The sequence below is a fragment of the Gemmatimonadaceae bacterium genome, assembly GCA_019752115.1.
Lineage (GTDB): Bacteria > Gemmatimonadota > Gemmatimonadetes > Gemmatimonadales > Gemmatimonadaceae > Gemmatimonas.
In genome coordinates this window covers 115,344-172,361 of the sequence record JAIEMN010000018.1, presented here as the reverse complement: position 1 = coordinate 172,361, position 57,018 = coordinate 115,344, and the positions used below count along the sequence as shown (strand labels likewise).

The window sequence follows — 57,018 nt, the reverse complement described above, 5'->3', positions numbered from 1 at the left end:
GCGTATCTCACGCACGGCTATTGGAACGTGAAGGCGAGCGCGGATCCCGCCATCCACGGGCTCCTCGACAGCGCACCGCGCCTCGCCGGCATCCCGATCCTGGTGAACCTGCCGGCGTTCGGCATCGTGGCCGTCATCACGCTGTTGTTGCTGCAGGGGGTGAAGGAAAGCACCCGCGCGAACAACATCATGGTGGTGATCAAGCTGCTCGTGCTCGCCCTGTTTGTGGTGGTCGGCGCGATGCACATCGATCCGGCCAACTACAAGCCGTTCGCGCCGAACGGCTTCAAGGGCATTCATCAGGGCGCGGCCATCGTCTTCTTTGCCTACATCGGCTTCGATGCGATCTCCACCGCGGCCGAGGAAACGAAGAATCCCCAGCGCAATCTGCCGTTGGGGATTCTGGGGGGGCTGGCCGTCTGCACGTTGATCTATGTCATCGTGGGCTTCGTCGCGACGGGCCTGGTGCCGTATCAGCAGCTCAAGAGTGCCGATCCGCTCGCCAAGGCGCTGTCGGTGGCGGGGCTCGGCACGGCCAGCTGGATCGTGGCGGCCGGTGCCGTCGTGTCGATGTCTGCCGTGCTGCTGGTGTTCCAGTACGGCCAGCCGCGCATCTTCTACGCGATGGCCCGCGATGGCCTGCTGCCGCAGTTCGCGGCCAAGCTGCATCCGAAGACGCGCACGCCGCACATCACGACCATCATCACTGGCGTCGCGGTGGCGCTCGGCGCACTCCTCGCGGATGACGCCGCGACCTACGATCTCACCAACATCGGCACGCTGGCCGCGTTTGCGGTCGTCTGCATCGGTGTGCTCGTACTGCGCCTGCGTGAACCCGATCGGCCGCGCCCGTTCAAGGTGCCGTTCTTCTGGGCGGTCACGCTGCTCGGCGCCGGCGCCTGCGTGTTCGTGATGAAGGGGCTGCCGACGAGCGCCTGGGTGGCCTTCGCCGTCTGGATGGTCATCGGCCTGACCCTGTACTTCGCCTACGGCTACCGCCATTCCGTGCTGCGTCGCCGTCCCGCCTGATCTGATTCGTCGGGCGCCCGTGGCGCCCCGTGTTCTTTCCCGCCCCCGGTTCCATGGCTCACTCGTCTTCCGCCGCTGCCCCGTCGTCCAAGAAAGGCTTCCTCGGCATCGGCTTCTCCCAGTGGATTCTGATCTCGATGGTGATCGGGATTCTCGTGGGATGGCTCGCCCCCGACATGGCGGCGAACCTCAAGCCGTTTGCGACGATCTTCCTGCGGATGATCAAGTCGCTCATCGTGCCGTTGCTCTTCTCCACGCTGGTGGTGGGCATCGCCGGTCATGGCGATGACATGGCCAAGGTCGGCAAGCTCGCGCTGCGCTCGATCATCTACTTCGAGGTGGTCACCACGGCGGCGCTGGCCATCGGCCTGATCGCGGTGAACGTCGTGAAGCCCGGGGTTGGTGTCGGCATCACCACCGCCGCCTCCGGCAACGCCGACGAGTTCAAGGCACTCGCCGCCAAGACGCCCACGTTTGCGTCGGTGCTCGAGCATACGGTGCCGCAGAGCTTCTTCGAGGCGGCGGCCGCCAACGAAGTGCTGCAGATCGTCTTCTTCGCGATCATCTTCGCCGTGGCGCTCGCCCGCACGGAAGGCAAGTCGAAGCAGTTCATGCTCGACTGGCTGCAGTCGCTGAGCGACATCATGTTCAAGTTCGTCGGCATCGTGATGGCGTACGCGCCGATCGGCATCGGCGCCGCCATCGGCGTCACCGTGGGGAAGAGCGGCCTGGGCGTGCTGTTGAGCCTCGCGAAGCTGGTCGGCACGCTGTACGTCTCGCTGATCATCTTCGTGCTGCTGATCCTCGTGCCCGTGGCGCTGCTGGCGAAACTCCCCCTCGCGAAGTTCTGGAGCGCCGTGAAGGAGCCGTGGCTGATCGCCTTCTCCACGGCCTCGTCGGAGGCGGCGTTCCCGCAGGCCATGCAGGCCATGGAGAAGTTCGGGGTGCCGCGCCGCATTGTGTCGTTCGTCCTGCCGACCGGGTACTCCTTCAACCTCGATGGCAGCACCCTCTACCTCGCGATTGCGTCGGTGTTCGTCGCGCAGGCGGCCGGCATCGACATGCCGATCAGCCAGCAGCTGCTCATGATGCTGACGCTCATGCTCACGTCGAAGGGCGTGGCCGCGGTCCCGCGCGCGTCGCTCGTGATCCTGTCCGGCGCGCTGGCGCAGTTCGGGTTGCCGCTCGAGGGGATCGCCGTGATCCTCGGCGTGGACGCCATCATGGACATGGCCCGTACGTCCGTGAACCTGCTTGGCAACTGTCTCGCGACGGCGGTCATGGCCCGCTGGGAAGGCGAGCTTGGCGAGCCGGGGCAGCCGGCCGCGGCCTGAGCACGCCCTCGTCGCATGGAGATCATCCAGGCGTCGATTCCGCTCTTCTTTCTGCTGATCGCGGTCGAGCTGGGCTATGCCTGGCTCGGCCGTCGTTCGTTGTATCGGCTCAATGACAGCATCAGTGATCTGTCCGCCGGTACGTTGAGCCAGATCGCCGGCATCTTCACCAAGCTGCTGCTCTTCGGCGTTTTCGGATTCCTCTTCGAGCACGCGCGGGTGCAGCGCGTCCTGCCGGTGCCCGAGTGGCCACCGCATGCAGGCGGCTGGATCGTCGCATTCATACTCGTGGACCTGGCGTACTATTGGTTCCATCGCGTGTCGCACGAAGTGAACCTGTTCTGGGCCGGTCACGTCGTGCACCACAGCAGCGAGGAGTACAACCTCGCCGTGGCGCTGCGCCAAAGCGCGATCGGTGGCCTGTTTGGCTGGGTGTTCTATGCGCCGCTCGCCCTGCTCGGTATGCCGTGGGAGCAGTTTGCGGTCTGCTACGCACTCAACCTCGTGTACCAGTTCTGGATCCACACTCGCGTGATTCACCGACTGCCCGCGTGGTGTGAGGCGGTGTTCAATACGCCCTCGCATCATCGCGTGCACCACGGCGTGAACCCCGAATATCAGGACCGCAATTACGCCGGCGTCTTCATCATCTGGGACAAACTCTGGGGCACCTTTACCCCGGAGCGCGACGAGCCGGTCTACGGACTTACCACCCCGTTGGCGAGCTGGAATCCGCTCTGGGCGCAGGTCCACCAGTACGTGGCGATTGCGCGCAATGTCTGGCGGGCGACCGACTGGACAGAGCGCTGGCATTACGTCTTCGCGTCACCGGCGTGGCGCCCGGCGCGTGATGGCGGGCCGATACACATCCCGGACGTGACGCGGGCGGCATTCCAGGCCTTCGACCCTGCCGTTCCGCCTGGATTATCACTCTATGCGCTGACGCAGTTTGTGCTGGCCGTTCCCGGTGCGCTCTGGCTCCTGACCTCGGCGAGCAGACTACCGGTGGGACAGCTGCTGGCGGGTACGTTCGTGGTGGCGCTGACGCTGACCAACATCGGCGGTCTGCTCGAAGGCCGTCGCTGGGCCCTCTCCGCCGAGGGCGCACGGACCCTCGCGCTCGCCATCAGTGGCGCGGTCTGGCTCGCCTCGAATCCCGGTCCACGGTGGATGGGGATTGGCATCCTGATGGCTGGCCTGTGCAGCTTCGGTGGCCTGCTCACGCAGCGCCATGCACTCACGGCGTCGAGCGACGAGCGCATGGATCCGCATTTTCACGCGCCGTAATGTCCGGCGAGGGACCGCGCGCGCCTCGAAGGCGCACGCGGTTCAGGCTTCGACGCCGAGCAGTCGGCGCGCGCGCCGCACGGCACCCCGCGCCGCATCCACGTCGTCATTCTTGATCATCGCGCCGGGCACCGCACTCTTGAGACGCTGTTCGAGCCGCTTGCGCACGAGTGAGCCGCGCGAGAGCAGCCCGCCCGCGAACGCCACCGGAATGGCGGCGCGCTCGTCGGTGAAACAGCGACGCGCGAGCGTGCGCACGTGCAGCGCGAGCTCTTCCACGCAGAACGACACCAGCGCATTGGCGCGCAGGTCACCGGTGGCGGCCACCTGCATCACCACCGGGGCGAGCTGCGCGAGCGCGCCGGGGGTGGCGTTCGCTGCCCACGGGATCAGGTCATCGAGCTGCTCGAGCTCGAGCGCGGTGAGCATGGCGCCCGTCAGCGCCGTCTCCGGCTCGCGACCGTCGTGCGCCGCCGTGATCACGCTCAGGGCCCGTCGGCCAAGCCACGCCGCGCTCCCCTCGTCGCCCACATTCGGGCCCCAGCCACCGCACCGCTCGAGTCGTCCATCCGGGCCGCGCGAAAACGCCACCGATCCCGTTCCCGCAATCAGCAGCACGCCGGCCGAGTCCCCGAACGCATCGTCCATCGCGATCGTCGCATCGGCCTGCACCGAGACGTCATCCGCGACGCGACGCTGCGCCAGCGCGGCCCACAGCGCCTGCGCGGCCCGCTCCTGACCAGCGCCGGCCACCCCCACCACACACACCGCCGGCCGCACATCGGTGCGCTCGGCCGAGGCGAGCGCCTCACCGATCAGGGCCTTGATCACATCGGCCGCTGCCCCTTCCTGGCCGGGGCGGAGTGCGCTCGCGCCACCCTCGACCCGGGCCAGCACGGTCCCGTTCGCATCGGCCAGCAGCACGCGGGTGCGGCTCCCACCGCCATCCACTCCAACTACCAGGGGTGTCGGGTCGAGGGGACCAGCGCTCATCGACGGCTCTCCGGGGGCGTGGCCGCCACCGGCGGCGCATGGGTAAAGGACATCAGCATACCGGTCACAAAGGTAAGCGAGGTCCCGATCAACACGTACCAGGGCCAGGCAATCCCGGCCACCCCACCCAGCATCGGCTTCAAGCTCGGATAGGCGGCGGTCAGCTGCTTCGCGAAGACGATGAACGCCATCGCGAAGATCCCCACGCTCATGCCCGTGATGGCATCCCGCTGGTTGGCCCGACGCCAGAACATGCCCAGGAAAAAGCCGCCCAACAGACCCCCCTGCGTGAACGACGCAATGGACAGCGCCACGACTACGACCGGCGTGCCATTCTCCTTGAAGAGCAGGGCCCCGAAGGTGAGCGCCAGCCCCCAGCCGAGCGCAAAGAGCTTGCCGACCTTGAGCGTGCGCGGATCATCCGGCGCCCGCTTGGTGAGCGGCAGGTAAATGTCGTGCGTCGAGGCCGCCGCGAGCGCGTTGATGGCCCCGGAGTGCGTGCTCATGGTGGCGGCGATGATGGCGGCCACGATCAGGCCGATCAGCCCGTGCGGCATGCGCTCGATGATGAACGTCGGGAAGATCGCGTCGGCGGTGGCGAACGACTTGCCGCCGTACAGGACCCACAGACCCAGGCCGACGAACAGGAAGAGCGTCATCTGTGCGAAGACCGCGATGCCGCTGCCGATGATGGCGCGCTGCGCATCACGCAGCGACTTGCTCGACAGCAGGCGCTGCACGATGATCTGGTCGGCGCCATGGGAGGCCATCGCCAGGAACCCGCCGCCGATCAGGCCGGCGAACATCGTGTGCGGCCGATCGAAGCCGGCGTACCAGTCGATCACCTGCAGCTTGCCCGCCGCGCCGGCCTGGCTCACGATCGCGCTCCAGCCGCCGTCCACCGCCTGGCCGATGAGCACCAGCGCCGAGATGCCGCCAAAGAGGTAGATGCTTGCCTGCAACAGCTCGGTCCACACCACCGCCTTCATGCCGCCGCGGTACGTGTAGACCACGGTGAGCAGCCCGAGCACCAGGATCGCCGCCGGCATGGTGTATTCACGCGGCAGGACCGGACCCACGATCAGCGCCACCGGAATGGCGGTGGCAAACACGCGCACGGCATCGGCCATGGCGCGGGTAATCATGAACACGATGCTGGTGAAGCGACGCGCGCCCAAGCCGAAGCGCGTCTCGAGCAAGGCATACGCCGTCACGAGATTGCCGGCGAAGTAGCGCGGCAACAGCGTCTGCGCCACCACGATGCGGCCGAGGATGTACCCGGCGACGACCTCGAGGAACCCGAGATTGCCGGTGTAGGCCAGCCCCGGGATCGAGATGAACGTCAGCGCCGAGGTCTCGCTCGCCACGATCGAGAACATCACGGCCCACCACGGAATGTTGCGCTCGGCGACGAAGTAGTCCGTCGCCGACTTTTGGTTGCGACCGATGTACATCCCGAGCGCGGTGGTGCCACTGAGATAGATCAGCAGCACCAGCAGATCGAGCAGATCGAAGCGGCCGCTCATGCGGCCGCCCCGACGCGGCGGCGCGTGGCATCAGGCAATGACGTACGCCTCCATCGCGAAGTACTCCGCGAGCCCCAGATCATCCAACTGGCGCGCGGTGGTCTTGTTGCGCTGCTCCACGCGCTGCCAGAACTCACGCTCATCCTGGCCGGGGAAGGGCGCCGAGTCCTTCTGGGACTGATGTTTGAAGATCGCCTGGATCTTGAGCGTGAGCTCCTCCTGCGACAGCGGCACCAGCACCGTGGCCTCGGTGACCGGCCATTCCTGCCAGGCGCCGCGATACAGCCAGACCTCGGGGCGCTTGGACGCATTCGCGCCGGCGTACACCTCGGCGAGCGCCAGATCGATCGCTTCCTTGCACATGCGATGCGTGCCGTGCGGATCCGAGAGGTCGCCGGCCACGAAGATCAGCTCCGGCTCGAGCTCGCGAAGCAGGTCCGCCACGATCGCCACATCGGCCGGTCCGATCGGATCCTTGCGCACCTTGCCCGTCTGATAGAAGGGCAGGTTGAGGAACCGCGCGTTGGCGCGCGACAGCCCCATCACCTCGATGCCGCTCACCGCCTCCGACTCACGGATGATGCGCTTGATGTCCTGGACCTCGGCGATGTCCACCTCGCCCGCCTGTTTGCGCGCCAGGAATCCGTGCACGGTGTCCGCCAGCGTGCGCACGCTGGAATGCACGGTGTCGCTGCCACCGAGTCGCTCGGTGTCGAGACGCACCAGGAAATCCATGTAGCGACGCACGTCATGATCGAAGACGGCGATGTTGCCGCTCGTCATGTACGCCACCGTCATGTCGTTGCCATTCTCCACGAACTTGCGGAGAATGCCGCCCATCGAGATGACGTCGTCGTCGGGATGTGGCGAGAAGCAGATGGTCTTGAGTCCGCGCGGGAGCTTGCTCTTGCCGCGGATCTTGTGGCCGAGGATGTTGAACACGAGGCCGTTGACCGCGCCTGGCGAGCCATGCTGCGCCACGAGCGACGACAGCGAGTTCTCGGCGTAGTCGTGCTGCGTGAGCTTGAGGATGGCCTTGCCCGCCTTGCCGGCCAGCCACGTCACGGCGCGCACGGCGAGGGCTTCTTCCCACACCACCTCATCGACGAGCCACGGGGTCGCCACGCGTGTGAGATCGGCGGCCGCGGCATCGTCCACGTAGAACGTGGTATTCGGATGGCGCTGGAGGAACGTCGCGGCGACGGCCCGATCGATCTCGCCTTCGACCGCGCGGCGCACGATGGCCGACTTGTGTTCGCCGGTCGCGAGAATGGCGATCTCGCGGGCGCCCATGATCGAGGCGATGCCCATCGTGAGCGCTTCGCGCGGGACGTTCTCTTCGCCGAAGAAATCCGCGGCGGCGTCGCGGCGCGTGATCGAGTCGAGATGCACCAGGCGCGTGCGGCTCGCTTCACCGGAGCCCGGCTCGTTGAAGCCGATGTGACCGGTCTTGCCGATGCCCAGCAGCTGAAAGTCGATGCCGCCCGCGGCCTCGATGGCCGCCTCGTACGTGGCACAGGCCGCGTCGACATCGGCGCGCGCCAGCGCACCATCCGGGATGTGCACGTTCGCCGGATTGATGTCCACGTGAGAGAACAGGTTCTCCCACATGAACCGGTGATACGAGTGGATGCTGTCCGCGCGCATCGGGTAGTACTCGTCCAGATTGAACGAGATCACATGCGCGAAGCTCAGCCCCTCATCCCGATGCAGGCGAATGAGCTCGCGATACACGCCGATCGGTGTCGAGCCGGTCGCGAGGCCGAGCACCACGGGGCGTCCTTGGGCGGCCCGTTCGCGCATCAGGGTGGCGATGCGGTTCGCCACGACCGAGGCGAGCTCGGCGTGATCCGCAACGATGAGGGTGGGGATGCGTTCGCGGGCGGTACCCGTGACGCCCGGATGTGCGAACGGCGACCGACTGACGCGCGCAGGCCCGCCACTCTCGGAGAGTGAGCGGGCCTGAATGGCGTCAGTGGCCGCCGGAGTGACCGAGGCCAATGACATGGGACTGGGGAGTGTGACGTGCGGTGGCGCCCCGACCGGCGCCGGGTCCTGCGGGAAAGGCGCTTACGCCGAGAACGAGCTGCCGCAGCCGCAGCCACCCGTCGAGTTCGGATTCTTGAACGTGAAGCCCGAGCCCTGCATCGACGACACGTAGTCGATCGTCGTGCCGCTCAAGTACTGCGCCGAGAACGGATCCACGAACACCTTGATCCCCTCGATCTCCAGGGTGAGGTCGTCGTCCGCGCTCTTGTCCTCGATCACGAGGCCGTACTTGAAGCCGCTGCATCCACCGGGCATCACCGAGACGCGCAGGCCACCCTGCTCGGGCGTCACACCCTCGGCTTCCATGAACTTCCGAACTTCGCCCGCGGCCACGGGGGTCAGTACCACCATGACGTCCGGCTGCTGCATCGTGCTCATCGTGCTCCTCCGAAAGGGCCGGTGCAAGGACCGGCCTGATGGACCCGATCAGCCTGGTGCCGCCGCCCTCGCGAGCGGCACACGGGATGATCCCGGGTCGGGCTAATTGGAAAATAGCGAGTGGATCGCTCCCCTTGCAAGAAACACCAGTCGGATCCTGAGGATCCGGCCGGCGCCACGCGCTGGTCAACGCCCCGCTCCGCGGCGGTTTCCGACCCCCGTATCCTCCATTGCCGACACGACCGCGTCAGCAAGGGAAATCCGGACACCATTGATCCGGGTATTGTTGCGGGTCGGATTCACCCGGTTGGTCAGCAGGAGGACGAAGGTCTGGTGGGACGGATCCATCCAGAGCGAGGTGCCGGTGAACCCGGTATGGCCGAAGGCCACTGCCGGCATCTTCCGCCCCGCCGAATTCCGCCCGGTGGGGGTCTCCCAGCCCAGGGCCCGGCGGCTGACCGTCGTGTCCTGCACCCGGATGAAGCGCGCCACAGTCGCCGAGTCGAACACCCGGACCCCGTCGAGCGTGCCGTAGTGCAGGTACATCTGGGCAAAGCGCGTCAGGTCCCGGGCGCTCGAGAAGAGCCCGGCGTGCCCGGAGACGCCGCCCAGTCGGGACGCATTCTCGTCGTGGACCTCGCCGCGGAGCTTGCGACCGCGCCACGAGTCCTGCTCGGTGGGGGCAATGCGCGGGAGCCACGACGCCGGGGGCAGGTAGCGGGTGTCGTGCATCCCGAGCGGCCCGAACACATGGGTCGTGTCGTACTGCGCGAGCGGCTCCCCCGAAACCTTCTCGACCAGCTTGCCCAGCAGAATGAAGCCGAGGTCGCTGTAGAGGAACCGAACGCCCGGCACCGTGTCCGGGGAGGTGGCGAAGAGCTGGGCCGCCGCTTCGGCCGGGGTGGCCGACTCCTTGTACAGGGCGCGCCAGGCCGGAAGGCCGGAGTTGTGCGCGAGGAGGTTCCGCACGGTGATCCGGCTCGCCCCCGGAGCGGTCCACTCCGGCAGGTACTTCACCACCGGGGAGTCCAGCGCCACCCGACCGCTGCCCACCAGCTGAATCATGGCACTCGTCGTGCCAATCACCTTCGTGAGCGAGGCGAGGTCCCAGACCGTCTTGTTCGTCGGGCGCGCGGCGTCGGCACTGTCGAGGCGCCCCACGCCGTACTCGGCGATCACCCCGTCGGCGGTCCCAACGACCGCGTACGCGCCGGGGAAGGCGCTGTCCGCCACGGCGCGCTCGAGTACGGCGCGCAGGCTGTCGCGAACCGCCTTCGCCGTGGCCGGGCTGACCCCGGCCGGCGGTGTGGTCCTCCGCGTGGCAGCGGCGCAACCGGCAATGCTCAGGGCGCCGAGGGCGCTCAGCAGCACCACGGCCCGCACCAGGCGCTGGCCGCCGGGGCGCTTGAGAAAGCGCTCGTGCGGTGCGTTGTTGTGGGAGCGGTTCTGCCAGAGATGGGGGAACGAGAGGCTCATGTGTTCGCGGAAGGAGTGCGCGTACGATCGCGCCCGAAACCTACGGAGAGATCGCGTGAAGGGCACTTGGAGGCTGGCATCGCTGGCCATGCTGGTACTCGCGGCGTGCGGGCCGCGGCCGAATCAGGCCCCGCTCCCCGACGACGGCGATCAGGTGGGCCCCATGGCCAACCGCTTCCTCGATCGGAGGGTCCGCCCGGGGATTACCGTCCTCTTGGACGATAGCATCAAGCTCGTCGCCGGCAAGCGGGTCGCGCTGGTGACCAATCAGACGGGTGTTGACGAAAAGGGGCGGCGCTCGATCGACCTGCTCTTTGCGGACAAGCGCGCCACGGCCGCCGGGGTCAAGCTCGTGAAGCTCTTTGCGCCGGAGCACGGCGCGACGGGTACGGCCGACCGGACCAATCTGGCCGACGAGACGGACCCGAAAACCGGGCTCAAGATCTACTCGCTCTATCAGCAGCGGACGATGCCGCCGCCAGACTCGCTGCTGCGCGATGTCGATATCCTCGTGGTGGACCTGCAGGACATCGGGACCCGCACGTGGACCTACGTGGGCGTGATGCTCTACAGCATGCAGGCCGCCGAGAAGCGGGGCATCCCGGTGCTCGTGCTCGACCGTCCCAATCCGCTCTCGGGCGTGAGCGAAGGGCCGCTGCTCGATTCCGCGCTGGCCAACGCGGCGTATCCCGGCCCGGGCTCCGGAAGCACAAATGGCTTTGCGCTCTATCCGATGCCGCTGCGACACGGCCTCACGATGGGCGAGATGGCCCGCCTGTTTCAGGCGCAGCTCAAGATGGGCGCCCGCCTCACCGTGGTCCCCATGCGCAATTGGCGGCGCGCCATGTGGTTCGATGAGACGGACCTCCCGTGGGTGCGGCCGTCGCCGAACATGCCGAATCTCACGTCGGCGCTCTTCTACCCCGCGCTCGTCCCCTTCGAGGCCAGCAACGTGTCGGTCGGCCGGGGCACCAGCGAGCCCTTCCAGCGGTTCGGGGCGTCCTGGCTCAAGGCGGACACGGTTGTGCAGCTGCTCGAAGATCTGTCGCTCACCGGCGTCAAGTTCCACGCTGAGCGCTTTACCCCGAACGCGCCGGGCGATGGCAAGTTTGCCGGGCGGACCATCCCCGGGGTGCGGCTCGAACTGACCGATCGGGAGCGGGCGCAGCCGGCCCGCATCGGGGCGGCGATCCTCTGGGCGCTCAACCGGGTCCATCGGGACTCGCTGCGGATCACCACCCCGGGGTTCGACCTCCGCATGGGGAGTGCGAAGCTGCGCGAGGCGCTGCTCGGCGGCGCCGATCCGGATGCCGTACTCGATCGCCTCCTGCCGCAGGTGATTGCCTTCGAGAAGGACGCGCGACGGTTCTATCTCTACCGTTGAGGGGCGGCGGGACCTAGGTTTTACGGTCTGGTTTGGAAACCGTTACCGTTTTCCGGTCTGATCGGACCGGTCCCGTCACCGTCGTCTAGATGCAAGCACTCTGGAGCGCCATCGTGCGCGGGTACCTGGCCGTGATCGCCCCTGTGGCGGACTGGCTGGTCGCGCGCCGGGTGCGTCCGAACACCATCACCACCATCGGAACCCTGTGCACCTGCACGGCGGGCGTCATCTTCGCCTCGGGGCATATCCGTACGGGAGGATGGTTTCTGGGGTTGACGGCGCTCTTCGATGTGCTCGACGGCACGGTGGCGCGGCGCACGGGGCAAAGTTCGACCTTCGGGGCGTTCTACGACTCCACGCTGGATCGCGTGGCCGACGGTTTCCTGCTGGGCGGATTGGTGGTGTTCTATGCCACCCATCCGGTGCACGCCAGTGATGCCATGGTGATGGTCGCCGTGCTTGGGCTGATCGCCACCTTCCTCACGTCGTACACGAACGCCCGTGCGGAGGGCCTCGGCTTCTCCGCGCGCGTGGGCGTGCTGCAACGGCCCGAGCGCATCACCCTGCTGTCGGCGCCTCAGGCCTTCTTCGGCCTCGCGCTCAACGGCTGGGTGCTCGCCACCATCGTCTGTCTGCTGACGGTGACGGCGTGGATCACGTTCTTCCAGCGCATGGCGTACGTGCATCGCATCACCACGGCGGCTCCGACCTCTACCTCTCCTGGAGAATAAACGCAGTGTCCGACTCGACCCGCGGCACCCCCGCGACCATCGCCCCGGCTACCGGGAAGCTCGCTATCTTCACGCCGGGGCTCGGCGCCGTGGCGACGACGTTCATCGCCGGTGTCGAGCGCGTGCGCCGCGGCCTCTCCGTGCCCATCGGTTCGCTCACCCAGATGGCGACCATTCGCCTCGGCAAGCGCACCGAGAATCGCAGCCCGCTCATCAAGGAGTTCGTGCCCCTCGCGGATCTGAACGACATCGTGTTCGGCGCCTGGGATCCGATTCCGGATGATGCCTACACGGCCGCGACGAAGGCCGGTGTGCTCGTGAAGGACGACATCGAGCCGATCGCCGACTTCCTCAAGAGCATCAAGCCGATGCCCGCCGTCTTCGAGAACAAGTACGTCACGCGCATCACCGGCGCGACGAACGTGAAGACGGGCAAGAACAAGAAGGAACTCGCCGAGCAGATCCGCGCCGACATCCGCAAGGTGATGGCCGACAGTGGCGCGACGCGCGGTGCGATGGTGTGGTGCGGCTCGACGGAGATCTTCATCAAGGCGGGCCCGCAGCACCAGACGATCGAGGCCTTCGAAAAGGCCATGGAAGAGAACGACGAGGCGATCGCGCCGTCGATGCTGTACGCCTACGCCGCCATCATGGAAGGCGTCGCGTACTGCAATGGCGCGCCGAATCTCTCGGCCGACTTCCCGGCGCTCGTGGAGCTCGCGAATCAGAAGGGCGTCGCGATCTCGGGCAAGGACTTCAAGACCGGCCAGACGTGGATGAAGACCGTCATCGCGCCGGGCATGAAGGCGCGCATGCTCGGGCTCGAGGGCTGGTACTCCACCAACATCCTCGGCAACCGCGACGGCGAAGTGCTCGATGATCCGGCGTCGTTCAAGACGAAGGAAGAGTCCAAGCTGTCCGTGCTGCACACGATCCTGCAGCCCGAGAAGTACCCGGAGCTGTACAAGGATTTCTCGCACGTCGTGCGCATCAACTACTACCCGCCGCGCGGCGACAATAAGGAAGGCTGGGACAACATCGACATCAAGGGGTGGCTCGGCTACCCGATGCAGATCAAGGTCAACTTCCTCTGCCGCGATTCGATCCTGGCCGCGCCGCTCGTGCTCGACCTGGCCCTGTTCTCCGACTTCGCGCAGCGCGCGGGGATGAAGGGGATTCAGGAATGGTTAAGCTTCTATTACAAGTCGCCGACGGTCGCTGCGGGGCTGCAGCCGGAGCATGACCTTTTCATCCAGCAGACGAAGCTGAAGAACACGCTCCGTCACCTGATGGGTGAGGAGCAGATCACGCACCTCGGACTCGAATACTACCAATGATCCTCACGCGCTCGCGCCGGCTTGGCGCGGCGCTCCTCACGGCAGCCGGCCTGCTGTTGGCCGGCTGCGATGCGGGGACGCCGCCGAAGAACGAACTCCGTCTGAAGACGGAGGACTTCACGATCCGGGTCTCCCCGGAAACCAAGCCGACGCGCGCGCTCGAGCCGATCTACTGGCGGATCACGGTGCATGATGCGAAGACCGGCACGCCGATTCAGGGCGGGCAGGGGCGCATCTTCGCCACGAACCGGGACATGAAGACGGTCGCCAACGGCCTCGAAGCCACCGAGGAGTTGGGCACCTATCGCAGCAACCTGCTGTTCGTGACAGCAGGGATGTGGGCCATGGCCGTCCAGTTCCGCCGCGATTCCACGCAGGCGCTGCAGAAGACGCAGGACTGGACCCAGGACATCCTCTCGGCCGACGAGCCGGGGGATTTCAGTGTCCCGCAATCCTCGCGGCCTGGCGAACTGCCGGCGGCCCCGAAGGACACCGGCAAGAAGAAGACTCCGTAACCCACGCGTTCTCATGCGGCATTTTCACCGGACCTCGCTGACGCCTGATCAGGTGCTCGAGGCCGCGGACCGGCACTTCGGCGCCCTCGGCCTTACGCGCGGGGGCGCCGATGCGCGTTCCCGGTCCTTCTCCGGCGCGCTCGGTACCATGACGCTTAGCGTCAAGATGGAAGGCGGCCATTACACGTTCGTCGAGGTGCACACCGATCAGGTGGGCGAAAGTCGGCTCGACAAGAACGTGAAGAAGTATTTCAATCTCCTGCACCGGACTGCCGACCCCCGCCACCAGATCGAGGCAGGCTACTGATGGCCGGACCGGCAACCCCGAACGCACAACCCGAGGACCGGGTTGGCCGTAACATCGGGGTGGGGTGCTTTACGTTTTTCATCGGCGGGGTGAGCGGGGCGATGTCCGGGGTGGGCATCGGCAAGTTCGCCGGGTTCTTCAGTCGCTGTACCCCCGAGCCGGGGCTCCCGGCCTGCGACTGGTGGGTCTACGCCGGTTGGGGCGCCGCCATCGGCGCTCTGTCCCTCCCTGTCTTTGCCTTGTGGCGCCTGCGCCGCGCGGATCGCGCGGCCGACGCCATTCCTACCGATCGAGGATGACCGAGTGGCTCGTGTAGACGTGATCATGCCGCAGATGGGCGAATCCATCGCGGAAGGCACCGTGTCCCGCTGGCTCAAGAAGGTCGGCGACGCCGTCAAGCGCGACGAACCGATCTTCGAGATCTCCACGGACAAGGTGGACGCCGAGATCCCGTCCCCGTCGGCCGGGATTCTGGTCGAGATCATCGTCGGGGAAGGCACGACGGTTGGCGTGAACACGGTCGTTGCCCGTCTGGAAACGGATGCCGCCGCGGCCGCCAACGCGCCCGCCGCGGCGCCCGCGCCAGCGCCCGCGCAGTCCGCCTCCGCGGTCGAAGCGCCAGCGAGCCCGTCCGCGAAAGCCACCAGCGCGGCGCCAGCCGCGCCATCCTCCCCCTCCGCGCCCTCGACGAGCGGCTCACTGGAAGACCGGCTCCGCACCAAATCCAGCCCGCTCGTCCGAAAGATGGCGGCGGAGCATGGCGTCGAGATCGCCGCGCTCTCCGGCTCCGGGATCGCCGGGCGGGTGACGAAGGAGGATCTCGAGTCCTTCCTCGCCACCCGTCCAGCCGCAGGCGCGGGCGCCGGTCCGTCCATGCATGCCCCGGGCGGCGTGGAGCCGCACGGTCCGCAGCCGACGCCGTGGGCGGGCGACACGGTCGAGCCCATGAACAAGATCCGCAAGCTCACGGCGGATCACATGACGCTGGCCAAGCGGGTGGCCGCGCACGTCACGACGGTGTGGGAAGTCGATCTCACGCGCGTCGCGCGCGTGCGGACCGCCATGCGCAAGGACTTCGAGGCGCAGTCGGGGCAGAAGCTCACCTACCTGCCGTTCATCCTGCAGGCGGTGTGTCAGCAGCTCAAGCGTCATCCGGTGCTCAACGCCGCCGTCTCGGGCACCGACATCATCTATCGCCGCGCCATCAATCTCGGGATCGCGGTGGCGCTCGAGCCCACGGGGTTGATCGTGCCCGTGCTCAAGCACGCCGATGAGCTCTCGCTGACCGGCCTGTCGCGGGGCGCCAATGACTTGGCCGGCCGCGCGAGGAGCAAGAAGCTGAGCCCCACCGATGTGCAGGACGCCACGTTCACCGTCACGAACCCCGGCACCTTCGGCTCGCTGTATGGCACGCCGATCATCCCGGTGGGGACCACGGCGATCCTCTGCCTCGGGGCCATCGAGAAGCGGCCCAAGGTCGTCACCGGACCGGATGGCGAAGAGACTATCGCGATCCGGACCTGCGCCTATTTCGCGCTCTCCTTTGATCACCGCGTGGTCGACGGCGCCGATGCCGATCGCTTCATGGGCGATCTCAAGCGGGCGCTCGAGTCCGTTTCCGACGTGGTGGGGTAATCCAGAATGCCCCGCGCGCTGCACATGCAGGAACGCCGAGTACAGGACGCAGCGCGCGCGGCATATCTTGCGACCGTGGCACATCGCCGCACGCTCGCGGCATCGCTGCAGGCGCATTTCTGGGTTTTTGAGCACGCTGGCGAGGCTGGTCGGTTTCTCGAGTTCACCGAGGCGAAGCGCGAGGAAGATCTCGTGGCGCTGGTGGGCCCCGAAGCCGCGGTCGATCGCTGGGGTGAGATTCAAGGAGAGTGACGTGCCTTCACGTCAGGTGGACATCGACGGACGTCGGTGGCAGGTCTATCCGTCAGGCTTTCTGACGCAATCCGTCGGCGACGAATTCGGCCTCATTTTCGTGTCCGGCGCGGGAGACGCACGGCAGGTGCGCGTCACGCGCTACGCGCCCATGGGCGTGCGTTCGCGCGAACAGTCGCTCGCCGAACTCTCGGACGCCCAGCTCGTGGAATACTTCCGGCTCTCGCAATCCGGTGACCGATCGCCGGAAGCGGGGTATCACGCGTGACGGAGACCCCTGCCTTCGTCGACTTGCAGGTGCACACCACCGCGAGCGACGGAGCGCTCTCGCCAACCGCCACGGTGGAAGCGGCCGCCGCCGCGGGCCTCGTGGCGATCGCGCTGACCGATCACGACTCCGTGGAAGGCATCGATGAGGCCACGGCGGCCGGTACGCCGCTTGGCGTGCGCATCGTGCCCGGCGTCGAGTTGAGCACCTGGTTCGACGACGATGAACTGCATTTGCTCGGTCTGCACCTCGTGCATCGCGATACCATGCGCGATGCGCTTCGCGCGTTGCAGGCAGAGCGCGTGACGCGCGCCGAGCGCATCGTCGAGATGCTCAACGGCCACGGCATTCCGGTGACAATGGAGGCGGTCCTCGCGGAGGCGGGCACGGGCGCGGTTGGCCGCCCGCACATCGCGCGGGCCATGCTCGCCGGCGGCTACGTGCGCGAGTTCCGGGAAGCCTTCGACAAGTGGATCGGCTGGGGGCGGCCCGCCTACATGGCCAAGGACAAGTTCGATGTGGCCGATGCCATCGCGCTGGTGCATCGCGCCGGCGGGCTCGCCGTGTGGGCGCATCCGGGCGAAGCGGCCACGCCGACGCGCATCGCGCGCCTCGCCGCCGCCGGACTCGATTGTGTAGAGGTCCTGCATCCGAGCCACCCCCCATATCTCGTGCAGCGCCTGGTCGAGTACACCGAGCAGGCGGGGCTCCTCCCCAGTGGCGGGTCCGACTGGCACGGCAACACCGACGGCCCGCGCCGGCTTGGGGGGCAGATGGTGCCGAAGGTGTGGCTCGATTGGCAAGACGCCAAAGCCGCGACGCGCGCGGCGGCCACGACGTCCTGAGCGACCCACCGGGCAGGACACGCCTCATGACGCCGGCCACGGACCCCACGCGACGCGTCGCGCTCATCACCGGCGGCGCGCGGCGCCTCGGCGCCGAAATCACGCGCAGCTTTGCCGCGCGCGGCTACGACGTGGTGATGCATCATGGTGCCTCCGCGGCGGAGGCCGAACAGCTGGCCACCGAGCTGCGTCGGCTGCATGGCGTGCGCGTCGTGGTGGTGCAGGAGGACCTGGCCGATGCCCTGGCGCCGTCGCGGCTGGTGCGCGCCGCGATCGACACCTGTGGCGCGCTCGATGTGCTCGTCAGCAGCGCCAGCCTCATGCTGAACAAACCGTTCGCTGAGGTAACGGTGGACGAGTGGGTCCGCACCGAAGCCATCAACCTGCGCGCGCCGTTCTTTCTCATGCAGGCGGCGGCCAAAGTAATGGGGAAGGGCGGGGTGATCATTCAGATGGCCGATCATCTCGCGCACGAAACCGGGTTCCCGCATCTGATCCCGCATCAGGTGACGAAGAGTGCGCTGCCGCAGCTCGTCGCCACCTTCGCGGCGGCGCTGGGCCCCGATATTCGCGTGAATGGCGTGGCGCCCGGCCTGGTGCTCGCGCCCGATGATCTCAGTGAGGCGGCGATCGCCTCGTTCCTGCGTGATGTGCCACTGGCCCGCAGCGGCATGCCGGCCGATGTCGTGCAGGCCATGCACTATCTCGTCGAGGCGGAGTACGTCACCGGGACCATCCTGCAGGTGGATGGCGGCCGGCACCTGCGCCGGTGAGCGCACCCGGCGCGCGCGACGCGTCGGCGGCCCGGACGCGTGACGATCTGCATTTCGGGCGCATCGTGATCATCGGCGGCGGTTGCTATGGCAGCTGGTACGCCCAGCAGCTGACGCGCGCCATCACCCGCGGCGCCCTGACCGCGCGCGAGATCGTGGTGGTGGATCGCGATCCCGCCTGTCGGGTCGCGCAGGCGCTCGCGGCGGGCGCGTACGCCGGCGCCCCCGTACACCTCGAGGTGGCCACCTGGGACGGCTATCTCGCGGCGTGGCTGGCGCAGGGGGCGGCGGTGCTGCGCGACGATGCCATGGTCCCCTCGCCGCTCATGCCCCATCTGTGCTTCGACTGGCTCACGACCCGAGCCCGGGCGCGCTGGCCGCAGCGATCGATCCAGGTGGCGCCCCTCGTGTCGCCGCCGACGACGCCGTGGGAACGGGCGGCACCCGACGCCCGGCACTACGTCAGCTTCGCCACCTGGACCTGTCCGGTGAACTGCATCGAGCCGGCCAAGTGCCCGGCCACCCGCGGACCGCGCGACTGGTCCATGCCCGTGGCGATGCGCCAGTTCGCCGCGGCCGATCCGACCCTCGACCGTTCGCTTATCTTTCACTGTGAGCACCGCACGTTCGGCGTCGGCATGATCGACGCGGCCACGATCGCGGTGGCCGATGAGCAACTGGCGGAGTGGGGCGCGTCCAGCCCGCTGCGGGTGCTCGTGGGTACGGTATCGCATTGCCACGGCGCACTCGGTGTGCTGGCCGTTGACTGACCTTTTCTCCGATCTCCCCATGTCTGCCTCGAGCGCCGAACAGAGTGCCGAAAACGTCGTCATCATCGGTTCCGGCCCCGCTGCCTGGACCGCCGGCATCTATGCGGCTCGCGCGAATCTCAAGCCGCTCGTGATCGAGGGCGTCCCCATCGGCACGCAGTTGCCGGGCGGGCAGCTGATGCTCACGACCGATATCGAGAACTTTCCGGGGTTCCCCGAGGCCATCAGCGGTCCGGAGCTCATGGAGCGCATCAAGGCGCAGGCGGTTCACCATGGGACGCGCGTGGTCTCCGACATGGTCGCGTCGGTGGATTTCTCGCAGCGGCCTTTCCGGGTGAAGACCGACTGGTCGGGCGAGTTCACGGCCCACACCGTCATCATCGCCACCGGAGCGGCGGCGAAGTGGATCGGGCTCGAGAGTGAGATCCGTCTGGCGCAGCAGGGCGGTGGCGTGTCCGCGTGTGCGGTGTGCGACGGCGCCATGCCCTTCTATCGCAACAAGCGCCTGGCGGTGGTTGGCGGCGGTGACACGGCCATGGAAGAAGCCATGTATCTCACGAAGTTCGCGAGCGAAGTGGTGGTGATTCACCGGCGCGACGCGTTCCGGGCGTCCAAGGTCATGGCCAACCGCGTGCTGACACATCCCAAGGTGCGGGTGATCTGGAACGCCGAAGTAGTCGAGGTCCTCGGGCAGGAGTTCATCACCGGGGTGCGCCTGCGCGATACCGTGGCCGGCACGGAATCCGAACTCGAGGTCGGCGGGCTCTTCGTGGCGATCGGTCACACGCCGAACACCGCGTTCCTGGGTGGTCAGATCACCACGACCGCGCACGGTTACATCACCGTCGCGCCGTGGCGCACGGCGACGAACATCGATGGGGTCTTCGCCGCTGGGGACGTGATCGATGACTACTATCGCCAGGCGATCACGTCGGCCGGCACGGGGTGCATGGCCGCGCTCGAAGCCGAGCGGTGGCTGGCGCATCACGGGATCGGGGAATCGCCGGTTCTCGAGACCGGGGAAAGCAGCGTGTCCCAACCCGACGCCCACTGAGCGCCGCCATGGCCCTGCGCATTCACCAGCTCACGGTCGGTCCGCTCGAGGAGAACTGCTATCTCCTCGTGGACCCCGAGACGAAGGCCGCCGTGTTGGTGGATCCCGGCGATGAAGCCGAGCGCCTCGTCGCTGCCGTGGAGGCGGAGGGCGCGACGCTCACGGCCATCTGGCTCACCCACGCGCACTTCGATCACGTGGGCGGCGTGGCGGGCGTCGTACGCCGGCTGCCGGTCCCCATCTTCGTGCATCCCGACGATCAGGTCTTCTACGGGCGGGCCAGTGAGACGGGCGCCCGCTGGGGCCTCACCGTCGAGAATCCCCCCACCTCCACCGACGCGCTCGCCGAAGGCGGGACGGTGGCGCTTGGCGCCTACCGCTTTGACGTCTGGCACGTGCCTGGCCACGCACCGGGGCACGTGGCGTTCATTGGGCACGGGCTCTGCATTTCCGGCGACGTGCTCTTTGCGGGGTCGATCGGACGCACCGATCTGCCGCTCTGCGATCCGTCCGCGATGCAGCGGTCGCTGATGCGTCTGGCGACCCTCGAGGAGGGAACTCGGGTATTGCCCGGGCACGGTGTTACTACCACGATCGGCCGTGAACTCGCCACCAATCCGTTCCTCCGCGGGGCCGCGCGTCCCATCGGGGCCTGACCGGCATCCGATCCCTCCGTTGCGCTCCGCCTTCCCCGTTCCGGTGTCCCTCATGCGTGCTCGCCTGTCGTCGCTCGTCCTGCTGCTGAGTAGTGGTGTGGTGCTCGCCGCCTGCAGCAATCTGTCCGGTTCCGAGGCGCAGCCGAATCGCTACGGGGCCTTGAATGTGCAGGCCCGCAACAACGGCACGACCGCGGCGGTCGGCCTGGCCACCATGATCTTCTTCAAGGGCGTGAACGTCAGCGTCCCGAACAGTTCGAACAATCAGTTCGATCAGTGCATCATCAGCCGGATCGACACGACCACGTCGGCGACCACGGGCATGAACAGCGTCGGCTCCGGGCTTGCCCTGAGTATCGGCGCGCGCAGCGTGCCGATGCCGTACAACAGCACGACGCTGCGCTACGAGAGCGGCGCCAATCAGGTCACCTACTCGAGCGGCGAGAGCGTCACGATCAGCGTGCCGGATGGTGGCGCGGTGTTCCCGCTGAGTACGCTCACGCTCAAGCTGGCGGAACCGATCGTGCCCGGGCCGCTCACGTTGCCGGCCGCCAACGCCGATTGGGTGGTGCGGTGGAACGGCACCGGCGATGGCGTCTCCTCCATTCAGCTGCAGCTCCGCTACGCCACGAGCGGGTCCGTCTCCGCGCCCAACGAGCAGGTGTACTGTGTGCTGCAGGACGACGGCAACGTCACCATCCCCGCCAGCTATCTCACCGGCTTCCTCGCGAGCCCAAGTGCGCTGCGCTCCATGCGCCTGCTGCGCTGGCGGACGAACGAGCGGGTGATCGACGCCAACACCCTGCTGCATCTGACCAGTACCATCGATACCGTCGTCACGTTTCCCTGAGCGGCGGTGACGGAGCGGTGACGCGGCGCCCGGTGTCGGGCGCCGCGCGTGTTTGGTCCTACCCCAATGCTGGAGGTCGCATGGAGACGCGTTCCGAGCGCGATCCCCTGGGCGCGATCAACGTGCCGCGTGAGGCGCTGTATGGCGTCCAGACGGAACGCGCCCTTCAGAACTTCCCGATCAGCGGCCTGCGTCCGCTCGAACCGTTTGTGGTGGCCCAGGTCTGGATCAAGAAGGCGGCCGCCCTGACACACCGGGAGACGGGGCGACTGGACGCCGAGCGCGCCGATGCCATCGTGGCGGCGGCCGACGAAGTGCTCCGCGGTCAGCATCGCGAGCAGTTCGTGGTGGATCCGTATCAGGCCGGCGCGGGGACCTCGCACAACATGAATGTGAACGAGGTGTTGGCGAACCGTGCCAATGAGTTGCTGGGGCATCCACGCGGCAGCTACGCGCCCGTGCACCCCAATGATCATGTGAACATGGCGCAGAGCACGAATGACACGATCCCCACCGCCATTCGACTGGCGGTGCTGCGTCAATGGCCGGCGCTGCGGGCGGCACTGCACGCCGTCGAGGTCGCGCTCACCGGTCGTGCGCAGGCCTTCGACGATATCGTGAAGGCGGGGCGCACTCATCTGCAGGATGCCATGCCCATTCGACTCGGGCAGGAGTTTGCGGCGTACGCGCGGTCGGTGTCCCGCGCGTCGCGTCGCCTCGACGAGGCCGCCGATTATCTGCGGGATCTCGGCATCGGTGGCTCGGCGGTGGGCACCGGTGTCACGGTGGAACCGTCGTATCCCGCCCGTATGGTGCAGCATCTTCGGAGCATCAGCGGCCTGGCCGCGTTGCGCGAAGGGGAGGATCGCATTCAGCTGATGCAGAGCCTGGGCGATGCGGCTGCCTTCAGTGGCGCGCTCCGCGGGGCCGCCATCGAGCTCTCCAAGATCGCGAGCGACCTGCGGCTCATGGCCTCAGGGCCGCGCACGGGGCTCGATGAGATTGTGCTGCCAGCCGTGCAACCGGGATCGAGCATCATGCCGGGCAAGATCAATCCGTCGATCCCGGAGATGGTCAATCAGGTGTGCTTTCAGGTGATCGGGTGCGATACGACGGTGACGCTGGCCGCCGAGCATGGGCAGTTGGAGCTCAACGTCATGATGCCGGTGATCGCGCACAACGTGCTCTTTGCCATGCAGATCCTTACGAATGCGTTGACGGTCTTCGCGGAGCGCTGTCTGCAGGGGATCGAGGCCAACGTGGCCATGTGCGAGTACTGGGTGGAGCGCTCGGCGGCGCTTGCGACGGCCCTCATGCCCCAGATCGGGTACGCCGCCGCGGCGGAGCTCGCCAAGCGCTCGGTGCGCGAGGGCGTGCTCATTCGGGACCTCGTGCGCCGGGAGGGGGTGCTCCCGCCCGAGCAGGTGGACGCGGTGCTGGACCTGCGCAAGATGACCGAGATCGGTGTCCCGTCCGGTGATCATCCGGCCTCGGCGGCGGGCTGATCGTCACCCGGTGCGCAACAGGTGACCCCCGACCGGACGGTAAGTCCGAGTACTCTTGTCAGCTCCATGCCCCGGGCGTAGACTCGACACATGCGCATTACGACGTGGGCGGAGTACGGACTGATCTGCGCGCTGCACCTGGCGCGGCGGGCGGGCACCGGGCCGGTGACCGGGCGCGATGTCGCCGCCCGGGAAAAGCTGCCCGGTGATTATGTCGAGCAGATTCTCCTGCGGATGCGTCGGGCCGGGATCGTCAACAGCACCCGCGGCGCCCGCGGTGGCTATTCGCTGGCCCGCGACCCAGAGGCCATTTCGGTGCGCGATGTCATTCAGGCATCGGAGCTCACCACCTTCGACCTCCACTGCGTCTCGCACCCGGTTGACAGCTCCCGCTGTGCCGAGGCCGAGAACTGCAGCATCCGCCCTGTCTGGATGCTGCTCCAGCAGCGGATCGATGAAGTCCTCGAAGGGGTGAAGCTGAGCGACCTGCTGGCCGATGAGTCAGTGGTGCGGAATCGGGTCGGCCTGCCTGCCTACGAGGCGGCGGCGGACGTGCCTGGCGCACTCCCCATCCTGCAGGGCTGAGCCCCGTCGATGGGACTCTGGACCGAATGGCAGGCCGCGCGGGAGCGCCGCCGCCGGGTCGAGAGCTATGTGGGGCGCATGCTGCGGGAGCCGGATGAGGCAATCGTGCGGCTCCTGGAGGCGGGCGCGGGTGGGGTGGTCGCCCGTCGTGAGCTCCGGTTCGCGCTGCTCGCGATCGGCCTGATCGTCGCCGAGCGGGACGCGCTCGACGACCAGACGGCGGCCGATGTCAGTCACCAGCTGCAGCCCTTGCTCGCGGCCGAGGCCAAGCGGGATCCGGACGTCGGCCGCTTGTGGCCGGAACGGTGGCGGGCGTATTCCGCAGCCCTCGCGTTGCGCGGGAGCCCGGAGGCACCGGCCGTGCGGCTGGCCCGGGTGCTCCTCGAGGGCGCCGGCATCGGGGCCCCGACCGCCGCGCAGCTGGAGCCCGCCACGCAGTTCGTGCTGGAGAATCGGTCCGCGCTCAATGAAGCGCTCCGGGCCGTGTTCGGCGCCGCGTCGTTGCCCGAGGACATCCGGCCGTCGGCCTTGCGCAGCTGAGCGCGGCACGGACTGCCGGACACACAAAAAAGGGCACCGGAAACCCGGTGCCCTTTTTTGTATCAGGTGCCGAAGGCCGGACTCGAACCGGCACGTCCTTGCGGACACTGCGCCCTGAACGCAGCGCGTCTACCAATTCCACCACTTCGGCGGGTCCCTGCGAGGCAGCGCCCGGCAGGGTCGGGAAGAATAGACCGTGGGCGCCCCCGAAGTCAACGCCAGCGGGCCACTTGGGTGTGAATGTGATGCACACGTCCGGTCCGTGCGCATACTCCGGGGCAGCCGTGCGATTACGTTACCCCACGTATGGCAGCGACGAACGCCAAGGACAGCGACGAGTCCACCGAACTGATCGCGCGGAACAAGCGCGCGCGCCACGACTACGAAATCCTCGATACCTGGGAAGCGGGCATTGTGCTCACCGGGACCGAGGTCAAGGCGTTGCGTGACGGTCGGGCCAACCTGACCGACGCATTCGGGATCGTGAAGGATGGCGAGATCTTCGTGCTCAACCTGCACATCGGTGCCTACGGGCACGGCAACCTGTTCAACCACGAGCCCACGCGCACCCGGAAGCTCCTGCTGCACAAGCGCGAGATCCGCCGCATGATCGGTTCGGTGGAACGCCAGGGGCTCACCCTGGTGCCCCTCGATCTCTACTTCAAGGGCGGGAAGGTGAAGGTTCGCCTCGCGCTCGTGCGCGGCAAGCAGCAGCACGACAAGCGCGAAGACCTCAAGAAGCGCGACGCCGAGCGCGAAATCGCGCGCGTGCTGCGCAAGCGGTGACAGTGGGCGGCCGCGGCGGGAAAGCGCTGGGCCTGATGGCCTGGCTCGTGCTCGCGATCGCACTCGCGACCGTGCCCGCGTCGGCCGTCGGCGCGCAAGCCACGGCGACCACGGGCAACATCGCGGGCTCGCCGGCCCCGCTCACGGTGCGCGTGGGAGATCGCGTGCGCACCGTGCCCGCCATTCGTCACCCCGACGGCAGCACCGCGGTCCGCGCCGATGCGCTGGTCGAGGCGCTGGGAGGGCAGGCGGTCATCGATGCCCGCCTGCCGCGGCGCCTGCGGCTGGAGGTCGGCACGGTGGGCATTGATGTGGAAGCCGGATCGGCGCTCGCGGTCATGGCCGACGACACCGTGGCGCTGACCTCCGAAGTCATTCGACAGGGCGGGCAGTGGTATGTGCCGCTGACGCTCGCCTCCGATCTGTTGCCACGGCTGGGCGCCGGGGTCCTCTTCGACGAGGAGAAGCGGGAGGTCCGACGCTTCACGCCCGTCGTGGCGTCGCGCACACCGCCGCGCGCGCCAACGCGACCGGCCAGTACGCCGGCACCAGCTGCGCCCCGCAGCGAGTCGCGCCCGGACCCGCGGCCCACCGTCCGCGGCCAGCGCATCGTGGTGGTGGATGCCGGGCACGGTGGCCCCGACAACGGCATGACGGGCCCGATCGGCTCGCCGCGCAAGATCTACGAAAAGAACGTCACGCTCGCCGTGTCCAAGGAACTGCGTCGCGCCCTCGAGGCGCGCGGCGTCGCGGTCGTCATGACGCGCACCACCGACACGCTCATCGCGCTCTCGGATCGCGGGAAGATTGCGAACCAGGCGCACGCCGATCTCTTCGTGTCCATTCACGTCAATGCGGCCAACCCGCGATGGACCAATCCGGGCGGCGCACGCGGCTTCGAGACGTATTTTCTCGCCGAGGCGAAGACGGAAGACGAGCGTCGGGTGGCGGCGATGGAAAACGAAGCGATTCGCTTCGAGACCACGGTCGACGCGTCTCGAGACGATCCGCTGGGGTTCATCATCCGCGACATGGCGCAGAACGAACACCTGCGCGAGTCGTCACAATTGGCCGCGCTCATCAACGGCGGCATGAAGGCCGTGCATCCGGGCCCGAATCGGGGCGTCAAGCAGGCCGGCTTTCGCGTGCTGGTCACCGCCTTCATGCCGGCGGTGCTCGTGGAGATCGGCTTTGGCACGAACAAGGCCGAAGCCGATTACATGACCGATCCGGCGCAGCAGGCCACACTCGCCGACACCATCGCCGATGCCGTGGTGCGCTATCTTGCGCAGTATGAGCGCAAGGTCGGAGGCCACTGACATGGAGCGGACCGCGATGTCCGTCGCCGGACTCACGTTTCGCAATCCCATCGTGCTCGCGTCGGGCACTGCCGGATTCGGGCGCGAGCTCGAGGACGTCGTCGATCTCACCCGCATCGGCGGCCTCTCCACCAAGGCGGTGAGCGTCGAGCCACGCAAGGGCAACAAGCCGCTGCGCGTAGGCGAGTTCGCCGGCGGCATGATCAACGCCATCGGGTTGGCGAACCCCGGCCTCGACGCGGTGAAGCAGGAATACCTGCCGTGGCTGCCGGCGCAGCATCCCGGGCTGCGCGTGTTCGTGAACGTCGTCGGCAACAGCGTGGATGACTTTGTCACCGTCATCAACGGGCTGACCAACGAACGCGGGGTCGATGCCTTCGAGCTCAATGTGAGCTGCCCGAACGTCAAGGCGGGTGGCATGGAGTTCGGCGCCGATCCGGTCGCGCTGGCCGCGCTGGTGAAGGCCGCCCGCGCCATCACGTCGCGCCCGCTCTTCGTGAAGCTGTCGCCGGCGCTGGGGCCGAATATTGTGGCCGCGGCGCAGACGGCGGTGGAGGCGGGGGCCACCGGCCTGACGCTGGTGAACACGATGCCGGGACTGGTCATCGAAACCGCGCATCGTACGCCGCGCATCGGCTTCGGCTCGGGCGGCGTGAGTGGGCCCGCGTTGCTTCCCATCGGCCTGCTGGCGACCTGGCGCGTGAGTCGCGCCCTGCCGGGCGTGCCGATCATCGGCCTCGGCGGCGTGAGCACCGCCGACGACGCGCTGCAGTACCTGCTGGCCGGTGCCCAGCTGGTGGGCGTCGGCACCGCCATGCTGCGCGACCCTCGCGCGCCGGAGCGCATCGCCCGGGGGCTGGCCCGCTGGGCCGACCGCGAGGGCGTGCAGCACCTCTCTACCATCGTTGGCACCCTGCAATGGCCCTCGTGAGTCACGCCGTGCCGTCCGGCACCACCGCCACGGTCACCCCCATCGTGGCCCTCGACGTAGCCGATCGCGCGAGCGCCGAGGCGCTGGTGCGCCGGCTCGGGTCGGCCTGCGACTTTTACAAGGTCGGCCTCGAGCTGTTCAGCGCCGAAGGGCCGTCGGTGGTCGCCTGGCTGCGGGATCAGGGCAAGCGGGTCTTCGTGGACCTCAAGCTGCACGACATCCCCAACACGGTGCGGGGGGCGGCGCGGAGCGTCGCCCGTCACGGGGCCACGCTGCTCACGGTGCATGCCAGCGGCGGGCCGGAGATGATCGCGGCGGCGGTGGCGGGGGCGGCGGAGGGCGCGCCGGGCGGCGGCTCCGAGCCGGCCTGCGGAATTCTGGGGGTGACGATCCTGACCAGCCTGAATGCGGCGGCGGTCGGGACGGCCTGGGGGCGGGAGGCGGTTGAGGTGACCACCGAGGTGGTCCGGCTCGCCGGGTTCGCCGCCAGCGCCCAGGCCGCCGGGATTGTCTGCTCGGGGCACGAGGCGGCGGCGGTGCGGGCGGCCTACGGGGCCCAACTCGGGCTGCTCATCCCCGGCATCCGCCTCCCCGGCGGCGACGCGCACGACCAGGCGCGGGTCATGACCCCCTCGGCGGCGGCCGCCGCCGGCGCGCGCTGGTTGATCCTGGGTCGCGCCGTGACCGGCGCAGCCGATCCGGTGGCCGCGATGGCGGCGGTGCGCGCCGACCTCGGCGGGGTTGCGGCCTCGGCCTAACTCCGCTACGATTCATGTCTTGCCCGTTTTTGGGCGCGTTTTGCGCGCACCACGGGGGGCAAGTTCGCAGGCCAATCCGCTGGCCACATTCGCTTCGTCCAGGCGCGGAATCACTCGCAAGTCGTTGCTTGAGAGCTGATGCATCCTGGCGATGAACAGCATGGGGAGTCCAGCCGGCTGCCGCTTGGCAGTGCGGGAGGCTCCGTCGGCGCGTGAGCGCCGAGGTGACCCGTGAAAGTTCGTAGCAGCGTGAAGCCGATTTGTGAGCACTGCAAGGTCGTGAAGCGACAGGGCGTGACTCGCATCATCTGCAAGCGTAACCCGAAGCACAAGCAGCGTCAGGGCTGAGGGTAAGCGCACACTATGGCACGTATCGCAGGCGTCGATCTTCCGCGTGAAAAGAAGATCGAGATCGGTCTGACCTACATCTTCGGCATCGGTCGCAAGACCGCCCAGAAGATCCTTGAGGCAGCGGGTGTGTCGAGCGCGCAGCGCGTTCGCGACCTGAACGACACCGATCTCAACAAGCTCCGTCAGGAAATCGAGCGCAATCATCGCGTCGAGGGTGCGCTCCGCACCGAAGTCGCGATGAATATCAAGCGCCTGATGGACATCGGCTCGTATCGTGGCACCCGCCATCGTCGTGGCCTCCCCGTGCGCGGGCAGCGCACGCACACGAACGCGCGCACCAAGAAGGGGCCGCGCCGCGCTATCGCGGGCAAGAAGAAGGTGACCAAGTAAGCCATGGCTACCGCGAAGAAGACCAAGCGCGTCGTCGAGGCGGAAGGCATCGCCCACGTCAGCGCCACGTTCAACAACACGACCATCACGATCACCGACATGCATGGCAATGCCGTGTCATGGGGCTCGGCCGGCAAGGCCGGGTTCAAGGGATCGAAGAAGTCCACGCCGTTCGCCGCCACCGTGGCGTCCGAGCAGTGCGCGCGCGAAGCGCTCACGCTCGGTGTGCGCCGCGTCCATGTGCGCGTGCAGGGCCCCGGGTCTGGCCGCGAGTCGGCCATCCAGGCGCTCGCCGCTGCCGGGCTCCAGGTGAAGTCCATTCGTGACGTCACCCCGATCCCGCACAACGGCTGCCGTCCCCCCAAGCGCCGGAGGGTCTGATCCATGGCCCGTTATACTGGTCCCAGCTGCCGTCAGTGCCGTCGTGAGGGCGCGAAGCTCTTCCTGAAGGGCACCAAGTGCTTCACCGAAAAGTGCCCCGTGGAGCGTCGTCCGTACGCCCCGGGTCAGCACGGTCAGGCCACGGCGCGTCGCAAGAAGATGTCCGAATTCGCCAAGCAGCTGCGCGAGAAGCAGAAGATCAAACGCATCTATGGCATCTCGGAGAAGCAGTTCCGCAACACGTTCGAGCGCGTGGCGTCGCAGGCCGGCATCACCGGTCACAACCTGCTCGCCGCCCTCGAGACCCGTCTCGACAACGTGGTGTACCGCATGGGCTTCGCCCCGAGCCGCAAGGCCGCGCGTCAGCTCATCCGTCACCGCCACATCGAGGTGAAGGGTCGCCTCCTCGACATCCCGTCGTACCAGGTGCGTCCGGGTGAGGAAGTGCGCGTGAAGCAGGCCTCGCGCGAGCTCGTGCTCGTGCAGGGCGCGATGGAGCAGGCCGCCCGTGGCGCGTCGCTCTCGTGGATCGCCGTCGACAAGGAGTCGTTCAGCGGCCGCGTGCTCGAGAAGCCCCAGCGTCAGAGCATCCCGCTCGCGGCGCAGGAGCAGCTCGTCGTCGAACTGTACTCGAAGTAAGTCAACAACAACCGATCAGTTCTGCGTATCGGGTTCTAGGTCGTGGGTTGTGGGTTACCCATCACCCACCACCAAGAACCCGAAACCCATCACTGATCAGTTGGCAGTTTCTGCAGCAGGTCGGGGCCCGAACCCCTCTACGAGTCTACCGCGCGTTCGGGGCGGGGTAGAGCGTCGCCACTCACTCGAGTGGTGAGACCACTTTCTCCAAGACACTCATGGCAACGATCGATCTTTCCGGGCTGGTCCGTCCGCAGCTGGTTGAAGCGACCAAGCGCGAGGACAATCCCAATCTGGCCGAATTCCGCCTGCAGCCGCTCGAGCGCGGCTTCGGGCACACGCTGGGCAACGCGATGCGCCGACTGCTCCTGTCGTCGCTCCGGGGCTCGGCCGTGTGGGCGTTCCGTATCGATGGCGTGGTGCATGAGCACCAGACCATCCCGGGCGTCGTGGAAGACGTGCACCAGATCATCGGCAACCTCAAGACGCTGACCCTGTCCCTGCCGGACGAAGTGGAGCAGACCGTGCTCCGCATCGCCAAGTCGGGCCCGGGCACCGTCACCGCCGCCGACATCCAGGCGACCGGTGGCATCCGCGTCGTGGGGCCCTCGCACCACCTCTTCACGATCACCGACGAGCGCGACTTCACCGTCGAACTCTACGTGAACAAGGGGCGGGGCTATGTCGAGAGCGACCAGCACCCGGCCGACAAGAACCTCCCGGTCGATGTCGTTCGCATCGATGCCATCTACTCCCCGGTCCGTCGGGCGAACTTCACCGTCGCGGAAACCCGCGTCGGCCAGCGCACCGACTACGACCGGCTCACGCTTACCGTCGAAACCAACGGCACGATGTCGCCCGAGGAAGCGGTGAGTTACGCGGCGGCGCTCGCCCAGACCCACTTCCAGTACTTCGTGGGCTTTGGGTCGTCGGCCTCCGCGCAGCCCGGCACGGGCGGCGATGGGGCCAACTCCGACGCCATCCGCCTCGCTGAACTGTTCCGCACGCCCATCGATGACCTCGAACTTTCTGTTCGCTCGGTCAATTCCCTGAAGAACTCGAACATCCGCTCGCTCGGCGATCTGGTTCGCCAGACCGAGGCGCAGATCCTCCAGGTCAAGAACTTCGGTAAGAAGTCCCTGCAGGAAATCGCCGCGCTGCTCGAGAAGGAAGGGCTCAATTTCGGCATGCGCTATGAGGAGAGCACGGATGGCGTGCGTATCCTCGATATGGGCACCCCGCCCAGCCGCGCGGCCGAGAACGCGCCCGACGACGACGACGACGAGGACTGAACTCCCATGCGCCACCGTAAGGCCAACCGCCAGCTCCGGCGGACCAGTGAGCAGCGCCTCGCGCTGCTCCGCAACCTCGCCACCTCGCTCATCGAGCAGGGGGCGATCGAGACGACCGAGGCCAAGGCCAAGGAGCTGCGCCCGTTCGTCGAGAAGCTCATCACCAAGGCCCGCACCGGCACGCTCCACGCGCGTCGGCTCGCTGGCAAGCACGTCCACAAGCGTGAGGCGGCCGACAAGCTCTTCCAGGAAATCGGCCCCAAGTTTGCCACGCGTCCGGGCGGCTACACGCGCATTCTCAAGACCGGCCACCGCAAGGGTGACGGCGCGGAGATGGCGCGGATCGAACTGATCCTCAGCTGAGGCACCACCCATGGCCATTCAACGCAATCGCTGCTACCACTGCGACAAGGGTGTTGCCTACGGCAACAACGTTTCGCACGCAAACAACAAGACGCGGCGCACCTGGAAGCCGAACCTCCAGGTCGTGCGTACCCTCGCCGACGGCAAGATCATCAAGGTGAAGGTTTGCACCCGCTGCCTCGCGGCCGGCAAGGTGCAGCGCGCGCCGCGCGGCCAGGTCGCCGTCGCGTAATTCGCCGCTCGATGTCACGCACGCGGGGAGCTCGCTCACAAGCGGGTCTCCCCGCGTCGTGTATGGAGGCTTGGCGCCGCGGTTCACCCCGAACCCCCGACCAAGAACCCCCAACCCCCAACTGATCAGTTCATGCACAAGACCGCCCTGATCACTGGCATCACCGGGCAGGATGGCTCCTACCTCGCTGAGCTCCTCCTCGCGAAGGGCTATCGCGTCGTGGGCGTCGTGCGTCGGTCCTCGACGACGCCCTACGAGCGCATCGCGCATCTGGTGGACCGCGTCGAACTCGTGTCCGCCGACCTGCTCGATCAGACCTCGCTGACCGACGTGGTGCACGCCGCGCAGCCGCATGAGATCTACAATCTCGCGGCGCAGAGCTTCGTGCAGACGTCGTGGAATCAGCCCGTGCTCACCGGCGAGTTCACCGCGCTCGGCGTGACGCGCATGCTCGAGGCGATGCGCAAGGCGGCGCCCACGGCACGCTTCTATCAGGCGTCGTCGAGCGAACAGTTCGGCAAGGTCGTCGAAACGCCGCAGACGGAATCGACCCCGTTCTACCCGCGCTCGCCCTACGGCGTGGCCAAGGTGTACGGGCACTGGATCACCGTGAACTACCGCGAAAGCTTCAACCTTTTTGCGGTCTCGGGCATCCTCTTCAATCACGAGTCGCCGCGCCGCGGCCTCGAGTTCGTGACGCGCAAGATTTCCGACGGCGTGGCGCGCATCAAGATGGGGCTCTCCAAGGAGCTGCGCCTCGGCAATCTCGATGCGCGTCGCGATTGGGGGTTCGCCGGCGACTACGTCGATGCGATGTGGCGCATGCTGCAGCAGGACCAGCCCGATGACTACGTCATCTCCACCGGAGAGACGTACAGCGTGCGGCAGTTCTGCGAGGCGGCCTTCGGCTACGCGGGGCTCGACTACAAGGACTTCGTCATTCAGGACGAGCGCTTCTTCCGGCCGGCCGAAGTGGATCTGCTCGTGGGGAATCCGGAGAAGGCGAAGCGGCAGCTGGGCTGGACGCCGCAGGTCAACTTCCGGCAGCTCGTCGAGATGATGGTGCAGGCGGACCTCGATCGGTACGCGCGCGCGAAGTGACGCGGATTCTCGTCACCGGGGCGGCGGGTTTCGTCGGGCAGTGGCTGCTGCCCGCGCTCCGTGCGGCGTATCCGGAGGCGACGCTGGTGGCGCTGGCCACCGACGCCGTCTCCGATGCACGCCCGCGTGGCGTGCCGGCGGCCGTCCCCGCGACGTGGCAGATCGGCGATCTCCGGGACGACGCGTACGTACGCGAGGCCGTCGCGCTGGCGCGCCCCGAGCTGGTCATTCATCTCGCGGCCATTTCCCACCTCCCGACCGCGGCCGACGACCCCGCGCAGGCGTGGGACGTCAACGTCACCGCCACGGCGCGCCTGTTGCACCATCTCGAGGCGCATCGCGCCGCCGGGCACGGGGAGCCACGGGTCCTGATCGTGGGCAGCGCCGAGCAGTATGGCCGCCACGACACGCACGAAGGCCCACTGGCCGAAACCGCGGTGCAGGCGCCGCGGACCGTCTATGCCGCCACCAAGGCGGCGCAGGAGGTTCTGGCGCTGCAACACTGGCGGGCGACCGGCCTGCCGGTCATCGTGGCGCGCAGTTTCAACCACAGCGGTGCGGGCCAGCCCCCGCGCTTTCTGTTGCCGGCGCTCGTGGCCCGCGCGCATGCGCTCGCCGACGCGCCGGCGGGCACGCCGATGCCTGTGGGCAATCGCACGCCCATCCGCGACTTCCTCCATGTAAGTGACGTCGTGGCTGCCTATATTTCCCTCTGTCAGCGGGGCACGCCCGGCGAGGCGTACAACGTGGCCAGTGGCACCGGGTGGTCGGTGCAGCAGGTGCTCGAACGGGTCGTCGCGCGCACGGGTACGCGCGCAGTCCCCACCGAGGATCCGGCACTGGTGCGACCAGTTGACGTCCCCAGCCTCATCGGGGATCCCCGCAAGCTGCAGCACGCCACGGGGTGGCGTGCGACGCGTTCACTCGACGACATCATCGACGACCTCCTCCATGCCGCGACGTTCTGACCTGCACCGGATTCTCGTGATTGGCTCCGGGCCAATCATCATCGGGCAGGCCGCCGAGTTCGATTACTCCGGAACCCAGGCCACGAAGGCGCTGCGTGAAGAGGGGTATGAAGTCATCCTGGTGAATTCCAATCCGGCCACGATCATGACGGATCCGGAGTTCGCCGATCGCACGTACATCGAACCGGTGACCCCGGAGTTCGTGGAGCGCGTGATCGCCAAGGAGCGCCCGGATGCGGTCCTCCCCACCATGGGCGGGCAGACGGCGCTTAACGTGGCGCTCGCGCTGCACGAAAGCGGCGCGCTCGAGAAGTACGGCTGCCAGCTGATCGGCGCCAATGCGCGCGCCATTCGCGTGGCCGAAGATCGCAAGCTGTTCGCCGAAGCGATGGAGAAGATCGGGCTCAAGTGCCCGACCGGCCGGACGGTCACCTCCTTCGACGAAGCCATGGCGGCCGTCGAAGAGACCGGCTTCCCGTCGATCATCCGCCCGTCGTTCACGCTCGGCGGGACCGGCGGTGGCATCGCGTACAATCGCGAAGAGTTCGAAACGATCGTGCGTCGCGGCCTCGACCTGTCGCCCGTGCATTCGGTGCTCATCGAGCGCTCGCTCCTGGGGTGGAAGGAGTACGAGCTCGAGGTGATGCGCGACTGCGCCGACAACGTCGTCATCGTCTGCTCGATCGAGAACCTCGATCCGATGGGCGTGCATACCGGCGACTCGATCACGGTCGCGCCGGCCATGACGCTCACCGATCGTGAGTACCAGGTGATGCGCGATGCAGCCGTCGCCATCATCCGCGAGATCGGCGTGGATGCCGGTGGGTGCAACATCCAGTTCGCGGTCAATCCGCAGAACGGTGAGCTCATCGTCATCGAGATGAATCCGCGCGTGTCGCGCTCGTCGGCGCTGGCCTCCAAGGCCACCGGCTTCCCGATCGCGCGCATCGGCGCCAAGCTCGCGGTGGGCTACACGCTCGATGAGGTCCCGAACGACATCACGAAGACGACGCCCGCGAGCTTTGAGCCGGTGCTCGACTACGTCATCGTGAAGTGCCCGCGCTTCGCCTTCGAGAAGTTCGCCGCGGTGGACCCGGGTCTCACGACGCAGATGAAGTCGGTCGGCGAGTCGATGGCGATTGGCCGCACCTTCAAGGAGGCGTTCCAGAAGGCGCTGCGCGCGCTCGAGACGGGTCGCCCGGGATGGGCGGTGGGCGAGCGCCTGCAGGATGATCGCCTGAGCGACGGCTCGCTCGAGGAGCTCAAGGGGGCGGTCCGTCGCCCCACGCCGGAACGCATCTTCCAGCTGAAGCGCGCGATGCAGGCGGGGCTCACGACGGCGGAGCTCTACGCCATCACCGGCATTGATCCGTGGTTCCTGGATCAGATGCGCGAACTGCTCGACGCCGAGTCGTGGTATACCGCGCTCCCCAGCGTGGAGGCCGATGGCATGCGTCGCATGAAGCGCATGGGCTTCAGCGATCGGCAGCTGGCGGCGTTGCGCGGCACCGACGAGACCGCGGCGCGCGAGCTCCGCTGGTCGTTGGGCGTGCGCCCGTCGTACAAGATGATCGACACCTGTGCCGGTGAGTTCCCGTCGAGCACGCCGTATCTGTACGGCAATTACGACGAGGAGAGCGAAGCGGCGACCGAAGGGCGCAAGAAGGTCGTGATCCTCGGGTCCGGCCCCAATCGCATCGGCCAGGGCGTGGAGTTCGACTACTGCTGCGTGCGCGCCGTCCTGGCGCTGCGCGAGCAGGGGTATGAGACCATCATGGTCAACTCCAATCCCGAGACGGTCTCCACCGACTTCGATATCTCCGACAAGCTGTACTTCGAGCCGCTGACGCTCGAGGACGTGCTGGAGATCGTGCAGCGGGAGAACCCCGAGGGCGTGATCGTGCAGCTCGGTGGCCAGACGCCGCTCAAGCTCACGCGTCCGCTCGAGAAGGCCGGCGTGCGCATTCTCGGCACGTCGCCCGATGCCATCGACACCGCGGAAGATCGTCGGCGCTTCGAAGCCATCGTGCGCGAACTCGGGATCGAGCAGCCGGCGAACGGCACCGCCACGAGCGTGGACGAAGCGGTCACGATCGCCAAGGACATCGGCTTCCCGGTGCTGGTGCGTCCCTCGTACGTGCTCGGCGGCCGCGCCATGGAGATCGTGCACGACGAAGCGTCGCTGCGGGATTACTTCGAGCGCGCCGCGCGGGTCAGCGAGGATCGCCCGGTGCTCGTCGATCGCTTCCTCGAGGACGCATTCGAGGCCGACGTGGACGCGCTGTCCGATGGCGAGCACGTCGTGATCGGGGCGGTCATGGAGCACATCGAAAGTGCCGGGATTCATTCCGGCGACTCGGCGTGCATTCTTCCGCCGTATCTCATTCCGCCGGCCGCGGTCGAGCAGATGAAGCAGCACACGATCGCCTTCGCCAAGAAGCTCGGCGTGGTGGGGCTGATCAACGTGCAGTACGCGTACAAGGACGGCGTGGTCTACGTCATCGAGGTGAACCCGCGCGCGTCGCGCACGGCGCCCTTTGTGTCGAAGGCCATCGGGGTGTCGCTCCCCTCGGTGGCGGCGCGCCTCATGCTGGGCGAAACGCTTGCCCAGATCGGCTTCACGCAGGAGATCGTGCCGCCCTATATCAGCGTCAAGGAAGCCGTCTTCCCGTTCAACAAGTTCCGTGAGTTCGATCCGGTGCTGAGCCCGGAGATGCGCTCGACGGGCGAAGTGATGGGCATCGACGATGATTTCGGTGCGGCCTTCCTCAAGTCGCAGATCGCCGCCGACAACGCGCTGCCGCGGCAGGGCGCGGTCTTCTTCACGGTGAACAACACCGACAAGCCGGCGGCTGCGAAGTTGGCCAAGCGGCTGGTGGAGCTTGGCTTCTCCGTGCGGGCGACCAGCGGCACGGCGAGCTTCTTCGAGGCGCAGGGGATCCCCGTGACGAGCGTGCTCAAGGTCCACGAAGGCCGTCCGCACGGCGTGGACATGATCGTCAACGGCGAGATCCAGCTGCTCGTGAACACGCCGCTCGGCAAGGCGGCGCAGGTCGATGATGAGCGCCTCCGCCAGGCGGCGATCGCGAATCGCGTCCCCTACACGACGACGCTGACCGCTGCGAGCGCGGCTGTGGAGGCCATCGCGGCGCGCCAGACGCGCGAGCCGGTGGTGCGGTCGCTGCAGGAGTGGCACGCCATCCTGCGGGGCGCGTGAGCCAGTCGGTGAGCCCCATTCCGGGGATGATCGCTCGCGCCGGTGAGGGGCGCGTCGCCGCCGGCGCACAGCTCGCCGACGGCGCGCTCGTGCACGAGTCGGCCTATGTCGATGACGGCGCGGTGATCGGGGCCGCCACGCGCATCTGGCACTTCTGCCACATCAATCCGCGCGCCAGCATCGGCGCGCGCTGCTCGCTGGGGCAGAATGTGGTCGTGATGCCGGGCGTCATCATCGGCGACAACGTGAAGATCCAGAACAACGTGTCGGTGTATGAGGGCGTCGAGCTCGAAGATGACGTCTTCTGCGGTCCGTCCATGGTGTTCACGAACGTCTACAATCCGCGCAGTGCCGTCTCGCGCAAGAATGAGTATCGCCGCACGCTGGTCAAGCGCGGGGCGAGCATTGGCGCGAACGCCACCATCGTCTGCGGCGCGACCGTGGGGCGCTACGCGTTCATCGGGGCCGGCGCGGTCGTCAATCGCGACGTCCCCGACTATGCGCTGATGGCGGGCGTGCCGGCGAAGCGGATCGGGTGGATGTCGGAACACGGGGAGCGCCTCGAGGTGGTCGGCCCCGATGCGCAGGACCCGGCGGTGGAAGTGCTGCGCTGCCCGGCAACGGGTCAACTCTATGCGCGTCGCGGCGACGTCGTCACGCCGACCGCGAACGGGTGAGCATCCAGTGAGCGAACGAATCATTCCCGACGGACAGCGGATCCGCCTCGCCCTGGTGGGCTGCGGGCGCATCAGCCGCAATCACTTCGATGCGATTGCCAAGGTCCCCGACCTCCAGCTCGTTGCGGTGTGCGACAGCGTGGAGGAGCGCGCGCGTGCCGCCGGCGACGAGCAGGGGGTGCCTTGGTTCACGAGCTACGAGCAGATGCTCGCGGACGTGCCGAGCGACGCCATCGTGGTGGCGACGCCCAGCGGGCTGCACCCGCAGCACGGTATCCTCGCGGCCAAGTCCGGCCGGCACGTGATCAGCGAGAAGCCCATGGCGATCTCGCTCGCCGCCGCGGATGCGCTCGTGCAGGCCTGCGACGACCACCATGTGCACCTGTTCGTGGTCAAGCAGAACCGCCTCAATCCGCCCATCGTCCTGCTCAAGCGGGCGATCGACCGGGGGCGGTTCGGTCGCATCTACATGGCGAACTGCACGGTGCGCTGGACGCGCCCGCAGGAGTACTACGATCAGGCGCCGTGGCGGGGCACCTGGGAGTTCGACGGCGGGGCGTTCATGAATCAGGCCTCGCACTATGTCGATCTCATCCAGTGGCTCGTGGGGCCGGTGGAGAGTGTGGTGGCCAAGACGGCCACGCTGGCTCGGCGGATCGAGGCCGAGGACAGCGGGGTGGCGGTGCTCAAGTTCCGCTCCGGCGCCATCGGCACGATCGAGGTCACCATGCTGACCTATCCCAAGAACCTCGAAGGATCGATCACGATCCTGGGGGAGAAGGGGACGGTCAAGATCGGCGGGACGGCCGTCAATCGGGTCGAGACGTGGCAGTTTGCCGACTACGATGACGACGACAAACTGGTCGAGCAGTCGAACACGAACCCGACCAGCGTGTACGGGTTCGGGCACGAGGGTTACTATCGGAATGTGGTCCCGGTCCTTCGGGGCCAGGCGCGCCCCGATACCGACGGGCGGGCGGGTCGGAAGTCCCTGGAGCTCATCCTCGGGATCTACGAATCGGCCAAGACGGGGCGCGACGTTCCGCTGCCCCTGCGCGTCAATATCTAGTGTTCGGGTAGGGCTTGGACGACTGGTGTTCCTTGCAGGCTTCGCATTTCTGACTCACGCCCCGGGGCGTTGACCATATGGCCGTACCGCTTCTCGATCTGAAGGCGCAGCACGCTACCATCCGCGACGAGGTGGTGGCGGCGCTCATGGATGTCGTGGACCAGCAGGCGTTCATTCTGGGCGATCCGGTGGCGCAGCTCGAGTGCAGCGTCGCTGGGCTCTCCCAGGTGAAGTACGCCGTGGGCTGCGCTAACGGCACGGATGCCCTCCTGCTGGCGCTGCGCGCACTCGGCGTGAGCCATGGCGACGAGGTGGTGACGACGCCGTTCACGTTTTTCGCCACCGCCGGCGCCGTGCACAATCAGGGCGCGCGCCCGGTCTTCGTCGACATCGATCCCAAGACGTACAACATCAATCCGGCGCTGGTGGCGCCGGCGATCACCGGCCGCACCAAGGCGGTGATTGCGGTGGATCTCTTCGGGCAGATGGCCGCGATCGAGCAGGTCGTCGCCGCGGCCGGCGCCGTGCCGGTCATCGAGGACGCCGCACAGTCCATTGGCGCGAGTCGCGTGATCAACGGCAGGAAGGTCATGGCCGGCGAAGCCGCCGCCATCGGGACGTACAGCTTCTTCCCGTCGAAGAATCTGGGCGGCTATGGCGACGGCGGCATGATGGTCACGCAGGATGAGGCGCTCTTCGAGACGCTCATGAAGCTGCGTGTCCATGGCGGTCGCAAGACCTATTTCCACGAGGTCGTCGGCTACAACAGCCGGCTCGATGCGCTGCAGGCGGCCGTGCTCAAGGCCAAGCTGCCGCACCTCGAGGGGTGGAGTGCCGCGCGTCGTGCCAATGCGGCCAAGTACGACGCGGCCTTCGCCGATGTGCCGGAGATCGGCACCCCGTACATCGATCCGGCGAACACCTCGATCTACAACCAGTACACGATTCGGGTGTCGCCGCGCGACGCGCTACAGGCGCACCTCAAGGCGCAGGGGATCGGCTCGGCGGTGTACTATCCGTTGCCGCTGCACCTGCAGCCATGCTTCGCCTACCTCGGCTATCAGGAGGGGCAGTGCCCCGAGTCCGAGAAGGCGGCCAAGGAAGTGTTGTCGCTGCCCGTCTATCCGGAGCTCACCGACGCGCAGCGCGATGAAGTCATCGCGGCCGTACGCCAGTTCTTCGGACGCTGAGACCAGTCATGACCAATGAGGCGATGAAGACCCAACTGCTCAATCGCATCCAGGACCGTACGGCCGTCATCGGCGTCATCGGTCTCGGCTATGTGGGCCTCCCGCTGGCCATGGAGTTCGTGCACGCGGGCTTCCGCGTCATCGGGTACGACGTGAGCCAACGGGTGGTCGATCTCCTGATGGCCGGCGAGTCGCACATCCAGGACATCCCGGCCGCGCAAGTGCAGGCGGCGGTGGCGAGCGGCAGTTTCGTGGCCACGGCCGTCGAAGCGCGCCTCAAGGAGTGCGACGCGATCTCCATCGCCGTGCCGACGCCGCTCTCCAAGACGCGCGATCCGGACATGGCGTACGTCCTGAGCGCGGCGGATGCCATTGCGCGGCAGGCGCATCCCGGGCTCTGCGTCGTGCTCGAGAGCACGACCTATCCCGGGACCACGCGCGAGCTCCTGCAGCCCCGCCTCGAGGCGATGGGATTGACCGTGGGGACCGACATCTTCGTGGCCTTCAGCCCCGAACGCGTCGATCCGGGCAATCCGGTCTATCACACCAAGAACACCCCCAAGGTCGTCGGCGGCCTGACACCGGCCTGCGTGGAAGTGGCCACGGCCCTCTACGCCAGCTGCATCGACACCGTGGTGCCGGTGAGCTCACCGGAAGCGGCCGAGTTGGTCAAGCTGCTCGAGAATACGTTCCGCGCCGTGAACATCGGCCTGGTGAACGAAATCGCGATCATGTGTGACAAACTCGGCGTGGATGTCTGGGAAGTCATCAACGCCGCGGCCACGAAGCCGTTCGGCTTCATGAAGTTCACGCCGGGCCCCGGCATTGGCGGGCACTGCATTCCGCTCGACCCGCACTACCTCGCCTGGAAGATGCGCACGCTCAACTACAAGACGCGCTTCATCGACCTGGCGAGCGAGATCAACTCGCACATGCCCGAATGGGTGGTGCAGAAGGTCGCCGACGCCCTGAACGATGGGCGGAAGGCCGTCCGCGGCTCGCGCCTGCTCGTGCTCGGCGTGGCCTACAAGCGCGACATCGATGACGTTCGCGAGAGCCCGGCGCTCGACGTGATCCGCTTGCTCGAGGAGCGCGGGGCGCATGTCGAGTTCCACGACCCGTTCGTGAAGGAGTTCCGCGAAGAGGGGCACAGCCGGACCGGCGTGGAGCTCAGCGACGAGATGTTGCGCTGGGCAGACGCGGTGGTGATCGTGACCGACCATAAGGCGGTGGATTACCAGCGCGTCGTGGATCAGGCGGCGGTTGTGGTCGATACCCGCAATGTCACTGCAGGACTTACCCCCGGTCGCGCGCGCCTCGTTGGGCTGGCGAACCGGACCCGCTCCGCCTGACCCGGGTACCAGACCTCCGCATGAGTTCCCGTTCCTATCGCGTCGACTGGCGCCTCCTGATGCTCCTCGGCCTGGCAGCTGCCCTGGCCGGGTGTGGCCGTGGCTTCCAGCCTCGCGACTTTGCCACGCCGGAAGCGCTCTTCCGCGCCTCGCTGCTCGAGTTCGAGCGCAAGGCGTGGGACAACGCGCAGGCGGGCTTCGAAAAGCTCACGACGGACCTGTCGTCGCGCGATCCGCTGCTGGCGCCGGCGTACTACTACCTCGCGCTCACGCACGAGCGGAAGAAGGAGTTCCTGCTGGCCGCGCAGGCCTACGAGCGCATCACCGACGGCTTCCCCGATGACACACTGGCCCCAGTGGCCATGCTCGGGAGTGGGCGATCGTATCAGCTCATCTGGCGACGGCCGGCCCTCGATCCGGAGTACGGGCAGAAGGCCGCCTCCGTCCTGCGGGCGTTGCTGTCGTCGTACCCCGATGCCAAGCAGGTCGATGAAGCCAAGCAGCGGATCGCGCAGCTGGAAGAGTGGTTCGCCCAGAAGGACTACCTGACGGGCGTCCACTACATCAAGGTGCGCAAGGCCGTCGATCCGGCGATCATCTACTTCAAGGACGTGGTGCAGACGTACCCGTCCACGAAGGCCGCGCGCCTGTCGTGGCTCCGCCTGCACGAGCTGTACACGAAGATCCGCTGGAAGGAGGATGCCGCGGAAACGTGTACCGCCATGTGGAAGGCGTATCCCGGCGATCCCGACGTCACGCTGGCCTGTGGCGCGGCCCCGAAGGATTCGAGCGGCGCCAAGAAGGTCGGCGACGCGTCCGGGCCGGCCGCCATCACCGCCCGGACCCCCGCGCTCTTCGCGCGCCCCGGCCCCGGCAGCCGCTGACCCACCCTCCCGTGCGACTCGGGCTCTTCGGCGGCAGCTTCGATCCGCCGCACGTTGGGCACGTACTCGTCGCGCAGGACGCCCGCGAGGCGTTGCGCCTCGATCAGGTGCTGGTCATCCCGGCGGCGCAGCAGCCGCTCAAGGGCGATCAGCAGACCCCGGCAGTGCACCGACTGGCCATGGCCCGTGCGGCATTCCAGGGGATCGACGGGCTCGAGGTCGATGCCATCGAAATCGACCGGGGTGGGTTATCTTTCATGGTTGACACCGTGGAGGCGGTGCACCGGCGTTGGCCGGACGCCCAACTCCATCTTCTGGTCGGCGAGGACGTGGTTCCTACCTTGCCGCGCTGGCGTGAGCCGGAGCGGCTGCTCGCCATGGTCCAGCTCGTCATTCTGACCCGGGATCCCGGCGCGGCGGCGAGCGAGGCACCAGAAGAGCGGATCGCCAACGCGATCCGTTTGGCCACCCGTCGGGTGGACGTGTCGTCAACCGAAGTCCGGGCGCGCGTCCGCGAAGGGAAATCCCTGCGCGGGTTCGTCCCCGAGGCAGTGGCGACGTACATCGCATCCACCGGGTTGTATCGCGAGCATTCCCGGGCCACGGAGTAAGCGGCACGCAGCGCCTCAGGGCGATGGGCCGCGACGGCCGGGCCCTCTCATGAGGTCGTAGAGGTTTCTATGCTGAAGGGCTTGATCAGTAAGGTGTTCGGTACGCGCCACGAGCGTGAACGGAAGCGCGTGCAGCCGATCCTGAACGAGATCCACGAGATCGAAGCGCGGCTGGCATCGCTCCCCGATGCCGAGATCCAGGCGCAGACCGCGAAGTTCCGCGGGATCATCGCCGAGCGCACAGGCGCCATCGAGCAGCGCATCGCCGAGCTCAAGGCGGCCAAGCACGACACCGCCGATTCGGCCGAGCGCGAGAAGCTCGACATCGAGCTGCAGGGCGCGGACGGACGGGGCGGCGCTGAAGGCGAGCTGCGGGCGGCGATCGCGGAAGTGCTCGATGACCTGCTGCCGGAAGCGTTCGCCACGGTGCGGGAAGCCTGCCGCCGCCTCAAGGGCTCCACGGTCGTGGTCACGGGCCATGAGCTCACGTGGGACATGGTCCCCTACGATGTGCAGCTCATCGGTGGCATTCAGCTCCATCTGGGGCGGATCGCCGAGATGGCCACGGGCGAAGGCAAGACGCTGGTGGCCACGTTGCCGCTCTATCTGAATGCGCTCCCCGGTCGCGGGGCGCATCTGGTCACGGTGAACAACTACCTCGCGCGCCGTGACTCGCAGTGGATGGGCCACCTGTATAGCTGGCTCGGGCTCACGGTCGGGTGCCTCGACGATACCGAGCCGGGCTCGTGGGAGCGTCGCGCGGTCTACGCCTGCGACATCACCTACGGTACCAACAACGAGTTCGGCTTCGACTATCTGCGCGACAACATGGTCACGACGAGTGACCAGCGCGTGCAGCGGCCGCACATCTTCGCCCTCGTGGACGAAGTGGACTCGGTGCTCATCGACGAAGCGCGGACGCCGCTCATCATCTCGGGCCCGGTGGGCAACGACGGGGATGCGCAGTACGCCGAGTTCAACAACGCTGTCGAGCGGCTCGTCCGCCGGCAGAACGAGCTGGTGAACCAGCTGGTGGGCGAAGGCGAGCGCGCGCTCGAACAGGGCGACAATGACACCGCCGGCCTGCAGCTGTACAAGGCGCAGATGGGCGGACCGAAGAACAAGCGCCTGATCAAGGCGCTCAACGAGCCGGGCATCAAGCAGCTCGTGCAGAAGGTCGAGCTCGAGGTCATCGCCGACAAGAAGCTGCCCATGGGCAAGCGGCAGTTCCGCGAGATCGAGGACGACCTCCTCTTCGTGCTCGACGAGAAGGGGCACACGGTGCACCTCACCGAGCAGGGGCTCGATTATCTCGCGCCCGATCATCCGGACATGTTCGTCCTGCCGGATATCGCGGTGCTCATCGGGCAGCTCGATCGCGACCACGAGCTCACCGCACCGCAGCGCCTCGAGCGCCGCGCGGCGGTGGAGCGCGAGTACGCCGAGAAGAGCGAGCGCCTCAACATCATTCACCAGCTGCTGCGCGCCCATGCCCTCTACGAGCGCGACGTGAACTACGTCGTGCAGGAAGGGCAGGTCCTCATCGTGGACGAGTTCACGGGGCGCACCATGCCGGGCCGTCGCTGGAGCGAGGGGCTGCACCAGGCGGTGGAGGCGAAGGAGCGCGTCCAGGTGAAGGGCGAGACCCAGACGCTCGCTACCATCACCATTCAGAACTACTTCCGCATGTACGAGAAGCTGGCCGGTATGACCGGTACGGCCGAAACGGAAGAGACGGAATTCCACACGATCTACGGGCTGGAAGTGTCGGTGATTCCGACCAACCGGCCGATCGCGCGCGAAGACCGGCAGGATCTGGTGTACAAGACGCGTCGCGAGAAGTACAACGCCATCGTTGAAGAGACGCGGCGCCTGCACGGCCTGGGGTACCCGGTGCTGGTCGGGACCGCGAGCGTGGAAGCGTCGGAGACGCTCTCGCGTCTCTTCACGCGCGCGGGGCTCAAGCACAGCGTGCTGAACGCCAAGTACCATCAGCGCGAAGCCGAGATCGTCACCGGCGCCGGTCAGCCGGGCGCCATCACGATCGCCACGAACATGGCCGGCCGCGGCACCGACATCAAACTCGGCGCCGGCGTCATCGAGCCCAAGCCGAGCGTGGTGAAGGATCCGGATGGCAAGGACATCGATGTCAGCGAGATCGGCGGTCTGCACATCATTGGCTCCGAACGCCACGAGTCGCGGCGTATTGATCGCCAGCTGCGCGGTCGGTCGGGTCGCCAGGGCGATCCGGGCGCCTCGCAGTTCTTCCTGTCGCTCGAAGACGATCTCATGCGCCTGTTCGGCTCGGAGCGCATCGCCAAGCTCATGGACCGCATGGGCGCGCAGGATGGCGAGGTGCTCACGCATCCGCTCATCACGCGCTCCATCGAGCAGGCGCAGAAGCGCGTGGAGCTCCAGAACTTCCAGTCGCGCAAGCGGCTGCTGGAGTACGATGACGTGATGAACCAGCAGCGCGAGGTGATCTACTCGCTGCGGGCGTTCGCCCTCGAGGGCGGCGAGGAGCTCAAGGGCGAGGCGATCAAGATGCTCGAGCGCGGCGTGCAGCGTCGTGTCGAGCAGGCACTCGCGACGTTCGACAAGCCCGAGGAGTGGGATTTCGAGTACGTGCAGCAGGACCTGCTCATGCACTACATGCTGCAGGTGCCGGAGTTCGGGCCCGACGCCGAGAAGCCGGCCACGCTCGAGGACGCGCAGGCGGCGGCCGTCGCGGCGGTGCATCAGGCGTTCGAGGCCAAGCTCGCGAGTCTCAACTCGGTGACCGACGAGCAGGGGAACGGTTTCGCCGATCGCCTGCTGTCGCTGGTGACGCTCAACGTGATCGATGAGAAGTGGAAGGATCACCTCTACGATCTCGATCAGCTGCGGGCCTCCATTCATTATCGCTCGTGGGGGCAGAAGGATCCGCTCGTCGAGTACAAGCAGGATGCGTACACGATGTTCGTGGACCTCATGCACGATGTCGCGAACACCTTCACCGAGCGCTTCCTCAAGGCGCAGCTGGTGTTCGAGCCGGCACCGGTCGAGGAGTTCGTGCCGCCGTTCACTCCCGAGGGCATGGGCCGTCCCGATGGCGGGCGTCCGACGAAGCGCTATAACGCGCTCGGGATCCTCGAGGACATCCCGGCCGATGAACTCGACGCCGAGATCGTGGACGCCGACGTCGTGGCGCAGGACGGCGACGATGACGACGACGCCGAGGAACCGGCGCGCACGGTGGCGCGCTCGGCCCCGGCCGTGGTGGGCGCGGGAACCGTGCGGTCGCTGGAGGCGGGCGGCGGCGCCCTCCCCGCCGGGTGGGAGAACACCCCCCGCAACAATGCCTGCCCGTGCGGCTCGGGGAAGAAGTTCAAGAAGTGCCACGGCGCGCACCTGTAAGCCGTGGCGAGATGACGGCGCGCTGACAGCGCCGCGTACCGTGACGCCGGCATGGGCCAGAATGGCCCCCCGGCGTGGCGGAGCGGAGCGGAGTAGGTCAGCGCCCGTCCGGGGGGCAGGGCCCGCGCGGGTCGGTGGGGGATCGCGGCGGCAACGGTCCGTCCGCTTCCCCTGTCACTTCAGCTGATGGCACCGACCGGCTCCCTCGCCAGTGAACGATCTGGCCGCCGGTCGGGTATATTGCCCGTGGACCTTCTGGAGCCCCCATGCTGAAGCGACTGTCGTTCGCGCTGCTGGTTGTGCTGCCCGCTACGCTGCCGGTTTCGCTGCCCGCGCAGGCGCGCGGCGGCGACGGCTATCTGTTCCGACGCCCGATGGGCTCGCTCTCTATCCGGGCCGGCGCCGCGCGCCCCAATGCCAGCGGGAGCGTCTTCGACTTCGTGTCCGGTCTGCTCATGCCGCGCGGGTCGAGCAACACCAACGCCGGGCTTGGCCCGGCCGACTACTCGAGTTTCTCGGGTGCCCTCGAGGCATCGGTCAATCTCACGCCACGGGCGGAGCTGGTGCTGGGCGCCGCCACCAGCCGTCGGCGCGTCGACTCGGAGTACCGCAAGTGGGTCGACAACAACGACAAGCCCATTGAGCAGATGACGCGCTTCTCGCGCACGCCCATCTCGCTCGGGCTCAAGTGGAACCTTACGCCGGCCGGTCGTTCGATCAGTCGTCTGGTATGGGTCCCCAATCGTTTCGTGCCCTACGTCGCGGCCGGCGGCGGCGTGATGCAGTGGCGCTTTCAGCAGGAAGGGGATTTCGTGGACTTCCAGTCAAGCACGCTCGACGTGTTCAAGTCCACGCTGCAGGACAAGGGCTGGGCGCCGATGGCGTACGCGGCGACCGGCGTGTCCTGGAATCTCAACCCCTCCGTCGCGGTGACCGGGGAGGCGCGCTACGATATGGCCAGCGCCCCGCTGCGCGGCAGCTTCTCGGGCTTCAATTCGATCGGCTTGTCCGGTGTTGGACTGACGGCTGGCTTTCAGGTTCGCTACTGAACCGGCGCACTGAGGAATCTCCCATGATGCAATTCCACCCCAAGTCGGCAGAGGGCAACATGCGCTTCGTGATGCGAACCGCGCTGATCACGCTCGGCCTCGCGGCGGCTGCGCGAGTCGGCTACGCGCAGGGCGCGGCGGTCGATCCGCGCTTTCAGCCGTGGATGGGTTGCTGGGCCACGGTTGGTGGCGAGCAGACCCCGCCGCAGACGGGCGGTCCCGCCGAGGCGTCCCCGGACCAGCGTCCGACGCGCGCCTGCGTGGTCCCGTCCGTGCGGGTCCCGGGTAGCGTCGATGTGCAGCTCTACCGCAAGGATTCGCTGGTCTCCCGCGTACCGATCCCCATGCCCGGCACCACGTCGGCGCGCGAGATCGATGACTGCAAGGGCACCGAGACGGCCGAGTTCATCGCCAACGACACCCGCGTCGTGCTGCGTGCCGATCTGACCTGCGCGCGCGGCATCAAGCGCGTCGAGACGGGCCTCATGTCCATCTCGCCGACCGGCGAATGGATGCAGCTGCAGCACCAGCAGGTGGCGAATAATGCCGCGACCACGGTCGCGCGTCTGCGCTTCGATCCCGATGCCAGCGCCAAGCTGCCGGCGCTCGCCGGCGTGACCACCTCGAGCTCGGCGATGCGCCTGGGTGTCGGTGGCACGGTCACGTCGCTCCAGGTACTCGCCGTGGCGAAGGCCGTGCCGGTCGCGCTGGCCGAAGCGTATGTCGCCGAACTCGGCCTGCAGTTCAAGCTCGATGGCAAGGCGCTGGCGCAGCTGGCCGATGCCGGCATGCCGGCGCGCGTCATCGATCTGATGGTCGCGATGGCGCATCCGAACACCTTCCAGGTGGGGCCGTCACGCCCCACGATGGGGATGGCCAGCAACGATCCCAATGCGCCGGTGATTTCGGCCGCCATGCGTGAGCCGAGTGTGAGGCGCTCCTCCTGCAGCACACTGGATGAGTTCTGCTACGGCTATGGCGGTATGGGGGCCTGGGGCATGGGCTGGGGCTACGGCTACGGGCTCGACCCGTGGGGCTATCCGATGCCGATGTCGCGCCTCGGGGCGCGCTACCCCTACGGGATGTGGCCGTACGGTTACGGCTACGGCTATGGCTACGGGTACGGGTATGGCTACCCGGTCTACTACGGCAATGGCCCGGTCATCATCGTGAACCGTCCGTCCACGGGTGGCGGTGACAACAACGGCAGCTACGGGGGCGCGGTCCCCGGTCGAGCCGTGAACGGCGGCGGCTACACCCGGAATAACGGGGGCAGCGGCGGCACGGGTAGCACGGGCACCAGCCGCACCGTGTCACCGTCAGGCGGTGGCGGTGGAGCGGTGGGCGGCGCCGCGGCGGGTGGCGCGGCCGGCGGCAGTGCCGGCGGGGGTGGCGAAGCGCGAACCGCCAAGCCGCGCGGCGGCGCGTAACGCGCCCGCATGCATCGGAGTACTGTCGGCGGGCGATCCGGTTTCGGATCGCCCGTCGGTGTTTACTGAAGCCAGTGGAGGGAATGCATGCGGCGGATGCGGTGGCGGTGGATCGCGTGGCAAGGGGCCCTCGCGGTAATGCTCATGGGTGGCGCGCGGCTCGCAGCCCAGGCGCCGCTCAAGGTGGCCCGCGTGATGGAGCAATGGCGCGTGGATGGGAGCGAGTCGGGCCGGGCGTTCGGCGATGTACGCGACCTGCTCGCGCTTCCCGATGGCCAGCTCTGGGTACTCGACTTTAAGGATCAGGAGATCCGCCGCTATGACGCCGCCGGCACGTTCCGCGGGGTCACGGCGCGTCCGGGCGCCGGTCCTGGCGAACTGCGGAACGCCGACGGCATGCTGCTGCACGGCGATGGCACGGTGTGGGTCAACGATCCGATGAACGGCCGGCTCTCGGTATTTGGTACGTCCGGCGCGTTTCTTCGACAGCACCCGCTCGCGATTGGCGGGTGGCGCTACCGCTGGGAGGCATGGTTTGACCGGCGGACACACACGGTGGTCGACCCCCGCTTTGGCCCCGGCGTGGACGGGACGGCGCGCCGAATCAGCGTGCGTGGAACGGTGCTGGGGACGCTCGTGCTCCCCGCATGCAAGCAGGTGTTGGGGAGCCTCGGCTACAAGGCGCAGACCAAGGGGCGCGGCGGCCTGCAGGCGAATTATCCGTTCACGTTTGGCGGCGGTGTGGCGGGCGACCCGGCGGGTGGGTACTGGTGTGCGCCGGTGGATGGGACCCGTGCCGTTCGTCTCGGACTCGAGCGTCGGGACACCCTCGCGCGGACCGATCTCGAACTCCCACCGATTGCCGTCAGTGCGGCCGAGCGGCAAGCGCGCATCGCCGACGTGCAGAAGCGCGTCGCCACGTTCAGCTGGAGTGACTTCGATCCGTCGCGCGTGCCGTCCAGCAAGCCGCCGATTCTCGGCCTCTGGGTGGATCACGATGGCCGCCTGTGGGTGCGCCACGCGGACCGATTCGGGGTGCGACAGAGTGTGTTCGACGTCCACGATCATCAGGGACGTCATCTTGCGCGAGTGACCATTCCAGCGCGGAGCAGCGAGTTTCTGCCGGTGCAATCGCGTGGTGATCGATTGTGGCTCACGATTGTGGATGACGATGACGTGCCGTGGGTGACGCAATACCGGGTGACGTGGCCGCGATAGGCGGCGCCGGATTCCCGAATACCATGGAGGCAAGCATGCAACACATGGCGCATCGCGGTGCATTGGCGTTGGTCGGGGTTTCGCTCGTTGTGTCGATGCGCCTGTCGGCGCAGTCACGGACGTCGACGCCGACGAAAACGGTCGTCGCGAAGGAACTCTGGCGCGTCGACGGGACCGAGAGCGGCCAACCCTTCGGCAGCGTGCGCGATATTCTCGCGCTGCCGAACGGCGATCTGTGGGTGCTGGATTACAAGGATCAGCAGATCCGCCGCTACGATCGCGACGGACGAGCGCTGGGCGTGATCGGCCGCAAGGGCAGTGGTCCGGGGGAGATGCGCAATGCCAATGGCATGGTGCTCCACGGCGACGGCACGGTGTGGGTGAACGACCCGAGCAACGCGCGCTTCAGCGTGTTTCGCGCCGACGGCCGCTATGCCACCCAGCATGCGGCGCCGATCACGGGGTACGGCTATCGGTGGGAAGCGTGGTACGACGCGAGCACGAAGTCAGTGATCGACCTCGACTTCTCCAAGCGCGGCGTGATGCCCGGGCGGCGGCGGGTGTCCGCCACCGGCACGGTATCGGACCGCTTCGAACTGCCCGCGTGCAGAACGCGTCTCGATCTCATGTTCGAGGCCACCGCCCCGAAGGAGAGTCTGCAGGGGCTCTACCCCTTTTCGATGGGTGGTGGGGCGGCGGGTGATCGGCAGGGCGCGCTCTGGTGTGCCCCGGTTGATGACGATCGCGCGGTCAAGCTGCGCATCGGATCGGGCGACACGCTGGCGCGCACCACGGTGTCCGTACCCGCGCTGCCGGTCAGTACGGCGGAGCGTGAGGCCGAGATCGCGCGGGTGCAAAAATCGGTGGCGGCCTATCCCCGGCACACCTTCGATCCGGCCAAGGTCCCCACCAAGCGGCCGCCGATCGCGGCGCTGTGGGTGGACGACGACGACCGGGTGTGGCTCGAACATGGGCGCCCCGACGGCGCCGCCACCAGCACCTTCGATGTGTTCAACTCGTCGGGGGCCCATCTCGGCCGTGTGCTCATCCCGAGCCGGCGGAGCACCTTCCTCCCGATCCGGGCCAAGGGAGATCGCCTGTGGATTCCGGTGATCGATGCCGACGATGTCCCGGCGCTCGCGCTGTTCCGGGTCGCGCTGGCGCCGCGCTAGACGCCACGGCGCCACCACGCCGCTGCGTCGGATCGATCCCACGCGCACGCTTTCGGTACCGCTCACCACGGCGTGCGCACGCATAGTGCAGCGCCCCGGGAGGCCCGGGGCCCGCGTCCGCGGCGTTGTGGATATCGATCAGGGAGCAGGTACGTGACCTTTGCGACTAGCCAGCGGGACCAACCCCGTCGTACAATCAAGGAGATGCCGCACACCGATCGGCCGCGGGAGCGACTGCGGGCGCTGGGACCACACGCCCTCAGCACCCCCGAGTTGCTCGCCACGTTGATCGGGAGCGGGAGCCGGGACCATTCGGCGCTCGCGAGTGCCCATCTGGTGTACGAATGTTGTGGGGGCTCCCTCGGACGGTTGGCGGCCATGCCGGTCGCCAGTCTGACGCGGGTGCCGGGCGTGGGGCAGGCGCGCGCGTCGGCGGTGCAGGCCGCCCTCGAGCTGGGTCGGCGTTTGGCCGGCGAAGCCCGGGAGGCGGGGGTGCCGTTGCGGGGGCCGCAGGATGTCGCCGCGGTGTTCGCGCCGCGTCTGCAGGAGTTGCCGGTGGAGGAGTTCCATGTGGCGGTGCTCGATGCGCAGCACCGCCTCGAGCGGGACGTGCTCGTCACCCGGGGGCTCCTGAATTCGTCGCTCGTGCATCCGCGCGAGGTCTTCCGCGAAGCCATCGCGGAACGGGCGGCGGCGGTCATTCTGGTGCACAACCACCCGAGCGGGGATCCCGCGCCGAGTGCGGAAGACCGGGCGGTGACGGCGCAGTTGGTAGCGGCGGGACGGTTACTCGACATCCCCGTGCACGATCATGTGATCGTGGGGCGGGGTCGATACATGAGCTTTGCGGAGGCAGGCCTGTTGTGACGACGATCGCGCTGCACGAGATGATTCCGGGGTTCGGGCCGGGTGCCGATGGCGCCTATGATCGGCTCGACCACGAGCTGCTCGTGCGCGCGTACAAGTACTCCGACGTCGCGCACGCCGGGCAGGTGCGCCACTCCGGGGAGCCGTACGTGTCGCACTGTGTGGAGGTGGCCCGCATCCTGGCCGACCTCCACCTCGACACGACCACGGTGGCGTGCGGGCTCCTTCACGATATCGTCGAAGACACCGACATCACGATCGACGATATCGCGCGCGAGTTCGGCGCGGAGATCGCGCAGATCGTCGATGGGCTCACCAAGATCGCCAGCCTGCCGATGTCCTCGCGCGAGGAGCGGCAGGTCGAGAATTATCGCAAGCTGCTCCTCTCCATCGCGAAGGACGCGCGCGTCATTCTCATCAAGCTGGCCGACCGGCTGCACAACATGCGGACGCTCGACTGGCTCGCGCCGGAGAAGCGCCGCCGCATTGCGCAGGAGACCCGCGATCTCTACGCGCCGCTCGCCCACCGGTTCGGTATGGCGAAGGTGCGCTGGGAGCTTGAGGACCTCGCGTTCAAGCACCTCGAGCCCGAGGCGTACAAGACCCTCGCTAAGTTGGTCGCTGCCAAGCGGGGCGAGCGCGAGGCGCTCATCGCGCAGATGCGGGAGCCACTCGAGAAGCGGCTCACCGAGGCCGGCATTGCCGATGTCGAAGTCACCGGCCGCCCGAAGCACCTGTGGTCGATCTACAAGAAGATGCAGCAGCGCGATCGTCCCTATGAGGACATCTACGACCTGCTCGCCATTCGTGTGATCGTCCCCAATGTGCTCGAGTGCTACCACGCCCTCGGCGTGATTCACGACGGCTGGACGCCGGTGCAGGAGCGCATCAAGGACTACATCGCCCAGCCCAAGAGCAACGGCTATCAGTCGCTGCACACCACGGTGTTTGGCCCCGGGCGCCAGCTGTTCGAGATCCAGATCCGCACGCGCGACATGCACCGCACGGCCGACTACGGCATTGCGGCGCATTGGCTGTACAAGGAGAACGCGCGCAGCGCCGATGAGCTCGACCGCCATCTGGCCTGGTTTCGCCAGGTCCTCGAGTTGCAGCTCGACGCCGAGACGCCGGGCGAGTTCCTCGAGTTCCTCAAGCTCGACCTGTATCAGGACGAGATCTTCGTCTTCACGCCCACGGGCGACGTCATCCAGCTCCCCAAGGGCGCGACGCCGCTCGACTTCGCGTTTGCCGTGCACTCGCAGGTCGGTGCCCGCTGCGCCGGCGCCAAGGTCAACGGGCGCATCGCGCCGCTGTCCCGCGAGCTCAAGAACTCGGAAACGGTGGAGATTCTCACGAATCCCAACGCGAAGCCGAGTCGCGACTGGCTGGCGCATGTGCGCACCGGCAAGGCGCGCCACAAGATCCGTCAGCTGCTCCGTCTCGAGGAGCGCTCGAGCGCGATGCGCCTCGGTCGGGAGATTCTCGACCGCGAGGTCAAGAAGCGGCGGCTCCCCAAAGTCGACGACGACAAGCTCCTGCCGGTTGCCAAGCTCCTCAAGCTCAAGGACACCCCGCATCTCATCGCGTCCATCGGGGCGGGCGACGTGCACGTGCTGCAGGTGCTCAAGACGCTCTATCCGGATCTCGATACGAGTCCGCCGGAGCCCGAGAAGCCGAGCACCCTGGAGCGGATCGTCGATCGGGTGCGGGGCACGGGGAAGGGCATTCGCATTCAGGGGGCCGATGGCCTGCTGGTGCGGTATGCCCAGTGTTGTCAGCCGGTCCCGGGGGACAAGGTGGTCGGGTACGCGACGCGTGGCCGCGGGGTCAGCATTCACCGCTCCGACTGTCCGAATCTCCTGCTGCTCACGCACGAGCCCGAGCGCCGGCTCGAGATCGATTGGCAGGAGATGGCGGGCGAACGGTTTGTCGTGCGGCTCGCGCTCGAGGGCGTGGACCGGCGCGGCCTGTATGCCGACGTCGCGGCCGCGGTCAGTGCGACCGGTACCGACATTCGCAGCCTCGAGCTCAAGACCACCGACGGCCGCGTGAGTGGCTCGGCGATGGTCGAGGTCGAGAACCTGGCCCATCTCGAGCGCATCATGAAGGCCGCGCGCCGCGTGAAGGGTATCCTGGCGATCAGCCGCCGCGAGAAGATCACCGCCGACGAATAGCGTCGGCGGTGATCGTGGCCGTCACGCGGCCCGATGTGACGGTCGCGCGCCGTGGGACAACACCGTCGGCGCGCCAGCCAACCGGAAGCGCCCCACCAACTCGCGCATCGTGGCCGCCTGCGCGTTGAGCTCCTCGCTGGCACTCGCCGATTCTTCGGCGTTGGCCGCCGCCGACTGGGTCTGCAGGCTGACCTGATCGATGGCCTGCGAAACCTCGCTGATCTGATCGCGCTGTGCTGTGCACTCGGTCGCGAGGTCGCGCACCAGCGAGGTCACCTGCTCGGCGTGGGTGTCCACGGTGCGCAGGCGAGCGTGTACCGTGTCCGTCAGCGCCGCACTCGTCATGGCGCTGTCGACGGTCTGCTCAATCAGGTCCGCGGTCTCGCGGGCCGACTGGGCGGCGCGGATGGCGAGGTGGCGAACCTCATCGGCGACCACCGCGAAGCCCCGTCCGGCGGCGCCGGCCCGCGCGGCTTCCACCGCCGCGTTGAGTGCCAGCAGGTTCGTCTGGAACGCGATTTCGTCGATGGTCTTCACGATCTGGGCCGTCTGCGTCGCGGACGCGCGCATCCGGCCCATGGCCTCGCCGAGCTCCTGCATCGCCCCGGTGCTGGCGGTGAGTTGCTCCCGCATGTCGAGCGCGAGGCCACGCGCGCGATCGAGCCCGCTCGCGGTGCGAGCGGTGCTGCTCGCTTGCTCATGCATCGCCGCCGTCACCTCTTCCGCTGACGCGGCCTGCTCGGACGTGCTATGCGCCAACGACTGGCTGCCGGAGCTCACCTGATGCGATGCGCTCGCGATCTGCTCGGCCGCCACTTCGACTTCGCGCAGCGCCGTGGTGATGTTCTCGATGGCGCCGTTGATCGCGCGCGCGAGTCGCGCGTGATCGCCTTCGAACGTCCCCTCCATGCGCGAGGACAGATCGTAGGCCGCCACGCGCTCGAGCACCTCGAGCGCGGCATCGATCGGACGCGCGGAGGCATCCTGCGCGGCATTGAAGCCGGCGAGCAACTCGGCGTACGCCCCATCGAAGGCCGTGTGATTGGCCCGCAGGCGGAGGTCGCCCTGATGCGCGGCGCGTACGACGCGGCCCGTTTCCTCGAGCAAGCGCTCCAGCGTCACCACGGAGCGCTCGTACGAGCCAATCGCGGCCTGCGTGCGGGAGATCGCCGCATTGAGCGACTGCCCGGCGGCGGCCAGTTCATCGGCGCCGTCGATCACGACGGGGGTCGTGGCCACCACGCAGCGCTCGGACAGGCGGCCGTTCGCCAGCGCCGTGGTCGCCCGCTCCAGACTGGCCAGACAGTTGCGCTCGAGCGAGGCGAGCCGTTCGGCGATCGCGCCGAGCGCTCCGGTCAGGCGCCGCACGACGGTGCGTGCCATGAGGCCGGCGAGGGCGATGCCGAGCAGCAGCGCCCCCGTTGACCACCAGAGGCTCCGCTGTGCGCGGCCCGCAGTCTCGGCGGTGAATCGGGTCGCCGCCTCGAGCTCGGCGGCGGCCAGCTGTTCGAGCGCGCCTTCCGCCCGCTTCATCGCAGTACGCAGGTCGCCGTGCAGGAGCGCCAGGATCTCCGCGGTCGGTGCGGTGCCGGCCGCGGCCAGCATGGTATTCACCTGGGGGTGAATCGCACTCCAGTGCTCGAGGAAGGCCGCAACGGCGGTCTGCGAACGGCGGTCGGTCAGCGTGCGCTGCAGCGCCTTCGCCAGCGAATCCACACGGGTGACCCCCTCACGGGTGCGCGTGATCGCGTCGGCGCGCTGGAGGTGATCAAATGCCGCATCACGGTACGCCACGCGGACCTTCTGCACCTCGGCTTCGAGCTTGGCGACGTCGCTCAGGGGCCGGATGGTCTCGGTCTCCAGGGCGGCGGCGGCCTGCGACACGCCGCGCAGTTCGAACAGCGTGAGTGCCGTCGCCGCGGCACCCGCGGTCGCCATCACTCCAATCGTCCACCACAATTGGCGCCCAAGGGGGCGCGAGAAGAGCCACTGCTGCACTGGGTACTCCAAGAGCCACGGTTTCCAGAACCGACCGGCCAGCGTCGACCGGAGGCGGCGGGGAGTGGAGGAGGCCGGAAGCCCAGCCCCCAATGGCGATGAGAAGTGTCGGATTGCCGGGGCCAATTCTTGAGAATCGTGTACCAGATGGGCGTCCTTGCCCCGAAGAAACGCCGACAACCTGTTATATTGCCGGTATGGACACCCCGTTCCGCCTCCAGGCCCCCTTCGCCCCCGCCGGTGACCAGCCGCGCGCCATCGCCGAGCTCTCGGCGGGGCTCCATCGGGGGGACCGCCACCAGACGCTCCTCGGGGTGACCGGCTCCGGCAAAACGATGACCATCGCCAACGTCATCGCGGAGTGGGGGCGCCCGACGCTGGTGCTCTCGCACAACAAGACGCTCGCCGCCCAGCTCTACGGCGAGCTCAAGTCGTTCTTCCCGAACAACGCCGTCGAATACTTCATCTCGTATTACGACTACTACCAGCCCGAAGCCTACGTCCCCTCGAGCGACACCTACATCGAGAAGGACGCGAGCATCAACGAAGACATCGATCGCCTACGCCTGCGCGCGACCTCCTCGCTCATGGAGCGCGAGGATGTGGTGATCGTGTCCACGGTCTCGGCGATTTACGGTCTCGGCGATCCCGTGTCCTATCGCGAGCGGATGGTGGCGCTGCAGCGCGGGCAGACGATCGCGCGCGATGACATTCTCCGGGCGCTCGTGGGCATTCAGTATCTCCGCAACGATGTGAACTTCGATCGCGGGACCTTCCGCGTGCGCGGGGACACGGTGGAGATCCTGCCGGCGTACGAGGAGCAGGGCGTGCGGCTGGAGCTCTGGGGCGATGAGATCGAGCGCATCTCCAAGATCGATCCGGTCACCGGCGACACCATCGCCGTCCTGGATCGCATGGCGATCTACCCCGCCAAGCACTTCATCACGAATCGCCCCACGATCGAGCGCGCCACCAAGGCCATCCGCGACGAACTCGCGACCCGTCTCGCCGAGTTGCGGATGCAGGGCAAGCTGCTCGAAGCGCAGCGGCTCGAGCAGCGCACGAACTTCGATATCGAAATGCTGCTCGAGATCGGCACCTGTGCCGGCATCGAGAACTACTCG

At 67.5% G+C, this 57,018-nt stretch carries 55 protein-coding genes and 1 tRNA gene (2 of these 56 running past the window's edge); 49 read left to right on the top strand and 7 right to left on the bottom strand.

Translation table 11 applies throughout. The features are described from left to right. The 3 genes in view from K2R93_08430 to K2R93_08420 are tightly spaced (at most 53 nt apart) and all read left to right on the top strand, a layout consistent with a single transcriptional unit that may run on beyond the window. Nucleotides 1–1,029, top strand: the 3' portion of a protein-coding gene (locus tag K2R93_08430) for an amino acid permease (protein MBY0489854.1). The gene continues 450 nt to the left of window position 1, outside the view; the window shows 1,029 of its 1,479 coding nt (coding positions 451–1,479); its start codon lies beyond the left edge, outside the window; the stop codon is at nt 1,027–1,029. A gap of 53 nt (nt 1,030–1,082) precedes the next feature. Beyond that, nucleotides 1,083–2,363 (top strand): cation:dicarboxylase symporter family transporter, encoded by a 1,281-nt coding sequence (locus K2R93_08425; protein ID MBY0489853.1) that lies wholly within the window; start codon nt 1,083–1,085, stop codon nt 2,361–2,363. A gap of 15 nt (nt 2,364–2,378) precedes the next feature. Next, nucleotides 2,379–3,650, top strand: coding sequence for a sterol desaturase family protein (locus tag K2R93_08420; protein MBY0489852.1), 1,272 nt, complete (start codon nt 2,379–2,381; stop codon nt 3,648–3,650). 42 nt (nt 3,651–3,692) lie between these two features. Here the strand turns inward: K2R93_08420 and K2R93_08415 are convergent, their stop codons facing one another. The 5 genes from K2R93_08415 to K2R93_08395 all read right to left on the bottom strand — a co-directional run bounded on the left by K2R93_08415 (nt 3,693) and on the right by K2R93_08395 (nt 10,072). Beyond that, nucleotides 3,693–4,643 carry a hypothetical protein gene (locus tag K2R93_08415; protein MBY0489851.1) on the bottom strand — a complete coding sequence of 317 codons (951 nt, stop codon included), beginning with the start codon at nt 4,641–4,643 and terminating at the stop codon, nt 3,693–3,695. Continuing rightward, nucleotides 4,640–6,169 (bottom strand): sodium:solute symporter, encoded by a 1,530-nt coding sequence (locus K2R93_08410; protein MBY0489850.1) that lies wholly within the window; start codon nt 6,167–6,169, stop codon nt 4,640–4,642. The genes K2R93_08415 and K2R93_08410 overlap by 4 nt, the downstream gene beginning before the upstream one ends. Nucleotides 6,170–6,199: 30 nt before the next feature. Next, a complete protein-coding gene (gene nagB / locus K2R93_08405; protein ID MBY0489849.1) occupies nt 6,200–8,176 on the bottom strand; it encodes a glucosamine-6-phosphate deaminase in 1,977 nt (658 codons plus the stop codon). 63 nt (nt 8,177–8,239) lie between these two features. Continuing rightward, nucleotides 8,240–8,569: an iron-sulfur cluster assembly accessory protein gene (locus tag K2R93_08400; protein MBY0489848.1), complete on the bottom strand. Its 330-nt coding sequence runs from the start codon at nt 8,567–8,569 to the stop codon at nt 8,240–8,242. A 213-nt stretch (nt 8,570–8,782) separates the two neighbouring features. After that, entirely contained in the window at nt 8,783–10,072 is a 1,290-nt protein-coding gene (locus K2R93_08395) for a beta-lactamase family protein (GenBank protein ID MBY0489847.1), read from the bottom strand. A 55-nt stretch (nt 10,073–10,127) separates the two neighbouring features. Here K2R93_08395 and K2R93_08390 point away from each other — a divergent pair, with 55 nt between their 5' ends. The 18 genes from K2R93_08390 (at nt 10,128) to K2R93_08305 (ending at nt 24,079) form a co-directional block, all read left to right on the top strand. Next, nucleotides 10,128–11,456 carry a DUF1343 domain-containing protein gene (locus tag K2R93_08390; GenBank protein MBY0489846.1) on the top strand — a complete coding sequence of 443 codons (1,329 nt, stop codon included), beginning with the start codon at nt 10,128–10,130 and terminating at the stop codon, nt 11,454–11,456. A gap of 89 nt (nt 11,457–11,545) precedes the next feature. Continuing rightward, nucleotides 11,546–12,187 carry a CDP-alcohol phosphatidyltransferase family protein gene (locus tag K2R93_08385; GenBank protein MBY0489845.1) on the top strand — a complete coding sequence of 214 codons (642 nt, stop codon included), beginning with the start codon at nt 11,546–11,548 and terminating at the stop codon, nt 12,185–12,187. A gap of 5 nt (nt 12,188–12,192) precedes the next feature. Further along, on the top strand, nt 12,193–13,524 hold the full coding sequence (locus K2R93_08380) for an inositol-3-phosphate synthase (protein ID MBY0489844.1): 1,332 nt from the start codon (nt 12,193–12,195) through the stop codon (nt 13,522–13,524). Then, nucleotides 13,521–14,039, top strand: a complete 519-nt coding sequence (locus tag K2R93_08375; GenBank protein ID MBY0489843.1) for a hypothetical protein — start codon at nt 13,521–13,523, stop codon at nt 14,037–14,039. The genes K2R93_08380 and K2R93_08375 overlap by 4 nt, the downstream gene beginning before the upstream one ends. Before the next feature lie 13 nt (nt 14,040–14,052). Then, nucleotides 14,053–14,346 carry a hypothetical protein gene (locus K2R93_08370; protein MBY0489842.1) on the top strand — a complete coding sequence of 98 codons (294 nt, stop codon included), beginning with the start codon at nt 14,053–14,055 and terminating at the stop codon, nt 14,344–14,346. After that, on the top strand, nt 14,346–14,645 hold the full coding sequence (locus K2R93_08365; protein ID MBY0489841.1) for a hypothetical protein: 300 nt from the start codon (nt 14,346–14,348) through the stop codon (nt 14,643–14,645). Before K2R93_08370 ends, K2R93_08365 begins: the two co-directional genes overlap by 1 nt. Nucleotides 14,646–14,649: 4 nt before the next feature. After that, nucleotides 14,650–15,981, top strand: a complete 1,332-nt coding sequence (locus K2R93_08360; GenBank protein MBY0489840.1) for a 2-oxo acid dehydrogenase subunit E2 — start codon at nt 14,650–14,652, stop codon at nt 15,979–15,981. 75 nt (nt 15,982–16,056) lie between these two features. Beyond that, nucleotides 16,057–16,233, top strand: coding sequence for a hypothetical protein (locus tag K2R93_08355; protein MBY0489839.1), 177 nt, complete (start codon nt 16,057–16,059; stop codon nt 16,231–16,233). Between the two features lies 1 nt (nt 16,234). Continuing rightward, complete coding sequence (locus K2R93_08350; protein MBY0489838.1) at nt 16,235–16,501, top strand: hypothetical protein; 267 nt, start codon at nt 16,235–16,237, stop codon at nt 16,499–16,501. Next, nucleotides 16,498–17,346 (top strand): PHP domain-containing protein, encoded by an 849-nt coding sequence (locus K2R93_08345; GenBank protein ID MBY0489837.1) that lies wholly within the window; start codon nt 16,498–16,500, stop codon nt 17,344–17,346. Before K2R93_08350 ends, K2R93_08345 begins: the two co-directional genes overlap by 4 nt. 26 nt (nt 17,347–17,372) lie before the next feature. Continuing rightward, nucleotides 17,373–18,119: an SDR family oxidoreductase gene (locus tag K2R93_08340; GenBank protein MBY0489836.1), complete on the top strand. Its 747-nt coding sequence runs from the start codon at nt 17,373–17,375 to the stop codon at nt 18,117–18,119. Beyond that, the gene (locus tag K2R93_08335; protein MBY0489835.1) at nt 18,116–18,889 is read left to right on the top strand and encodes a hypothetical protein; all 774 of its coding nucleotides are present in this window, start codon (nt 18,116–18,118) and stop codon (nt 18,887–18,889) included. The genes K2R93_08340 and K2R93_08335 overlap by 4 nt, the downstream gene beginning before the upstream one ends. A gap of 19 nt (nt 18,890–18,908) precedes the next feature. After that, nucleotides 18,909–19,943: a thioredoxin-disulfide reductase gene (gene trxB, locus K2R93_08330; protein MBY0489834.1), complete on the top strand. Its 1,035-nt coding sequence runs from the start codon at nt 18,909–18,911 to the stop codon at nt 19,941–19,943. Nucleotides 19,944–19,951: 8 nt separating this feature from the next. Continuing rightward, nucleotides 19,952–20,599 carry an MBL fold metallo-hydrolase gene (locus tag K2R93_08325; protein ID MBY0489833.1) on the top strand — a complete coding sequence of 216 codons (648 nt, stop codon included), beginning with the start codon at nt 19,952–19,954 and terminating at the stop codon, nt 20,597–20,599. Between the two features lie 52 nt (nt 20,600–20,651). Continuing rightward, complete coding sequence (locus K2R93_08320) at nt 20,652–21,449, top strand: hypothetical protein (protein MBY0489832.1); 798 nt, start codon at nt 20,652–20,654, stop codon at nt 21,447–21,449. 80 nt (nt 21,450–21,529) lie between these two features. Then, complete coding sequence (locus tag K2R93_08315; protein ID MBY0489831.1) at nt 21,530–22,954, top strand: aspartate ammonia-lyase; 1,425 nt, start codon at nt 21,530–21,532, stop codon at nt 22,952–22,954. Between the two features lie 90 nt (nt 22,955–23,044). Beyond that, nucleotides 23,045–23,539, top strand: a complete 495-nt coding sequence (locus K2R93_08310; protein ID MBY0489830.1) for an Rrf2 family transcriptional regulator — start codon at nt 23,045–23,047, stop codon at nt 23,537–23,539. Between the two features lie 9 nt (nt 23,540–23,548). After that, the gene (locus K2R93_08305; protein ID MBY0489829.1) at nt 23,549–24,079 is read left to right on the top strand and encodes a hypothetical protein; all 531 of its coding nucleotides are present in this window, start codon (nt 23,549–23,551) and stop codon (nt 24,077–24,079) included. A gap of 67 nt (nt 24,080–24,146) precedes the next feature. Here the strand turns inward: K2R93_08305 and K2R93_08300 are convergent. Beyond that, a tRNA-Leu gene (locus tag K2R93_08300) sits at nt 24,147–24,230 on the bottom strand. 155 nt (nt 24,231–24,385) lie between these two features. On the opposite strand from K2R93_08300, the gene smpB reads away from it, so the two are divergent. The 27 genes from smpB (at nt 24,386) to K2R93_08165 (ending at nt 53,896) form a co-directional block, all read left to right on the top strand. Continuing rightward, nucleotides 24,386–24,865, top strand: coding sequence for an SsrA-binding protein SmpB (smpB, locus tag K2R93_08295; GenBank protein MBY0489828.1), 480 nt, complete (start codon nt 24,386–24,388; stop codon nt 24,863–24,865). A 35-nt stretch (nt 24,866–24,900) separates the two neighbouring features. Further along, nucleotides 24,901–26,184, top strand: coding sequence for an N-acetylmuramoyl-L-alanine amidase (locus tag K2R93_08290; GenBank protein ID MBY0489827.1), 1,284 nt, complete (start codon nt 24,901–24,903; stop codon nt 26,182–26,184). A 16-nt stretch (nt 26,185–26,200) separates the two neighbouring features. Continuing rightward, nucleotides 26,201–27,115, top strand: coding sequence for a dihydroorotate dehydrogenase (locus K2R93_08285; GenBank protein ID MBY0489826.1), 915 nt, complete (start codon nt 26,201–26,203; stop codon nt 27,113–27,115). Then, nucleotides 27,103–27,873 carry an orotidine-5'-phosphate decarboxylase gene (gene pyrF, locus K2R93_08280; protein ID MBY0489825.1) on the top strand — a complete coding sequence of 257 codons (771 nt, stop codon included), beginning with the start codon at nt 27,103–27,105 and terminating at the stop codon, nt 27,871–27,873. The genes K2R93_08285 and pyrF overlap by 13 nt, the downstream gene beginning before the upstream one ends. Before the next feature lie 231 nt (nt 27,874–28,104). Then, on the top strand, nt 28,105–28,221 hold the full coding sequence (gene rpmJ / locus K2R93_08275; protein MBY0489824.1) for a 50S ribosomal protein L36: 117 nt from the start codon (nt 28,105–28,107) through the stop codon (nt 28,219–28,221). Between the two features lie 15 nt (nt 28,222–28,236). Next, a complete protein-coding gene (gene rpsM, locus K2R93_08270; protein MBY0489823.1) occupies nt 28,237–28,614 on the top strand; it encodes a 30S ribosomal protein S13 in 378 nt (125 codons plus the stop codon). Between the two features lie 3 nt (nt 28,615–28,617). Then, nucleotides 28,618–28,995 carry a 30S ribosomal protein S11 gene (rpsK, locus tag K2R93_08265; GenBank protein ID MBY0489822.1) on the top strand — a complete coding sequence of 126 codons (378 nt, stop codon included), beginning with the start codon at nt 28,618–28,620 and terminating at the stop codon, nt 28,993–28,995. 3 nt (nt 28,996–28,998) lie between these two features. Next, a complete protein-coding gene (gene rpsD / locus K2R93_08260) occupies nt 28,999–29,634 on the top strand; it encodes a 30S ribosomal protein S4 (GenBank protein MBY0489821.1) in 636 nt (211 codons plus the stop codon). A gap of 218 nt (nt 29,635–29,852) precedes the next feature. After that, entirely contained in the window at nt 29,853–30,926 is a 1,074-nt protein-coding gene (locus K2R93_08255) for a DNA-directed RNA polymerase subunit alpha (protein ID MBY0489820.1), read from the top strand. A gap of 6 nt (nt 30,927–30,932) precedes the next feature. Further along, nucleotides 30,933–31,289, top strand: coding sequence for a 50S ribosomal protein L17 (gene rplQ / locus K2R93_08250; GenBank protein MBY0489819.1), 357 nt, complete (start codon nt 30,933–30,935; stop codon nt 31,287–31,289). Nucleotides 31,290–31,299: 10 nt separating this feature from the next. Beyond that, a complete protein-coding gene (gene rpmB / locus K2R93_08245; protein ID MBY0489818.1) occupies nt 31,300–31,521 on the top strand; it encodes a 50S ribosomal protein L28 in 222 nt (73 codons plus the stop codon). A gap of 132 nt (nt 31,522–31,653) precedes the next feature. Next, the gene (gene gmd / locus K2R93_08240) at nt 31,654–32,622 is read left to right on the top strand and encodes a GDP-mannose 4,6-dehydratase (GenBank protein MBY0489817.1); all 969 of its coding nucleotides are present in this window, start codon (nt 31,654–31,656) and stop codon (nt 32,620–32,622) included. After that, nucleotides 32,619–33,590, top strand: coding sequence for a GDP-mannose 4,6-dehydratase (locus tag K2R93_08235; protein ID MBY0489816.1), 972 nt, complete (start codon nt 32,619–32,621; stop codon nt 33,588–33,590). Before gmd ends, K2R93_08235 begins: the two co-directional genes overlap by 4 nt. Then, nucleotides 33,574–36,807: a carbamoyl-phosphate synthase large subunit gene (carB, locus tag K2R93_08230; GenBank protein MBY0489815.1), complete on the top strand. Its 3,234-nt coding sequence runs from the start codon at nt 33,574–33,576 to the stop codon at nt 36,805–36,807. Before K2R93_08235 ends, carB begins: the two co-directional genes overlap by 17 nt. A gap of 26 nt (nt 36,808–36,833) precedes the next feature. Beyond that, nucleotides 36,834–37,484 carry an acetyltransferase gene (locus tag K2R93_08225; GenBank protein ID MBY0489814.1) on the top strand — a complete coding sequence of 217 codons (651 nt, stop codon included), beginning with the start codon at nt 36,834–36,836 and terminating at the stop codon, nt 37,482–37,484. Nucleotides 37,485–37,491: 7 nt separating this feature from the next. Beyond that, complete coding sequence (locus K2R93_08220; protein MBY0489813.1) at nt 37,492–38,553, top strand: Gfo/Idh/MocA family oxidoreductase; 1,062 nt, start codon at nt 37,492–37,494, stop codon at nt 38,551–38,553. A gap of 77 nt (nt 38,554–38,630) precedes the next feature. Beyond that, on the top strand, nt 38,631–39,743 hold the full coding sequence (locus tag K2R93_08215; protein MBY0489812.1) for a DegT/DnrJ/EryC1/StrS family aminotransferase: 1,113 nt from the start codon (nt 38,631–38,633) through the stop codon (nt 39,741–39,743). 23 nt (nt 39,744–39,766) lie between these two features. Then, nucleotides 39,767–41,095: a nucleotide sugar dehydrogenase gene (locus tag K2R93_08210; GenBank protein MBY0489811.1), complete on the top strand. Its 1,329-nt coding sequence runs from the start codon at nt 39,767–39,769 to the stop codon at nt 41,093–41,095. A 20-nt stretch (nt 41,096–41,115) separates the two neighbouring features. Then, on the top strand, nt 41,116–41,979 hold the full coding sequence (gene bamD, locus K2R93_08205) for an outer membrane protein assembly factor BamD (protein ID MBY0489810.1): 864 nt from the start codon (nt 41,116–41,118) through the stop codon (nt 41,977–41,979). Between the two features lie 11 nt (nt 41,980–41,990). Next, nucleotides 41,991–42,590 carry a nicotinate (nicotinamide) nucleotide adenylyltransferase gene (gene nadD, locus K2R93_08200; GenBank protein ID MBY0489809.1) on the top strand — a complete coding sequence of 200 codons (600 nt, stop codon included), beginning with the start codon at nt 41,991–41,993 and terminating at the stop codon, nt 42,588–42,590. A 69-nt stretch (nt 42,591–42,659) separates the two neighbouring features. Then, nucleotides 42,660–45,986, top strand: coding sequence for a preprotein translocase subunit SecA (secA, locus tag K2R93_08195; protein ID MBY0489808.1), 3,327 nt, complete (start codon nt 42,660–42,662; stop codon nt 45,984–45,986). Nucleotides 45,987–46,252: 266 nt separating this feature from the next. After that, complete coding sequence (locus tag K2R93_08190; GenBank protein MBY0489807.1) at nt 46,253–47,035, top strand: hypothetical protein; 783 nt, start codon at nt 46,253–46,255, stop codon at nt 47,033–47,035. A 23-nt stretch (nt 47,036–47,058) separates the two neighbouring features. Then, on the top strand, nt 47,059–48,465 hold the full coding sequence (locus K2R93_08185; GenBank protein ID MBY0489806.1) for a hypothetical protein: 1,407 nt from the start codon (nt 47,059–47,061) through the stop codon (nt 48,463–48,465). An 87-nt stretch (nt 48,466–48,552) separates the two neighbouring features. Further along, entirely contained in the window at nt 48,553–49,683 is a 1,131-nt protein-coding gene (locus K2R93_08180) for a hypothetical protein (GenBank protein ID MBY0489805.1), read from the top strand. A 35-nt stretch (nt 49,684–49,718) separates the two neighbouring features. Beyond that, nucleotides 49,719–50,855 (top strand): hypothetical protein, encoded by a 1,137-nt coding sequence (locus tag K2R93_08175; protein MBY0489804.1) that lies wholly within the window; start codon nt 49,719–49,721, stop codon nt 50,853–50,855. A gap of 204 nt (nt 50,856–51,059) precedes the next feature. After that, nucleotides 51,060–51,722 carry a DNA repair protein RadC gene (gene radC, locus K2R93_08170; GenBank protein MBY0489803.1) on the top strand — a complete coding sequence of 221 codons (663 nt, stop codon included), beginning with the start codon at nt 51,060–51,062 and terminating at the stop codon, nt 51,720–51,722. Beyond that, nucleotides 51,719–53,896 carry a bifunctional (p)ppGpp synthetase/guanosine-3',5'-bis(diphosphate) 3'-pyrophosphohydrolase gene (locus K2R93_08165; protein ID MBY0489802.1) on the top strand — a complete coding sequence of 726 codons (2,178 nt, stop codon included), beginning with the start codon at nt 51,719–51,721 and terminating at the stop codon, nt 53,894–53,896. Before radC ends, K2R93_08165 begins: the two co-directional genes overlap by 4 nt. 21 nt (nt 53,897–53,917) lie before the next feature. Here the strand turns inward: K2R93_08165 and K2R93_08160 are convergent, their stop codons facing one another. Further along, nucleotides 53,918–55,834 (bottom strand): methyl-accepting chemotaxis protein, encoded by a 1,917-nt coding sequence (locus K2R93_08160; protein MBY0489801.1) that lies wholly within the window; start codon nt 55,832–55,834, stop codon nt 53,918–53,920. A 257-nt stretch (nt 55,835–56,091) separates the two neighbouring features. Here K2R93_08160 and uvrB point away from each other — a divergent pair, with 257 nt between their 5' ends. Then, nucleotides 56,092–57,018 carry the start of an excinuclease ABC subunit UvrB gene (gene uvrB / locus K2R93_08155; protein ID MBY0489800.1) on the top strand. 1,173 nt of this gene lie beyond the right edge of the window, so the window shows 927 of its 2,100 coding nt (coding positions 1–927); the start codon lies at nt 56,092–56,094; its stop codon lies beyond the right edge, outside the window.

What these genes read in the sequence shown, in the direction of transcription:
- K2R93_08255 (MBY0489820.1), top strand. Translation starts at nt 29,853, where the DNA reads ATGGCAACGATCGATCTTTCCGGGCTGGTCCGTCCGCAGCTGGTTGAA.
- K2R93_08160 (MBY0489801.1), bottom strand. Translation starts at nt 55,834, where the DNA reads ATGGCGACCGCGGGTGCCGCGGCGACGGCACTCACGCTGTTCGAACTG.
- rplQ (MBY0489819.1), top strand. Translation starts at nt 30,933, where the DNA reads ATGCGCCACCGTAAGGCCAACCGCCAGCTCCGGCGGACCAGTGAGCAG.
- K2R93_08385 (MBY0489845.1), top strand. Translation starts at nt 11,546, where the DNA reads ATGCAAGCACTCTGGAGCGCCATCGTGCGCGGGTACCTGGCCGTGATC.
- K2R93_08320 (MBY0489832.1), top strand. Translation starts at nt 20,652, where the DNA reads ATGCGTGCTCGCCTGTCGTCGCTCGTCCTGCTGCTGAGTAGTGGTGTG.
- K2R93_08370 (MBY0489842.1), top strand. Translation starts at nt 14,053, where the DNA reads ATGCGGCATTTTCACCGGACCTCGCTGACGCCTGATCAGGTGCTCGAG.
- secA (MBY0489808.1), top strand. Translation starts at nt 42,660, where the DNA reads ATGCTGAAGGGCTTGATCAGTAAGGTGTTCGGTACGCGCCACGAGCGT.
- radC (MBY0489803.1), top strand. Translation starts at nt 51,060, where the DNA reads ATGCCGCACACCGATCGGCCGCGGGAGCGACTGCGGGCGCTGGGACCA.
- smpB (MBY0489828.1), top strand. Translation starts at nt 24,386, where the DNA reads ATGGCAGCGACGAACGCCAAGGACAGCGACGAGTCCACCGAACTGATC.
- rpsK (MBY0489822.1), top strand. Translation starts at nt 28,618, where the DNA reads ATGGCTACCGCGAAGAAGACCAAGCGCGTCGTCGAGGCGGAAGGCATC.
- K2R93_08315 (MBY0489831.1), top strand. Translation starts at nt 21,530, where the DNA reads ATGGAGACGCGTTCCGAGCGCGATCCCCTGGGCGCGATCAACGTGCCG.
- K2R93_08425 (MBY0489853.1), top strand. Translation starts at nt 1,083, where the DNA reads ATGGCTCACTCGTCTTCCGCCGCTGCCCCGTCGTCCAAGAAAGGCTTC.
- K2R93_08410 (MBY0489850.1), bottom strand. Translation starts at nt 6,169, where the DNA reads ATGAGCGGCCGCTTCGATCTGCTCGATCTGCTGGTGCTGCTGATCTAT.
- K2R93_08340 (MBY0489836.1), top strand. Translation starts at nt 17,373, where the DNA reads ATGACGCCGGCCACGGACCCCACGCGACGCGTCGCGCTCATCACCGGC.
- K2R93_08395 (MBY0489847.1), bottom strand. Translation starts at nt 10,072, where the DNA reads ATGAGCCTCTCGTTCCCCCATCTCTGGCAGAACCGCTCCCACAACAAC.
- K2R93_08375 (MBY0489843.1), top strand. Translation starts at nt 13,521, where the DNA reads ATGATCCTCACGCGCTCGCGCCGGCTTGGCGCGGCGCTCCTCACGGCA.
- K2R93_08185 (MBY0489806.1), top strand. Translation starts at nt 47,059, where the DNA reads ATGATGCAATTCCACCCCAAGTCGGCAGAGGGCAACATGCGCTTCGTG.
- rpmB (MBY0489818.1), top strand. Translation starts at nt 31,300, where the DNA reads ATGGCCATTCAACGCAATCGCTGCTACCACTGCGACAAGGGTGTTGCC.
- K2R93_08215 (MBY0489812.1), top strand. Translation starts at nt 38,631, where the DNA reads ATGGCCGTACCGCTTCTCGATCTGAAGGCGCAGCACGCTACCATCCGC.
- bamD (MBY0489810.1), top strand. Translation starts at nt 41,116, where the DNA reads ATGAGTTCCCGTTCCTATCGCGTCGACTGGCGCCTCCTGATGCTCCTC.
- rpsD (MBY0489821.1), top strand. Translation starts at nt 28,999, where the DNA reads ATGGCCCGTTATACTGGTCCCAGCTGCCGTCAGTGCCGTCGTGAGGGC.
- K2R93_08310 (MBY0489830.1), top strand. Translation starts at nt 23,045, where the DNA reads ATGCGCATTACGACGTGGGCGGAGTACGGACTGATCTGCGCGCTGCAC.
- rpsM (MBY0489823.1), top strand. Translation starts at nt 28,237, where the DNA reads ATGGCACGTATCGCAGGCGTCGATCTTCCGCGTGAAAAGAAGATCGAG.
- trxB (MBY0489834.1), top strand. Translation starts at nt 18,909, where the DNA reads ATGTCTGCCTCGAGCGCCGAACAGAGTGCCGAAAACGTCGTCATCATC.
- K2R93_08210 (MBY0489811.1), top strand. Translation starts at nt 39,767, where the DNA reads ATGAAGACCCAACTGCTCAATCGCATCCAGGACCGTACGGCCGTCATC.
- K2R93_08290 (MBY0489827.1), top strand. Translation starts at nt 24,901, where the DNA reads ATGGCCTGGCTCGTGCTCGCGATCGCACTCGCGACCGTGCCCGCGTCG.
- K2R93_08420 (MBY0489852.1), top strand. Translation starts at nt 2,379, where the DNA reads ATGGAGATCATCCAGGCGTCGATTCCGCTCTTCTTTCTGCTGATCGCG.
- K2R93_08325 (MBY0489833.1), top strand. Translation starts at nt 19,952, where the DNA reads ATGGCCCTGCGCATTCACCAGCTCACGGTCGGTCCGCTCGAGGAGAAC.
- K2R93_08285 (MBY0489826.1), top strand. Translation starts at nt 26,201, where the DNA reads ATGTCCGTCGCCGGACTCACGTTTCGCAATCCCATCGTGCTCGCGTCG.
- K2R93_08415 (MBY0489851.1), bottom strand. Translation starts at nt 4,643, where the DNA reads ATGAGCGCTGGTCCCCTCGACCCGACACCCCTGGTAGTTGGAGTGGAT.
- pyrF (MBY0489825.1), top strand. Translation starts at nt 27,103, where the DNA reads ATGGCCCTCGTGAGTCACGCCGTGCCGTCCGGCACCACCGCCACGGTC.
- K2R93_08175 (MBY0489804.1), top strand. Translation starts at nt 49,719, where the DNA reads ATGCAACACATGGCGCATCGCGGTGCATTGGCGTTGGTCGGGGTTTCG.
- K2R93_08190 (MBY0489807.1), top strand. Translation starts at nt 46,253, where the DNA reads ATGCTGAAGCGACTGTCGTTCGCGCTGCTGGTTGTGCTGCCCGCTACG.
- nagB (MBY0489849.1), bottom strand. Translation starts at nt 8,176, where the DNA reads ATGTCATTGGCCTCGGTCACTCCGGCGGCCACTGACGCCATTCAGGCC.
- gmd (MBY0489817.1), top strand. Translation starts at nt 31,654, where the DNA reads ATGCACAAGACCGCCCTGATCACTGGCATCACCGGGCAGGATGGCTCC.
- K2R93_08225 (MBY0489814.1), top strand. Translation starts at nt 36,834, where the DNA reads ATGATCGCTCGCGCCGGTGAGGGGCGCGTCGCCGCCGGCGCACAGCTC.
- K2R93_08400 (MBY0489848.1), bottom strand. Translation starts at nt 8,569, where the DNA reads ATGGTGGTACTGACCCCCGTGGCCGCGGGCGAAGTTCGGAAGTTCATG.
- K2R93_08365 (MBY0489841.1), top strand. Translation starts at nt 14,346, where the DNA reads ATGGCCGGACCGGCAACCCCGAACGCACAACCCGAGGACCGGGTTGGC.
- carB (MBY0489815.1), top strand. Translation starts at nt 33,574, where the DNA reads ATGCCGCGACGTTCTGACCTGCACCGGATTCTCGTGATTGGCTCCGGG.
- K2R93_08180 (MBY0489805.1), top strand. Translation starts at nt 48,553, where the DNA reads ATGCGGCGGATGCGGTGGCGGTGGATCGCGTGGCAAGGGGCCCTCGCG.
- K2R93_08305 (MBY0489829.1), top strand. Translation starts at nt 23,549, where the DNA reads ATGGGACTCTGGACCGAATGGCAGGCCGCGCGGGAGCGCCGCCGCCGG.